Genomic DNA, 57,671 nt, shown 5'->3' on the forward strand with positions numbered 1-57,671 from the left:
ATCATCCGGAAATCGAGGAATTTCTTGAAATCAGAAAGCCTTCCGGCGACTTTAATCGAAAAGCTCTGAACCTGCACCATGGTGTTCTTCTAACCGACGAGTTCATGGAAGCGGTGCGCGACGGTACGGAATTTGAGCTGAAATCGCCGAAAGACGGTTCGGTTCGCGGCACGGTCGACGCGCGCAGCCTGTTCCAGAAACTGGTCGAGACGCGGCTGGCCACCGGCGAGCCCTATATCATTTTCAGCGACACGGTGAACCGGATGATGCCCAAGCATCACCGCGATCTGGGGCTGAAGGTTTCCACTTCCAATCTTTGTTCAGAGATCACACTGCCCACGGGTCGCGATCATCTTGGCGAGGACAGGACCGCAGTGTGTTGCCTGTCCTCGCTCAATCTTGAAACCTGGGACGAATGGTCGGTCGACAAGGGCTTTATCGAGGATGTCATGCGCTTCCTCGACAATGTGCTGCAGGACTATATCGACCGCGCACCGGATGAAATGGCGCGCGCCAGATATTCGGCCGAACGCGAACGCAGCGTCGGCCTCGGCGTGATGGGCTTCCACAGCTTCCTCCAGGCCCGCGGTCTCGGTTTTGAAAGCGCCATGGCAAAATCTTGGAATTTCAAGATCTTCAAGCATATTTCGGCGAAAGCCTCCGAAGCCAGCATGATGCTGGCCAAGGAACGCGGCCCTTGTCCCGATGCCGCCGACCAGGGCGTGATGGAGCGTTTCTCCTGCAAGATGGCGATTGCACCCACCGCGTCGATCAGCATCATCTGCGGCGGCGCATCGGCCTGTATCGAGCCGATCCCGGCGAATATCTATACCCACAAGACGCTCTCGGGCAGCTTCGTGGTCAAGAACCCGCATCTGCAAAAATTGCTGCAGGAGAAGAGCAAGGACAGCAACAATGTCTGGAACTCGATCCTCGAGAAGGGCGGCAGCGTCCAGCATCTCGATTTCCTCAGCCCGGAAGAAAAAGACGCGTACAAGACCAGCTTCGAGATCGACCAGCGCTGGCTGCTTGAGCTGGCTGCCGACCGCACACCCTATATCGATCAGGCGCAGTCGCTGAACCTGTTCATCCCGGCCGATGTCGACAAATGGGATCTGCTGATGCTGCACTTCCGCGCCTGGGAGCTGGGCATCAAGTCGCTCTATTATCTGCGCTCGAAATCGATCCAGCGCGCCGGCTTTGCCGGTGGCGACGAGGTCGCGTCGGAATCCTCTGGCGGCGGTGTCGAGGCGGACAATACGCTCGATCCGAAAAAGGTCGAACTGATGACCACCGCCGGCACGACCGACTATGACGAATGTCTGGCCTGTCAGTAAATTAGGCAGTTTTCCCACTGCCCCCTCCCTTTTGCTCCTTTCGGGAGGGGGCCGTTTTTTCGGCAGCGTAAAGGAGCATTTCTCTCTCTCCCGGGGAGGGGACGAAAAAAGTAAAGCGGAGAACGAGTAACCATGTCACTTCTGGAAGCACGCAAAACCTACAAGCCCTTCGAATATCCCTGGGCCTATGAATTCTGGAAGCGGCAGCAGCAGATCCACTGGATGCCGGAAGAAGTGCCGCTCGGCGAGGATTGCCGCGACTGGGCGCAGAAGCTCACCGATCACGAACGCAATCTGCTCACGCAAATCTTCCGCTTCTTCACCCAGGCCGATGTCGAGGTGCAGGATTGCTATCACGACAAATATGGCCGGGTGTTCAAACCGACCGAAATCAAGATGATGCTGACCGCCTTTTCCAACATGGAAACCGTCCATATCGCCGCCTACTCGCATCTGCTCGACACGATCGGTATGCCGGAAAGCGAATATTCGATGTTCCTCGAATATGAAGCGATGAAGGACAAGCATGACTATATGGGCACATTCGGCGTCGAGAATGACGAGGATATCGCCAAGACGCTGGCGATGTTCGGCGGCTTCACCGAAGGGCTGCAGCTGTTCGCCAGCTTCGCCATGCTGATGAACTTCCCGCGCTTCAACAAGATGAAGGGCATGGGCCAGATCGTTTCCTGGTCGGTCCGCGACGAAAGTCTGCACTGCGAGGGCATCATCAAGATGTTCCACACGTTCGTGAAGGAACGCGACTGCCTGACCAAGTCGGTCAAGGAAGATATTATCGACTGCTGCCAGAAGACGGTGCGCCTGGAAGATGCGTTCATCGATCTCGCGTTCAGCGATGGCCCGGTCACCGGCATGACCGCCAAGGAAATCAAACGCTACATCCGCTATATCGCCGACTGGCGCCTCGGACAGCTTGGTTTCCAGCCGATCTACATGATCGAAGACCACCCGCTGCCCTGGCTCGCGCCCCTCCTGAACGGCGTCGAACACGCCAATTTCTTCGAAGCCCGCGCGACGGAATATTCCAAGGGCGCAACCAAGGGCGAATGGAACGACGTCTGGTCGAGCTTCGACAAGCGCAAGGGCAAGGTCGCGAACGAGGACGAAGTCACGGCGGATGACGGGCCGGATATGTTTGCGGAAGCCGGGGTTGCTGCGGAGTAGGGGGTGTGTTGTTTGCCGCAAAGTGATGAGCAATACTGTGCGGGTTACGAAACGCTCGCGAACGCTAAACAGGTAGCCAATATCGCGGGAGACGGAGCAGAGGATGTCCTCTCCAGAACTCCAGCTGCTGTATTCCGGCAGACCCGAGACTTATTGATCGGACTCTATATAGGGTATCTATATGGCAACTGGGCGTCCGCTACTGGTGGCATTAGCAGAAGCTGTTGCCCGGGATTTAACTGCCACTGCCCACAAGAGAATTGCTAGTATAGTGGAGCCTGGCCGAAATGTAGATTTGGCGGCTAATATTATCGCAAACGTATTGACGCAGGGCATCAATCCGATCGCATCGGGACGGTGTGCGCAATGAGTAGTGAGGTTATCTATTTCTTTGGATTCTGCGTGATTGTCGCGAATTTCCTGTTCCTGTTTCCTTATTACATCGGATTGAATGCATCGACAAACCTTGGCAAGCCATTCTCTAAAATCGATGTGAAGTCCTACTTATTACGCAAGGACCGCTTCTTAATTGCTACGCTATCAATTGGGGTTTTCGCTTTTTCGCTATTCGCGTTCAAACAGGGTGCAGCAGCGATCGTATTGGGTGGTATCATTATGGTTGCTTTCGTCCTCTTAGACTACAAACGGATTTACCGGGGGAACCGCGACAGATCGGACACCAAATTTCGGTGACAGTGCATTAAATATCCCAATTGTCACCACCCATAACCATCCCCCTCCAAACGGTCTTATCCCCCGGACCGCGGGACACTTGATAGTTTCGGTCAACGGACACAAGCGCGGGTGATCTGACGCAGCACTTGTCCCAATAGCGATCGTGAACGGACCACTGGGAGCCGCGCATGCCGAAGATTTTTGAATGGCAGGGCTATCGCTTTTACTTCTATTCCAATGAAGGCAATCCCCCGGAACCGGTGCACATCCATGTTCGGTATTTCGGTGACAGTTTACTAAACGTACCAATTTTCAGGCCCACCTCTTCTTCGTCATCCTGAACTTGTTTCAGGATCTCTCGCGGTTCGCGCTGTCGGACGGGATCCTGAAACAAGTTCAGGATGACGACCCATTCTCCAGAAAGACGATCCTTCCTTCCGAGCGATGGTTCTTCTTCTTTGTAACGCTGCCCAACGATTAGCGCACGGGCTCAAACCCCAAATCCTCGGCCAGATCGCGCCATTGCGGATTGCTCGCTTCGATCAGGTTTAACTTCCATTGCCGGTGCCAGCGCTTGAGCTGTTTCTCGCGGGTGATCGCCAGTTCCATTGTTCCATATTGTTCGAACAGCACGAGCTTGTTCAGGGTATAGCGTTTGGTGAATCCGTCGGCGATTCCCGCGCGATGTTGGTAGATGCGCTTCATCAGGTCCGAGGTGACCCCGATATAGGGCAGACCGCGCGGCTTGTTGGTCATGATATAGGTGCAGGTCTGGAACGACATCACTCTGGTTTAGAGCGGTGGCGGGGGATGCAACAGGGCCGGGGGACGAAACGGTCAAGCGCTGGCCCGTTCGGTCAAGGCGCGCTGGCGGTACGGAGAGTCGTCATCTTGAACTCGTTTCAGGATCCCTCAAGGCTCGCGCTCTGTCGGACGGGATCCTGAAATAAATTCAGGATGACGATTGGCTTGGTCTAGTTTCTCTCGTGCCTCACCCACTATTCCCGAAATCCGCGCCGCCCTTTTCGCTGAGCGGGGCGTCATCCTCGGCCTTGTCCAATATGCCGAGATCGCTTTCCTCGTCATCATCATTGCGCTCGCCGGCAAAGGCGCCGCCTTCGATGCGGCCGCTTTCGACCATCTGTTTCATATGGTCGACCGTGTCCTGGGCATCGTCGGGGACGAGCTGCGCCGGATCGGTGTGGCCGCCGTGCGTGCTGTCGGCGATATCCGTGCGCTTGGCCTTGGTCTGCTGTTGCGATTTTGCGGCAAATTTCTGGGCTTGCGCGTCGTCGCGCTGGGACTGGTTGATGTTGCGTTCGTCGGTCATGATTTTCCTCTTTCTGTTGATCTTTCAACGCAGCAGAGGCGTCTTTGTTCCGAGTTCCGGACACCGGGGACACGTTGTGGCTTTGGTGCCATAGCCCGCCGATGCGGGCGCTTGGTGTCACAAGCCGTTCATCTTGCGACATGTAAAACCCGGGCAGGTCATAAGAAAGATAAAGGGAGTTTCATCTGGTGCAGCTTCCTCATGTCGCTTGCCGCCGCTTCGCTGGTCGTGCCCGCTGCCAGTGTGCTGGACAGCGCCCCGGCCCATGCCAAGAGCAAGTACAAGAGTCGCTATGACGGCATGGCCGCTATTATGAACCGCGCCGTCTGGACCGCAATGATCGCGTTGGTCGTTATCCGCTTCCGCTCCATTGACGCCACTGCTGCCGTGGCATAACCTTCCCCGCCAAGTGAGGGATGATTGCACATGATCAGATTTGTCTTTGCCTTTTCCGTTACGCTGTTGGCGGTGTCGCCTGTCCTGGCCCAACCGGTCAAAGACGTGCCGACAGCGAAGCATTCTGCGGACGATCCGGAGATAATTGTGCGCAGTCTCTATTCCGCAGCGGTTGATGGTGACGCACTGCCAATGACGCAGCGTCTGGAGAGCCTGTTCCTGATGGAACGCGACTATCTCGAAGCCAAAGGCTACCCGTTCGACCGGCTCGATTTCGACTGGATCGTAAACGGTCAGGATGCTTTGATCACGGAACTGGCCATCGAGACCATGGAGGTGCCGATGCGCGATTATGGCGATGAGGCGGTCGACCAGTTTGATCGCAAAATCGTGACTGCCTCTTTCAAGAATTTCGACAGCCCGACAATGATCCGATATTATTGGGTCCGGGAGCGCAGCGGCTGGAAGCTGGATGATGTCATCGGCTATGGCGAGGGCCGCGGAATCTGGACATTGTCGCTGCTGCTGGCTTACGGCGACTAGGACTTCGTCATCCCCTCCCATCGTCATCCTGAACTCGTTTGAGCCCCCTTGATGATTGCGCTCGACAGCGAAGCGAAACAATTTCAGGACGGCGAGCGTTGGTTCACGATTGATCACCGGCATTAAGCCCCGTTTCACCGGTTCTTAAGCCGGTTGCCGTACAGGTGCATGATGGCATTTATGCTCTTCTTGATGCTCGCTCTCGTGGTGTTGAACTTGTGGACGTTCGTGCTGTTTGCCTGGGACAAGATGCAGGCGGAACAGGGTGGCTGGCGGGTTAGCGAGGCCAGTCTGCTGGGACTCGCGCTGATCGGCGGCATAGGCGGCGCCTATGCGGGCCGGGCCGTTTTCCGGCACAAGACCCGCAAGAAGAGTTTTAGCAATGCCCTGCAATATATCGGATTTTTCCAGCTGGTCGCGCTGACTTTCTGCGGGGTCTATTTTTACGAGCCGGGCGGTCTGTCCACGCCGGCGCAGGCGGAACAGGTGCAGACCTTTGCGCAGCGGCCGCAATCACACGCTTATTATCCCAATTGCTCTGCTGCTCGCAGCGCCGGTGTCGCGCCGCTCTATCGGGGCGATCCGGGCTACCGGTCGCCGCTCGACCGGGATAATGACGGCATAGCGTGCGAACCCTATCGCGGGCGGTGATCTCAAGTTTGTCATCCCATGCTTCATCACACCATCCCTCGTCATCCTGAACTTGTTTTAGGATCCCCTCAAGGTTCGCGCGCTGCCGATGGAGGTCCTGAAACGAGTTCAGGATGACTTAAGCTGTTGCGACATGACGAGTGCCCCTCAACGCGGCAATAACCGCTGCCAGTCCCCCCACAGAACCACCGCCAGCGAAGCCCCGATCACCGTCAGATCGACCATCGCCGCGATCGGCAGATAGTCGAGCCCCGCTACCGCCGCCAGCCCGGCAATCACCGCCCAGACGACAAACAGCTTGCGCCCGCCGTCCCAGCCTTTGAGCAGGCCGATACCGGCGGCAAAGAGCAGCATCGGCATCAGCATCATCAGCACCGGTCCGAGGCCGGGGACCAGCATCACCATTGATGCGGTGAGCATCGGTGGCAAGGCGGGCAGGGGCAGCGGGAGAAAGGTGATTGCGGCGACGGCGATCGCGCCCCAGCCGACGATATGACGATATTGTTCCATGGCCGGTCCATATCATGGCGCGCGGGATTTGCCATAGCGGCGGCATCTTACGGCCGCGCCTCTGTCCTACAGGCCCGCCTTATGCTATAGACCGGGACATGAGAGACTATGCCGAAAAATCTGTTCAACATTCTGATAAAATGCGGAAATTCGTGATTTTGGGGGCAGTAATTATTTTTTCTCTTAACACTGTAAAGTTTGTAAAGTTCGACCCGGAGTCGCCGTGAAATATATCCGAATCATATTTGCTCTCGCCGCCGCCTGGGGCTTTCTCGCGCTGGTCCCCGGACTGTTCGGCGAAGCCGGTCCGCGACCGGAATATTATTACGGCTTTATCGGCATCGCGCTGGTGTTCCAGCTGATCTTCATCCTGATCGCGACGGACCCGGCCCGCTATCGCGCGCTGATTCCGATCGCGATACTGGAAAAACTGTCCTTCTTCCTGCCGGTGACTATCCTCTACGCGCAGGGGCGCGTGGCGGCGGGGCCGGTGTTTGTCGGCGCCATGGTCGACGGCCTGTTCATGCTGTTGTTCGCGATTGCATGGTTGCTGTCACGCAAGGCGGGGCAGGTGGTCTAGCACCAGTTGCGGCGGTAACCCTGCCAGCGTTCGGCGAGGCCCTCGGCGACGAGTATCTCGCCCAGGCTTTTCCCGTCGCGGGTGATGATACGCAGGTCGCGGCCATATTGGTCCTGGTCGCGGTCGATCGATTGCAGCGAGAAAGCCCCCTGATTGAGCAAGGCCTGCAGCCGGATCTTGGCTTGCTGGCCGAGCCGCTCTTCGGCGGCGCAGCCGGGGCTGGAGATTTCCGGCGTGTTGATATCGGCGATGCGGATCTTGCGGCCCTCGAACCAGATCGTGTCGCCGTCGACGACGCAGGTCACGCGGTCGGGGCCAAAGCAGATGCCGAAGCTGGCGCGATACGGATCGATTTGGACAGCTGCGGTCGTGCTGGCCGGACCGCCGCTGAGGAAAATCGCCAGAAACAGCGCCGCGCACAGGGCGATGGTGAGAATGATGAAATGGGGCCAGCGGTATATGTTCACCGGCTGGACGATAGCGGGGAGTTGTTAAAAGGAGTTAAATCGGGGGGCGAAGTTAAGGGGCAGGCGGTTCCGTCCCGCCATGGCATCTTTGGTGATCAGATCACCAAAGATGCGCTGTTGTTGACGGCCGGGCCGATAGAGGCGCTCAGCAGCACGGCAGCCGAGACGAAAGAGGCAAAGGCTGCGGCGAGGCGGCTATGGAGTTTGGATGACAACATGTCTTGGGTTCCTTTGTAAACGGCGTGGGCGAAACGGCTCAGGCGACCAGAGCGGCGGCGTTGTTCATGGCGGGGGTGATCGACGCGCTGACAAAGATTGCGGCGGTGAAGATGGCGGCGACGGCAGCGGCGATCTGGTTCTGGATATTGCTATTGGTCATATTGGCTTCCTTTTTGGTTCAATCTGTTGCTTCGCAAACCATTTTGCGAAGGTGCCAATAGCATTGCACAGGCCGTGCCAGTTTAGGAAAGGCATTATATATCAAAGACATAGCGAAATATGGCCGCAAGCGTGAAATGAACAGAAGCTGAATAATAGCAGAATATGCTAATATTTGGCATCGCTGTTCACGCCGGTGTGCAGAGGATATAAAGCAGCGCCCTGCGACCGGCCGCAAGGACGATTGTCAGGGAAATATGCCGGCTCTAGCGGTTCGCCAGATCTTTCGAGCTACGTCCGCGGGGCGGCGAAAAGTGGTTCAATATTGCGCGGTTCCGCCGTCGACGCTCAGCGTCCCGCCGGTGATGCCGCCGCCAGCCTCGGACGCCAGCAGGACCGCCACCGCAGCAACTTCCTCGACTTTGCCGGGGCGCTTGAGCGCGCTTTCCTGCGAGAACATGTCGATCATCTCGTCGAAGGACATGCCCATGCCCTCTGCCGTCGCCGGCCCGGTCTCCATGATCAGGTCGGTCAGGATCAGACCCGGGCAGATGGAATTGACGGTGACACCCGATGTGCCGACCTCCTGTGCCACGGCTTTGGTCATGCCGTTGATGCCATGCTTGGCGATCGTATAGGAAGCGAAGGTCGGCTTGCCCATCTTGCCTTCGGTGGAGCTGATATTGATGACGCGGCCCCATTTCTGCGCGATCATCGGCTTGAGCGCCCGGCGGGTGGCCCAGAATGTGGAATAGATGTTCCACTTCATCGCCTGGTCAAAGGCTTCGTCCGTGAGGTCGACCAATGGCGCCAGATCGCCTGCGCCGCCCGCATTGTTGACGAGGATATCGATCGCACCGAAATGGGCGGCTGTCTGGTCGATAAAGCCCTCGACCTGATCCTGCTCCATCACGTCGCCGGGGATGAAGATTGCCCGATCGCCGGCGTCCAGATCGGCAATGACCTTGGCGCCCTTGTCCGGATTGCGCGCCATCAGGGCGACATTGGCGCCCTCTGCCAGAAACGCCTCGGCAATCCCGCGACCAATGCCCGCCGTTCCACCCGTGATCGCCGCTGTCCTGCCCTGCAATTTCATCGCTCTTCCTCTTTGTTATGTTGCGCGTTTGCTATCGGAGAGGGTGCCGATCGACAATGGGTTAAAAAGCTAGTCCTGATGCTCTTGTCTATTTCGTTCAGATAAAGTGCTTTGAATATGAACCTTAGATAAAGTCAGCATTCAGCAACCGGTCAACGCCGTTCCCCTAGAAGCATATCTGTCAGGCAGTAATTGATTCGGGTTCCGGAAGAACCCTTTTGGAGTGAAGAACATGATCAACAAGATTATCGGCAGTCTCGCAATCTCAACCGCAGCCCTCGCCACCATGGCCATGGCATCGCCCGCCGAAGCGCGCGGCGGCTATTACGAACAGGTCCGTGGTGACGGCTATCGTGAATATCGGCGTGGCGATACCTATCGTGGCAATCGTTATCGCGATCGTCGCGACTATCGGGACCAGCGCCGCTATCGGGACAACCGCTATTCCAGCAATCGTCGCTATCGCGGCTGCGACCGTGGAACCGGCGGAACGATTATTGGCGCGATAGCAGGCGGCTTGCTGGGTAATGAGCTCGCCGGCCGGGGTGACAAGACCGAGGGTACGATCATCGGTGGGGCCGTTGGCGCACTGGCCGGTCGTGCAATTGACGGCAACTGCTGATCAATTCGCCGATCTGGCAGATTAATCCGATTCCACGACACTTTGTGGAAACATCATTCCCCGAGTTGCGTAACGGGGGCAGGGGGCCGCGGCGTTGTTTCGTTCGGCCCCCGACGCTGTTCAGCGGTTCGCAAGCAGCTCCGGTACGGGCCCGATCCAGTCGGCAATATCCGGCTCGTCCCTGACGAAATAGGGCTCGCCTCTGCTGTTGAGGTAAAAACGCTGCATCTCGCTGCGGGTGAAGGGGCGGGAACCGAGTCGTCCGAATACCGCCATCTGTCCGCCGGTTTCATCGACCGCACGATCGCGATCCAGTCCCTTGGACAGGGCCAGCGCCGGTTTCGGCGTGCGGGCAAAGGCGATGAGTTCCGGCTTCGGCGCGGGCGAAAAACCATAATAGTTTTTCTGGCTGTCGGGCGTGGTCAACTGGATCACCTTCAGGCCGTTACGGCCGTCGGCGACATAGGCAAATAATGTGGCATTGGTCGAGCCGACTATGACATCCTCTGCATCGTTCATCGTCCCGCCGAAAGTCTCCTTCAGGTAGACGGTCGGCGTTTCGGGCCGCGTTATATTGGCAATTACCAGACCTTCGTCCTTGGCGGCGATATAGGCATAAGTCCGGGCGAGATAGATACGCCGGGCATCGCGCAAAGGGATCGTACCGGATGGCACGGCGACCGGGTTTTCCATGTCGGTCACATTGAACAGTTTCACGCCATCGCTATCGGTTACCCAGAGATAACGGAATTGCAAGGCCGAGGCTCTGGCATCGGTCATCGGAATAGTGATGACATGGCGCGGTTTAAGCGGTTCATCGAGATCGATCAGCGTCAGGCCGGCAGTGGTTGTGATATAGGCATAATGGCCGGCCAGCGTGATGTGCTGCGCGCCGTCGAGCACCCCGTCTTCGTTCCACGTCAGGCTGCGCTTGAAGAAATTGTTGCGGAACTCGCCATCGGCCAGCGTATTGACGTCGACCAGAATGAGGCCTTCTTCGCTGTCGGTGATGACCGCATAATTATATATCGGATGAAACGCCTGTTCTTCGTTGATCTCCCGCAGTTCTTCAGTGTTGCGGGTTGGTGCAATCGGCTGGTTGGTGGCCAGCGCCATGCAGGTTGCGTTCTTGGTATCGACATGCGTGTCATGACCCAGGGAGGAAAATGGCGCTTTGACGATGCGCTCGGAGAATCCCTTGTTTCCGATCGAGGCTACGTCATAGGCACGGAAGCCGCCTTTTCCCTCGGCGACGAACATATATTCACCGCGCAATTGCAGACACCGGACGGCATCCTTGGTACCCTGGACGACATTCTTGAATTCTTCGAGCGCTTTGGTTTCTCCGGAAAGATTCTTGTCGAGCCTCTCGCCGCGGACCCAGTCGATCAGTTCGCGGTTGTTATTTTCGACATGCATCCGCCAGTAATCTGGATAGGCATATTTTTGCAGATAGGAGCCGATGACAGCCTGCGGCTCGTCCCATTCGGTAACCCGCACCGCTTCAAACCCTTTCTCAAGACCGACCCAGGCGTGGAGGCCGATGAAATTGACGAAATTTGTACCCTGCAGCAGCGTCTGGGCCATGATCGCATTATTGTCATTGGCTTCGCTGACGTGACAATCCGAACATTGCTTTGTCTCGGTCTTGCGCACCGTATGGGGGAAATGTGGGGCAAAAGCTTGCGAGGAGAAACCGATCCCGGAAATCGGGGGCTGCTGGACGTAGATGCGTTCACGGTTGATATTGGTCGAGGACAGGATCAGGGCCGACGTGGAGCGGACCGGAGCGATGACATTGCCCTTGCTGGTCTGGTGACGGCCGAGCTGGAACATCTGGTCGCGGGCGACCTGGGGATTATAGGTCGCATAGTTTCTGGTCGTGCCACCCTCATATTTATGGCTGTCGGCCTGCCAATTGGCCTCGATTGGCAGATGGCAGCCACCACAGCTTGTCGTCCAGCTGAGATGACAGGTGAAACAGACCATATTCTCGTCTTTGTGCGCCCGTTCTTCCTTCGGAACGCCGCTTCCGAATGCATATTTCCCCGTTTCTGCTCCGCTTTTCGACATGAGCTTCGCCCGCGCGGCCTTGAGATTGAAGTCGGGGTGCGACCGGTCGACGCTATCCTTGACCAGACTGACCTGCCAGCGAAGCTCGGGGTCGACGATGGACCGCTGGATCAGGACGCGCTTGCCTTCAGGGTTCTCGAACCATTCGAAGCGCCGCTCGCCATTAGCGTTGCGCAGAAGACCAAGATTGCTGCCTTTTGGCCGTGCCGCGAGATTGCTGGTCAATAGTGTCGGATAGGCATCGGCGGTGCCGTGGCAGTCCTTGCAGCTGATTTCCACCGCATTGGCAACCTCGCCGTATATCAGGCCATTGCCGTGACTGTCCTGACCAAAATGGCAATCGGCGCACTGCATGCCGACTTCGGCGTGGATGCTCATCATGTGGACCGATTTTCCCGGATTTATACCCGGTTCGACAAATTTCCCTTCGCCGTCCTTGCGGAATTTCTCCGGATCGTCATGGGCGACGATATTGTCGGTATCGGTGCTGTAGCTTGCCTGATTGCCCTCGGCATCGAGCAGATTGCCGTCGCGGTCCCGTTTCAGGATCGCCCGGAAATTCCAGCCATGGCCGTGATAGTCGGCAAATTGCGTGTCCTTGGCGTCGCTGTTGACGTCGTAGACATTGCGCAGGAAATCAATGTCAGCCCAGAGACCTTTGGGCGCGGCGCCTTCCGGATTGCGGTCGAGCACTTTGCGGACTTCCTCCGCATCCGGATATTTCTGCTGCTTGTAGGTCTTCTGATACTCCTCGTCGCTCATGCCTTCGGGCTTGGGCGTCTTGTTGTCCGGACCGGGCCACATATAGGGCGCGTCGGATTCATAGTCCCACATCGTGTAGCCGAGATAGCTGTTCAGGAATATATTCGGCTGGTGCATGTGGCAGTTCATGCACTGGGCGGTCGGGATGGCTCGGGTGAAGGCATGTTGTATCGGATGGCCTTTTTCGCGCTTGGCAGGATCCGTGTCGCCGCCATGATCGTCGCCATGGGCGGCGTCTTCGCCATGGTAGTCCTCGGCACCGTGAGCCGCATCATAGCTGCCGTAGCCGCCAATACGATGCTCGCCCTCTTTCAGATTGCGGATTGTCGGGTCAACCGTCTGGGTCTGTCCGTCGCGGCCATATTTGGCCCAGATCGAGCTGTGTCGCGGTTCGCGGTCATTGGCATAGACGACGTGGCAGCCGGCACAGCCGGACTGGCGATAGTCGCCGGGCTGGTCATTGGTGCCCATGAACCACATGAACGGGTCGTTGAGCCGGGTCTTGTGGATATTGAGAACCGGAATGGCCACGCGCAGGCCGGTTCCCGGGCCACGATTGGATTGCTTGAGGTCGGGCCGTCCCGGCTCTTCGAGGCGCTGGATGATGCCGCCGATATTGGGCAGTCCGATTTCCGGGAACTGTGTATTGATATTGCGGCCACCGCGCTCGAACACGCGGAAGATATCGCCTGGTGGAACCGTGTGCCAGGTCGGGAGCGGGTAGAGGATCGGCAGCGCGCCGCGTTTCTTTTCGGCTTCTGTCACGGTGCCGTGCGGGTTGCCGGGTGACTTGATCGTCGCCGGCTCGCCCTTGCGGGTATAGGCCTCGCCGAAGATGTAATTTTTGAATGGTACAATGCCGTTGTTATAAGCGGCTCCGCCCCACAGCATGGCACCGGTGGCCATCAGCGACCGCTCCGAGGCCTCGATGATTTCCATATGGCAGGCGCCACAGGATTCGCGGGCCACGCGATAGTCCGACGGATTGACGAACCGGACGAATTCGGGCGATTCCTTGTTGAGCAGACCATAGCTGCGCTTGGGATTGGCGGAGGAGGGCCAGTGCCAGCTTTCGGGATATTTGGGCAGGACGTGGGCCTTGGTCAGCGCGTCCATATAGGCGAGGCTGTTCTTGCCCCAATTGTTATCGCCCATGACCGACGCGTCACCGCCGTGACAATCGACACAGCCGAGAACCACTGCGGGCGTTTCGTGCATGGTTTTCTGGTCACTGTCGGTGTGACAGCTCTGGCAGCCGCTGCTCTTGGCTTGCGCCTCGTCCCAGGTCTGGTTTTGCGGGGCGGGAGGCGTAAAGCTGTAATCGACCTTTTGTGGCTTTTCCTTGCCTGCGGCGAGCAGCAGCGAGGCAGGAGTGACGGTCAAGGCCAGCGCGCCCAGCCCCGCGAGGAACAATTTGCTATTGCCGGTCAAAAGGTTCCGCCAGCGCATCAGAAAGCCAATATCGCATTGAGCAGGATCGAATAGTGGAAGTCGCGTTTGTCGGTCTGGTCAAACAAATCCTTGAATCCTTTTCCGGGTATCAAAGCAGCGCCCGAGAGGCGGAATACCATATTCTGCGTGGCTTTCGGGCGGTAAATGGCAGCTAGTGAGAGATCCCAGCCGATGTCCTTTGGAATAGAACCTTCGACGCGCAGGGCTTCGAGACTTTCGGTCTTGTGGAACCAGAGATGGTTGGCATTGCCGGACAGCCGAAAATCGGGCGTCAGATCAGCGTCAACACCCACGCCGGCCAATATCGTGCCGGGATTGTTGAAATTGCTCTGTCCCTGTTCCTTGGAGGAACGAAGCGAGTTTAGGATACCGTTGCGACCGTTGATCGAGATTACCCTGCCGCCGCCGGCAAACGGGATGGTCTGGCGGATCCAGTAGCTGGTGTCGGCTCCGGCGAAGATCGGGTTCTCGAATATCGCGTCAAAGCCGGCTTCGGTATTATTATAGGGATTGCCGTCGCCGCTGGCGAACAGGCCGGAAGCGCGGAAGCGCAGGAAATCGACGTCATAGCTGGCTTCCAGCGCACCGAAATAGGCTTCGATCTTCGCCGGTTCGCTGGTGAAGAAGCTGTTCCGGTCCTCGCCAAAGGCGCCGTAAACCTGACCCGTCAGATTGATCCGTCCGATCCGTCCGTCGAAGGCATAGCCGGGATAGACGACGTCATAGGCGCGGCCCCGGAGATCGCCGAGCAGGGCAGGGCGGACCGGAAAACCGTTGTCGTCAATCTCGATATCGGACTTTTCGCGGTTCATATTATAGGTCACGCTGAACTGGCTCGTCAGACCGACGAAGGGCAGATCCTGGCGATAGAGATTGGCGAAGAAAATATAGCTTTCGCGCGGGGTCTGGGTGATATCGTTGAGACCGGAATTGGTGTCTTTCTCCAGCTGGACAAAGGCGCCGAGATTATACTGGATCCGGTTGTTGTCGCGGGTTCCAAACAAACGGAAACCGAGCTGATTATCCTGAAACAGGAAACCGCGGAAATCGGCCTGCATCGGCTGGATACCGATGCGGAAACTGTCAAAGTCATAGCGCGCCGAAGTGTTGCGGATATGATAGTCGAAAAACGCCTCCTGCACGCCGACAAACCAGTCGGTCCGATGCGAGGATTTGGATGGTTCGACGAACAGAACCCGGCGTTCCGGGACATTCACATGATTGACCTGGGTCGCCAAAGTCAGGCGATATTCCACATCAGGTGGCTTGTAGGCGGTGGAGCCCTTGATCAGGGCAAAGCCGGTGATGAACGTCTGGGCATAGACTTCCGAACCGGAGCGGCCGAACACGTCGATGCTATTTGGTCGTTCGGTGGTCTGGACGCCGACGGGGATCGGAAAACTGCGGGGTTCGATTACCGTATCGGAAATTGCATTGGCGACGAAGAACCAGTCGTCACCCTTGAGAAAGCCGGGTTTTTTGTCGGCCGGGATCGGCTTGTCGCCTTTCAGCACATTCTGGTTATAGGGGTTGAGCGTGCTGTGGCAGTTGTTCCGCAGCGCGCCGAACAATGTGTAGATCGATTCATCGCCGCCTTTCGCTGGGCAAAGGCTCTGCAGGATACGCCAGCGGTCGGGAACCGGAAATTCGTCGGTTGGAAAGGCTTCCGGCGGCGGGGCGTTGACCGCGCCGGGGTTATTCTGGGTCACCCGGTCGGGCAGTCTTTTCTGTACGCCAGGCCGGCGGCGGCCGTCGATCAGGGCATCGTCAGCGGTCAGGCTTTCAATGTCTGTGTCGAGCGGATCGGGAGTGCCGGGTGGCGCCACAATGGAAGAATTGGAAGCATCTTTCGCGGTCGCGGGTTCGGCCGCAGATTTTTCGTTCTTTTCCGCCTCTTCTTCGGCCGGATCGGGGCCTCCCATGGCCATTTCTGTACCAATTCCGGTCGAATCCGTGCGCAACCAGGCGAAATCTTCTCCGGCAAGAAGGGCGGTCAGCGACGCTTCCATCTGCTCGACCGAGGCGCGCTCATGTTCCATTTGTTCGGCCTGGCCAGACATCACCGCCAGGATCGGTACAAAGGAGGCTGAAAGTCCCGCCATTACCCTATAATCCCTCGCAAACATTTTGTTCGCTGGTGTCCAGGAACGGCGCGAAGGGACAGTTCACATAGCGCAGCCGGACGTTGGCATTGCCGAGATCGACAACGACATTGTCGGCACGGATCGCTTTCGGCGCGTTGCCAATCGTACCCAGTCGCACCCCCGCATTGTGAAGGCCGAGGAAACTCGCCATGTCATCCTGGTCGATTCCGTCGCCGGAAACACCGATGCCGCCGATGAGCGTGTTACCGCGATAAATCGGGACGCTGCCCGGAAAAATCTGCATGCCGTTGGAAAGGCGGTTCTGGCCGCCGGTTCCCGCTATCGCCGGCAACTGGGTGCAGCGCTGGTCAGTGTCGGCGCTGACGCCTCCGGAGCGGACAAAGCCGACATGCTGAACAATATTTGGAAAGACCAGATCAAGCTGCAGGCCAACCGCGAACGGGCTGAACCGCGAAGATTGTTCGATCGACAGCGGTCCGGGCGGGCGCCCGATTTCACCGTCCGGAAAATAGGGGCGGGCCAGATTGCCGCCCGAGCGGTCGGCAAAGGCGACCGTGCCGGTCAGGGCATTGGGATCGCCGAGAAAATCGCGTACCCGCTGAACATGGGCCGGCACATTGGCAAAAGGCGCAAATACCGGTGTGGCGAGCAATTCCTGGCCGGCGACTGCGCCGGAGAAAAAGGCCGCCGTTCGCGCCTTTTGCAGGGACACATCGGTGCCGAAAACAGGACTGTCCGGTGTGCGGACGATGCCCAATATCTGGCCGCGGGTATCAACCACGCTGACGGTCGCCTGCATGCGGCTGTCGAGCGGCTGGCGGATTTGCGCTCTCGCGCGGCTGATCACGAGAAAGGCTTCCTCAAGTATCGCCCGCACTTCGCTTGCGGTCAGCGGGGTGGTCACTGCCGCGGCATCGGTACCGCCACGGATCGGATAGCGGTTGGCGCCACTGCCATCGGTCAGGACAAAGGCATCGCTATTGCTGAACTCTGTGGTTTTCGACGCCCGGATGCCGGAGGCTTCCGTTCCGTAAGCGGTGCCGGCAATGATCGTACCATTGGTATAGCCCGTTACCGTGATCAGCTGGCCGACTGCGGCTGTATTGATAGCGGCAAAATTATTCTGCAGCGGTGACAGGTCGGAGACCACCATATCGCTGAACCGCAAGGATGTGCCGTCGACCGAAATCCGGTTGGCAGCGATCGAGGCGGGCGGCGCAAAACCTTGTATGCCGGCCAGCGCAATGGCTTCCTCGTCATCATTGTCGACATCGAGAATATTGGGATCGAAACCATAGTCGCCATCGCCCATGACACCGATCCCGCCGACAACAACGCCGTCCTTGTAAAGCGGCATCCCGCCAGGGTCGGCGGCGAGGCCGAGCGGCGACCGTTTCGGACCGATCAGCGCACCCGTTCCGCCCATTGCGTTGAAACGCTGGGAGAGGTCGGAGCAGGGCAGCTGGCTGAACTGGACACCGAAAAGCGGGCCGCTTTCCAGCCCGACAGTCGTCGGTGCAGGCGGGAAATGTTCCTGGGCGATCTGGCTGGCGGTCCGCGAGGAGAAGGCGTTGCCGCTGCTCGACAGATAGGCTCCGGTTACCGCCTTTGCGATCGCCGCAGCCGCAGCCGGGACCTGCTGGCCCTGCAGCCCGACCAGATCGGCCGGACCGGCAAGGCCGCCAATCTGCCGGTTGCTGATCGTGATTTCTGACGACCCGCCGTTCGACCCGTTCATGTCGAACACGGCCAGCACATTGCCGACGCGGTCGACCACGGCGATCACCGAGGGCAGGTTGCGGGCCTGCGCTTCGCCAACGGCCTGGGCGATGATTGTCTGCACATCGGCAACAGTCAGCGACCGCTGTGCCGGTGCCGCGAACAGGCCGCCGGTTCCGGTTGCCGGCGGAGTGGGCGCGGGCGTCGGCGACGGTGCGGGTGAAGGCGTGCCGCCAAAATCATTGCTGTCTCCGCCGCCACCACAGGACGTCAAAACCAACGCAGCGGCGGAAAGGGCAGAGGTGAAAAAGGGTTTGCGCATCACCGGGTCTCCTATCTCAGCGACCGGATCGTGCGGACCGCGCTACCCAAGGCGCGGCGGAATTTCAGCGGCTCGTAGCTATTGGGCTCGGCAACCGCTGCATAAGCGACATTAATCTGTCCGCGCAGACTGGTGGCGGCGGATTCACTGACCTGGCCTCCATTGACCAGACCGTTGAGCAAGGTGTCGATCGCCATGACCGCCTGCACGCTGCCCTCATAATCGGTGAAGCGGGGCGAGATTGCCTGCCCGGCAATGGTCTCCATGATCCGGAAGGTCTGGTCCCGGCCAAAGCTGGCGCGGGAGAAGCGGTCGGCGAGCTGCGCCGCATATTGCCGCAAGCGGGCGGCTTCTGCGACCGCCGGACCACGGCCTTGGGCCATGGCTGCGTGAAAGGCTCTGGAGCGGCTGTCGAACTCACCCGCAATGTCCGGCGCAGCGACTTTGATTGCGGCGCTCAGCATGATCATATTCTCGTCGTTATAGGGCGGCATGCCTTCGGGGATCGGGCGTCCGGGATTGTCGACCGAGGTCGGACGCGCGGAGGCATTGTCATAGATACGGCGGTGACAGCTGTGGCAGTCGTAGAAATAGAATTCCGGGAAAATGCCTTCGGTGGCAATGGCCGGCTTGGTGAAAAGGTTGAGCGAGCGCTCCAGCGCCATCGCCTGGCCGACCGCCCAGAACTGGACGCTGTTGGTCCGGCCCTTGCGGCGGACATAATCGATATCCTCGTCATGATGCTGCTGCAGGGTGGAGAACAGGTCCATTTCGAACGAGATGCGCGGGTGTCCGGCGGCCATGATCCGGTGGTCGACGAACTGGCCTTGCTTGGCGCTGCCAAAATGGCAGTCCAGGCAGACGCTGGCGCGGGCCTTGGGATTGTCGAGCGGGATCAGGCCCTGCGATACATTGCGGGCGTGGCTGGCGCCGACCGCATAATGGCTGGAGAGCCAGCCGGAGGATGCTCCGTGACAGGATTCGCAACCGACTCCGTCGTTCAGCTGGAAGCGCGGGCCCTTGCTGGCCGCCGCAGTGCTGTGACAGCCGAGACATTCGGACGCGGATGCCGCGTCCTTGATACCGAGTCGCTGGGCTATTGCGATGCTGCGCGGTTCGCGCAGGACGCGGAAAGCGCGGCTATGCGCGCCGCCGGGGGTGGATTCTTCCTGCCAGCGCATGATTTCGTCCTGCCGGACGATTTCGCCATCGGCTTCCTGTCGCCCGTGACAGGTCGACCCGCCGCAGGTCGCCACGCCGAGATGGGTGCCGCGGGCGAGATCGCTGGCGGCTTCCACTGGTTCGGGGCTGGCCATGGTCGAGACAAATAATGCCGTTGCGACCAGGGCCGAACAGAAAAGACCAGCGGCCAGTACAGACCAGCCGGGCATCCTCGAAATTTTTTCCCCCATGTGCATCGTTGGCCAATCCGGTTTTCAAACCGGCCCCTCGTTCAGCGCGACGCGACCCTCGCCGTTTATCATAACGGACAGATTATCTATCCGCCATCCGCTCCCTAATGCAAAGAAAAACGACCGATTTCTTCTACTTTCTAAGGTCTTGACAAGAGAATCGCACCGCACCGGAAGCTTGGTGTGGCACATTGGCAACGCTTGTCCACCAGTCGTCTAGCCAGGTTTGCGCCGGATCACCAGATTGCGGATTTCTGTCATGTCTTCGATCGCGAATCTAATGCCCTCGCGGCCGAGACCGCTGTCCTTCACCCCGCCATAGGGCATATTGTCGACCCGGTAGGACGGCACGTCATTGATCACGACGCCACCGACATCAAGCTGATCCCAGGCATCCAGCGACTTGAAGATATCGCGGGTGAAGATGCCGGCCTGCAGTCCGAATTTGCTGTCGTTGACCTCGTCCATCGCGGCACCGAAATCGCTGAAACTGGAGAGCAGGGCGAGTGGACCGAAGGCTTCCTCGCGATAGGCATCGGCGCTGGTGTCAACATTTTCCAGCAGCGTCGCCTCGAGCATATTGCCCTCGCGCTTGCCGCCGCACAGCAGCGTTGCGCCACCGGCCACGGCGCTCTCGATCCAGCCATGCAGGCGGCTGGCTTCGCCTTCGGAAATCATCGGGCCGATGAACGTATCGCGGTCCTTCGGATCCCCCGCGATCAGCGTTTTGGTCTTCGCAACCAGCATGTCCCTGAACCTGTCGTAGATGCTTTCGTGGATGATGATGCGCTGCACGCCGATGCAGCTCTGGCCCGACTGGTAAAAGGCGCCGAAGACAATTCGCTCGAGCGCATCTTCCAGATCGGCATCATGATCGACGACGACGGCGGCATTGCCGCCGAGCTCCAGTATGACCGGTTTCTTGCCGGCCTTGGCCTTCAGGTCCCAGCCGACGCCCGGTGATCCGGTGAAGGACAGCAGTTTCAGCCGTTCGTCGGTGGTGAAGAGGTCGGCGCCATCTCGACTAGCGGGCAGAATCGAGAAGGCGCCTTTCGGCAGATCGGTTTCTGCCAATATTTCGCCCATGATGATGGCGCCCAGCGGTGTCTTGCTGGCCGGCTTCATCACGAACGGACAGCCCGCGGCTATCGCCGGGGCAACTTTATGTGCGGCCAGATTGAGCGGGAAGTTGAACGGTGAAATGAAACTGCAGGGGCCGATCGGTACGCGTTTCCACATGCCCATATAGCCTTTGGCGCGCGGCGATATATCGAGCGGTTGCACCTCGCCATAATTGCGGACGGATTCCTCTGCAGCGATGCGGAAAGTATCAATCAGACGCCCCACTTCCCCTTCTGCATCCTTGATCGGCTTGCCCGCTTCTACGCACAGGGAATAGGCCAGCTCGTTATAGCGCTCCGTGAACCGGTCGACGCAATGCTGCAGCACGTTCTGCCGCTCGTAACTGGCCAATTTTGCCATCGGTTCGGTGGCGGCTACCGCCCCCGCGATTGCTTCGTCGATGACCTCGGGTGTTGCCAAGGCGGTCCGGAACGCCACTTCATTGGTATATTTGTCGGTGACTTCCAGGTCGCTATTGGGTTGCACCGCTTCATTGTTGAGATAGAGCGGATAGACATCTTTCAATTTGGTCATAGGTATATCGTTCAAACCTTCGCGCTGAGTTCCTTGATTTCGTGGTTCAGGATGCGATCATTGTCCGAATAATCAACCGGACAGTCGATCAGATGGACGCCGTCGGTGCCAAGGCAATGATCAATCGTTTCCTGCAGATTCTTGGCGCTGCTGATCCGGTAGCCATTGGCCCCGTAGCTTTCCGCATATTTGACGAAATCCGGATTGCCATAAGTCAGTCCCCAGTCATCAAAGCCCATATTGGCCTGTTTCCACCGGATCATGCCGTAGCTGCTGTCGTTGAGAACCAGCACGGTGATGTTGAGTTTTAACCGGACAGCGGTTTCCATCTCCTGGCTGTTCATCATGAAGCCGCCATCGCCGCAGATCGCCATGACCTTGCGGTCGGGATAGACCATCGCCGAGGCCATGGCAGAGGGCAGGCCGGCACCCATGGTCGCCAGCGCGTTGTCGAGCAGCACCGTATTGGCCTGACGCGCCTTGTAATTGCGGGCAAACCAGATTTTATAAACGCCGTTGTCGAGGCAGATGATGCCATCGGCGGGCATCGCCTCGCGGACGACCTTGACCAGATGCGGTGGATAGATCGGGCAGCGCAGATCATCGTCCATCGAGTCCGTATGTTCTTCCTCGGCGCGACGTGCGTTGTACATGGCGTCGAAATTCCAGCTGCCGGACGGAACAATATCTTCCTTCATTTGCCAGATGGCGTTGCCGATATCGCCGATTACCTCGATCTGCGGGAAATAGACCGGATCAACCTCGGCGCTGTTCATCGACACGTGGATCACTTCGGTGCTGCCGGGGGCCATGAAGAAAGGCGGTTTTTCGATCACGTCATGGCCGACGTTGATGATCAGGTCTGCGGCCTCGATCGCGCGATGGACGAAGTCATTCGCCGATAGTGCCGCGCAACCCATGAATTCCTTGTTGGTTTCATCGACCACGCCCTTGCCGAGCTGGGTGGTGACGAACGGAATACCGGTCTTCTCGATAAACTGCGTCAGCATGCGGCCGGTGGTGGTCCGGTTGGCGCCGCCACCGACAACAATGATCGGTGATTTGGCATTTTCAATCTTCTTGGTCGCGGCCCGAACCGCCTTTGCCTCGGCCACCGGCCGGCGGGTCAGGCTGGGCGCGATCGGGGTGGAATCGGTTTCCTCGTCGGCAATATCCTCGGGGAACTCGATATGGGTGGCGCCGGGCTTTTCCTCCTCGGCCAGCCGGATCGCTTCGCGGACGCGGCTCGGAATATTGTCGGCCGAAGCCAGCTGGTGGGTGAATTTGGTGATCGGCCCCATCATGTCGACGACGTCGAGAATCTGGAAGCGGCCCTGTTTGGATTTCTTGATCGGCTTCTGGCCGGTGACCATCAGGATCGGCATGCCACCGAGCTGGGCATAAGCCGCGGCGGTGACCAGATTGGTCGCGCCGGGGCCGAGCGTTGCCATGCAGACGCCGGTCTTGCCGGTGTGGCGGCCGTAGGTCGCTGCCATGAAGCCGGCGCCCTGTTCGTGCCGGGTAAGAATGAGCTTGATTTTCTTGGAGCGCGACAGGCTGTCGAGCATGTCGAGATTTTCTTCACCGGGAACGCCGAACAGATACTCAACGCCTTCATTCTCGAGACATTCTACGAACAGATCGGATGCTTTGGTCATGTGGGTCCTTCCCTGGTCGTGACGACCAGCTTGAGTGCGAGTAATGGCAACGACCCCAATGACCCCCAATCCCCCTCAGAAATGAGACTCACTCTACCCCTATCTAATTGGATGGTAAGTCAAAAACCCCGGGGAGTCACCCCCTCAATATCCCCGGTCGAAGTCGGCGACGGCGATCATCTCTTCGCCGCCGCGATAGCGTTTGAGATTTTCGACAAAGCGGGCGGCGGCGCGCTGGAACATCCGCGTTTGCGCGACCCCGGACAGATGCATGCTGATGAGACAGTTGGGCGCGTCCCACAAGGGATGGTCGGCGGGTAGCGGTTCCGGATCGGCGACATCGAGCGCGGCTCCGCCGATCGCCTTGTCGTTGAGGGCCTTGACCAGTGCCTCCTGATCGACCAGCGACCCGCGCGCGACATTGACCAGCCAGGCGGAAGATTTCATCGCGGCAAATTCGTCCGCGCCGAACATATGCCGGGTGTCGCGGGTCGCCGGGGCGGACACAAACACCCAGTCGAACTCGCCGAGCCGGTCGCGCCAGTCATCGAGCCCGATGACATGGGAGTCGCCGGTCGCGGTGCGGCGGACGGCGGTCACGTCGACGTCAAAGCCGGAGAGCTTTTTCGCGATCTGCTGGCCGATCCCGCCATAGCCGATGATCAGCGCCTTGCTGCCGTCAATTTCCACCGTGCCCGGGGCGGTTTCGAGCCAGTTGTGCTGGCGCTGGTTGTCAAATATCACATCGCTGCGCTTGGCGGCAGAGAGCATCAGCATGATGGCAAATTCTGCGATCGGCGCGCTGTTCAGCCCGGCTCCGTTGGTCAGGATCGTGCCCTGGGACTTGAGCTGCTCGAGCGGGAAATGTTCAACCCCGGCATAGATGCTGTTGAGCCATTTGAGATTGGTCGCGGCGGAGATGATTGCGGCCATCTTGTCTTTGTCATACATGTCAAACCAGCCGATTTCGGCATGCGGCGCAACTTCCATGGCTTCTTCGGTGCTGGTGAACCAGGTGACGTCGAGGTCGCCGCAATGCGGTTCGATCATCGGCCGGACAAGGGAAGCCATGGCGGCTTTGGGTTTGGCAGTCATAATATATCGCCTCCTAAAATCTGTTTGTGCAAGGGGGGAATCTGACGTTCCCTCCTGTCCCTGCGTGAATGGTCCCGATTGCGCGCAGGCATCCGGGGAAAAGTCTAAACCGTTAATGCCCAGTCCCAGCGCAATGGGTCGCCGTCCATAAGCTCCACGCCTTTTGCGGTCAGCTCGTCGCGGATTGTGTCTGCGGCGGCAAAATCTTTCGCCGCTTTCGCTTGCTGGCGCTGGTCGAGCTTTGCCTCGATATCGCGTTCGTCCAGTTCCGCCGCGGTCGGCCGCACCCGCAATTGATCGCGCGTCAGGCCGGTCAGTTCCAGCCCCAGGACCGATTCCATTTCGGTCAGCAGCGCGAGCCTTTGCCCGGCCGGCAGTTTCTTCAGCGAGAGCAGTTCTTCGAGCAGCGGCAGGCCTTTTGAACTGTTCAGATCCTCGCTCAGCGCAGCGTCAAATTTGTCGCGCAACTGCACCAGTGCGGGATGGTCTATCGCCGCCGTCTGTCCGTCTGCCTTGTCGCGCAGCCGTTCAACGCCCATGATGATACGCTTCAGCCGGGTCAGCGCCGCCGCCAGATTTTCCCAGCTGAACTCCAACTCGCTGCGATAATGAGCCTGCAGACACATCAGGCGATAGGCGAGGGGATGATAGCCCTTGTCGACCAGCAGTTGCACCCGCAAGAATTCGCCCGACGACTTGGACATTTTTCCGGTCCGGTCGATCAGGAAATTATTGTGCATCCAGATTTTCGCGCCGCTGTGGTCGGAACAACTATGCGCCTGGTTCTGGGCAATCTCGTTGGGATGGTGAATCTCGCGATGATCGATGCCGCCAGTGTGAATATCGAACGGCAGGCCAAGCAGCGCTTCCGACATCACCGAACATTCCAGATGCCAGCCCGGTGCGCCCTTGCCCCAGGGACTGTCCCATTCCATCTGCCGTGTCTCTCCCGGCGGTGTCTTGCGCCAGATAGCGAAATCGGCGGCGTTGCGTTTGCCCTCTACCGTGTCGATCCGTCCTTCACCGTCTTCGGTCGATGCGCGGGCGAGCGTGCCATAATTTGCCACGGTCGACACATCGAAATAGAGGCCGCTTTCCAGTTCGTAGCAATGTTTGTCAGCGATGCCCTTGGCATATTCGATCATCGCCGGAACATAGTCGGTGGCGATCGACCAGTGGGTTGGCTGCCGGATATTGAGTGCCTTGATATCCTGCCAGTAAGCCTCGGTATAATGTTTCGCGATATCCCAGATCGACTGGGCTTTTTCCGCCGCCATCTTCTCCAGCTTGTCTTCGCCCTCATCCGCATCGTCGGTCAGATGGCCGACATCGGTGATATTTATGACATGGGTGAGCCTGTAGCCCTTCCAGCTCAAAGTGCGGCCAAGTAGATCGGCGAACACATAGGCGCGCATATTCCCGATATGGGGATAATTATAGACCGTTGGTCCGCAGGTGTAGACCCGCGCCTCGCCCGGGTGGACGGGCACGAACTCTTCCATCTGGCGAGTCAGGCTGTTGAACAGTTTCAGCGGGTGCGCGGCAGTGTCATTCATCAGCCATCGCCTAATGGCTTTCCGCGCAAAAGGTCAACCGATCAATTGCGTGGTGGCATCATTCCGCCGGTTCGCGCGCGTCCTCATCTTCCTCAACCAGGCATGTCCCACTGGTATCGGCTTCGCACTCGGAGCCGCCAACCCAAAGATCTTCATTGCCTGCACCTGTGACCGGCTCGTCAATCAACGGATCTTCTGCCATATCGTCGTTTTTCTTGATCTCGATAAGATTGTTCGCAAACGGATCTGCTGCGTATTTCTCCGGAGTCACTTCTTCTTCAATGATATCCTGCACCGGTTCATTGGTTTGCGGCGTGTCCGGCGTCGGAGTAGGAGTGGGCGTTGGAGTTGGCGTTGGAGTAGGCGCGCAACTGGCAGGATTGGCTATCAGACAACCGTTGATCGTGGACAGTTGGTCGAAGCCACCGCCGGTAATCGTTGTGGCGGGAATGACCGCGACACCGATGGCGTTATCGATGGTGCCATTGATAACGATCGGGGTCGAACCACTTGGGCCGGTATTGATCGTGAAGCCACCAGACCCGACCGCGAAGCCCCGCCGAGCGTCAAAATCCGTGCCGCTTCCCGTATTCTGGACATAGAACTGACTGGCCAGCAAAGTGACGTCGATCAGATCGGCGAAGATGAAACCCTCATCCCGTACAATGCCGTCATTCTCGGCAAGGCGGGCATCGATTTCGGCGGTGCTCATGCCCTGAATATCGTCAAAGGCCTGGTCCGTCACCGCGTATATGTTGCGGGCGGTGAAAGCGAGATTGCCGGACAAGCTGCCGTCATTTGTTATTCCGATAGAGCCCGTTTCGGCGTTGATGAAAATATCCTCGCCAGCAACCAAATTCAGGGTTGTCTGGAAATCGCCTTGCACCGATAGCCTGCCGTCCACCCTGATCGACTGGTCGGCGGAAATATTGAAATTTGCATCTCTGCCAAAATTGCCGTCGAAAGATGCCGATGGCTGCAGATTCTCGATCGTCAGGTCAAATCCGCCAATTCCGGTCTCGACGGCATAAATGCTGAGGTCTCCGCCGGAATGAATGCGAGAGAATTCGTCATTATCCAACGTGAATTTCCCACTCGAACCGGTACCATCACCGCCGAGTGACATCTGGCTGGAACCATTGGTGAATATCTGGATGTCAGCGGTCAGATCATTCTGTCCCAGGCTGCCTGCCGATCCGATATCCATATCGGCGCTAACCGTCAGAATGTTGGTGCCAACAGTAGCTGCCTGTATGTCGATCAGATTTCCGGCTGTTATCTGCAGGTCATTCGCCGCGCTCACCGAATTGATGATCGATACGGTGTCGACCGCGCTGATGACGACGTCACCGCCCGATGATGCAACCGATAGAGGGAAATCGGGATCCAGCGGCGAATTGTCAGAGACGTCAAACTTGTCATCTATGCTGGCCGAGCCGCCGGCAGATATAATGATATCCCCTGTTGCTTGTGCGCTTTGCACCAGCAGATCGCCAGCAGATAACAGACCGATATCGCCATTGGTGGCTTCAGCCTGAACGACCATGTCCTGTTGCGAAACGAGGGACACGGCTTCGCCGGACGCGACAATGATAGTGGTGAGATCGATATTGTTGGTCACGTTGACCAACCCGGCAGAGGCGGTCAGAAATGCCTCGTTGCCGGATATGTCAGCGATTTCAATGCCGTTGTCGGCTCTGATATTTACCGTTCCCTGACCAGTCTTGTCCGCGCTGACCGAACCGACCGCAAAGCTCCCGCCTTGCAGGGTCGCGTTGACATTGGTCGCGCTGGCGATGGCATTGGCAGTCAGATCGCTGTTGCTGTTCATGCTGATCGATACATTGGCACCGCCGTTGATCGTATCGAAGCTGGCGTCGCGATTGGCATCGATAATGACGGCCCCGCCGGCGTCTATCGTGCCGCCGGTCAGCAGTCCGAAATTGCTGTCAATTGTGACGGTGCCGGTACCATCGATCGAGCCGAAATCGATGGTTCCATTGCTGGTGATGTCGACATCCACCCCGCTTGCATTCATGAATGCAATATCGGTACCGTTCATTACGATATTGCCGCCCGTCGCACTGGTGAAGTCGATTGCGCCACCAGTCAGTTCGACCGATGAGGAACCGGCAATGGTATCCAGGGTGATGGCGCCCGAACCGGCGTTCAGAAGCACGGAACCGCCGTCGGTATCGGAGATGGCTATTTCGCTTCCGGATACGAACAGCGCTTCGCTGCTGACAGCATTATCGAGACTGATCAGGCCAGCGGCATCCATTGTCAGCGATATCGCTGCCGTTGCGGAATTTCCGGTTATATCGCCGCCTGCAGTCAGGCTGATATTCTGGCCACTGGCATTGGTAAATCCGAAATCACCAGCAGCGTCGCCAGAAATATTGCCGGTCGAGGTCAGGGATCCGCCATTGATGTTGCCACCCGCGTCGAGTGCCATGTCATCACTGCTTGTCGCGTTGTCGAAGATGATATTGCCGCCGGCGTCGACGGTGAACGTGCCGCCCTGCGCTTCGAGATCGCCAAATCCGACATTGCCGGTGGCATCGAGATCGATACCGCCACCGACGGTGATGGTACCGGTTCCGTCGATATCGCCGGCGGTCGCATTGAGCGCCAGATCACCGCCGATGGTGCCGTTGTTCAGCGTCACGCTTGTACCGGTGATACTGGTGTTGCCGCCGCTGATCGCATTGACCAGCGATGGCGTGCCACCTGCGACAATGGTGATGTCGTCGCTGGCGTTCAGGGCGCCGGTGGCGGTCATATCGCCGCCGCTGGTCAGCAATATATTCGAGCCGGTGGCGGTTTCGGAAGCAAAGACAATGGATCCGGCCTGACCGGCATTGGCGGTGTCGAACGACAGCGCGAACAGGTCGATGCCCGCGCCGCTGGTCGTCGCACCGGCCAGCGTGATCGCGCCGTCTGCCAGAACGATAAAATCATCGCCGGCCGAAACATTGGCCAGAGCAACGTCACCCAGTGACCGGATCGATACATCCTCGCCGGCGCTGAGCGCACCTGTGACGATATTGCCGCCCGCCAGCAGACCGATGGAGGCCGCTGTCGGAGTGCCGGTTGCCGTTGCCGCCGAACCGATCGCAATGTCCTGTGTCGCCGATATCAGAATGTCGCCGCTATTGGTGGTCAGCGCGCCAACGTCGACATTGTCGGCGAACAGATTGATACTGGCTCCCGCACCCGTCACCGTTATATCGCCGCCGGTGCTGTTCACGCCGATCGTCCCGGTGGAAGCGGTCAAGGTGACGCCATTGGGCGAACTGATGCTGTCGAACAGGATATTCGCGGCGCTGTTGAAGCTGATATTGGCGGCACTTGCATTGCCGATCGCAATATTGCCGCCGTCCAGATTGAGCGCATTGACGGCGTTCAGATTACCGCCGTTGATGCTGCCGCCGGCGGTCATGCTGATGGCATCGCTGCTGGTTGCACCAGCGAAGTCGATGTCATTGCCGGCGTCGACGGTGAACGTGCCGCCCTGCGCTTCGAGATCGCCAAATCCGACATTGCCGGTGGCATCGAGATCGATGCCGCCAGCGACGGTGACCGTGCCGGTTCCGTCGATATTGCCGGCGGTCGCATCGAGGGTCAGATCTCCGCCGATGCTGCCGTTGTTCAGGGTGACCGACTGGCCGGTGATGGTCGTGTTATTGCCGCTGATGACGCTGGCAATCGCGGGGGTGCCGCCTGAGGTCACGGTAATGTCTGTTGCTGCGTCAAGAATGCCGGCCACCAGATCGGTACCGGTCACAATGGCGATGGATCCGAGCGAAGTGACATTTCCGAGCGTGCCCGAACCATTGGTCGCGGTGAGACGCAGAGCGGTCGTATTGCCATTGGTTGCGGATGCAATATCGAAGCTGTCGCTGGCGTTTACGACGATGCTCAGGCCGGCATCCAGCGCGCCGGTCGTCACATCCCCTGCGGTGGCATCGATGGTCAGATTATCGCCTGCGGTCACATCGCCCAAGGCAATATCCGTGCCGTTGATATCGACAAATGCCCCTGCGTCGATGGTGCCGCCGGAAATTGTCGTGCCGATGATATCCACCAGACGGTCCGCCATCACCGAACCAAAGGTGGCGGTTCCGCCGGCGTTCATAGTGATGTCGCTCGCGCCGCCGCCGGTGGCGGTCAAATCGCCGGTCGAGATATTGCCGTCGACCGCGCGCACCAGAATGGATGTGCCGTCGATATTGCCGATGGTGATGTTGCCGCCGGTTGCCTGTGTCTGAACCGACGTGCCGGACAGATTGGCGCTCGATATATTGCCGTTCGCGGCGGTCAGGAACATCTGGCCATCGGATGTCACGTCGCCAGTGGTGATATCATCTGCTTCGATGCGTACCAGCAGGGTTCCGGTAACCGATCCGAAGTCGGCCGTAACCGCATCGACATCAACGATCTCATTGGCGAACATTGTGCCGACGGATGCGGTTCCTCCGGCATCGAGATTGATGCTCTGGTTGGCGCCCGTGTTGATAGCGGAAAGCGATGTACCGCTGATATCTCCGCCCGCGGTCAGGCTGATGCCTTGCGCTGTTATATCGGTAAAGGCGATCGAACCGTTATCGGCCACAGCGGTAAAACCGTTGGTCGCGCTTGCCGTACCCAGGCTCACGTTGCCGGCTTGTGATTCCAGACTTATTGAACTGCCGCCGATGATCGCGCCGATATCCAGATCACCGCTCGTCGCTGTGACATTCCCGATCTGGGCCGCGTTGAGCGTGGTCACGTCTACCGCGCCAGCCGTGATGTCGACCAGAAAATTGCCATCCAGCAAGTCGGCGGTCAGATTGCCGCCGGCGGTCAGGTCGAGCGTGTCGGTTGCGGTGGCTGTGCCCAGAGTGATGTCGCCGCTGGCGGTCATCGCCAGCGTATTGGGTGCGCCCCCGGTGACGCCGAGCGTCCGGATCGTATTGCCGGTGATATTTGCGGCGCTGATATTGGTTCGGAAGGCTTCTGCCGTATCGAAGTCAAAATCCGCTCCGGCGTTAACCGTGAGAACGGCACCGCCGCTCACCGCACCAACGGAGATCGCGCCGCTGGCGTCCAGACTGGTGCCGCCGCTGGCACCGCCGGTCAGATTGCCGATAATGATGTCGCCGCCCACCGCTTCGAAATCGGTGATGGAATTGGCAAGGGCATCGCCGCCGGTAATATTCCCGTTTGTTGCCAATATGGTGATGCCGCTGGTCACCGACACCGTCGCGTCGAGATCGATAAAGCTGACATTTTCTCCCTGCAGGACGATGCTGCTGGCACCGCTGGTGGTGCCGAGGAATATATCGCCCGGCCCGCTTTGCGCGGCAAACAGTTCGATGGCGCGATCGGGAACCGTAATCTGGCCAAAGCTGATGTCATTGCCGGCTTCCACGCGGAAGCGTTGCGCGGTGCCCTGGCTATAGCTATCGACCGTGATGCTGCCGGGGACGGTATAGAGATTTTCCGATCCGCCGCCGACCAGCGCAACGGTGGTCAACTGCCCGCCGGTCGCGATAGATGCAGCCGTAATGTCAGCCCCTACCGTGATGCCGATGTCATTGATGCTGTTCAGCGAAGCGGAGCCGAGAAGGCTGCCGTTCACTGCGCTGACCATGATGCTTGCGCTGCCGACCGAGGCGTCGCGCAGGTCGACGTCGCCTTCGGTGCTTTCCACGAGGAACTGGTTCGATGCATCAAGGACGGTGGCAATGCCGTCGGTACCCATGATGATGTCGCGGCGGGTGGTGACCAGAATGTCGGTGGCCGACACGGTGCCGGCCTCGATGATGCCCTGGACCACGTCATTGTTGCTGGCCTGTCCAATATAAACCAGATTGTCGGCAGCCAACGTGCCGAGACAGACATTGCCTTCGACACAAAGGCTGCTGAGCAGGCCATTGTCGTCCGATTGTCCGATCGCGGTGATCAGGGCGTTGGAAGGTGCATCAATGATATCGGCGGAAATAGAACTGGCGGTAATCGAGCCGCCCAGACCGTCGATCGCGTTAGCCGACATGACCACGGCGAAATCATTGGCATCCAGATCACCGGCGGCGACAATGGATGCAATCGGTGTAAAGGTCGTGCTGATCAGGGGCGTTAGCGCTCCGGCCTGGAGGATCAGGTTGTTGGTGTCGGGGAACGGATTGGCGGTGTTTGGCGATGTGGCGGCATTATTGCCCGCTACCAGGCTTGCACCGGTCTGGATGATGATATCGTCGCCGGTCTGCACGGTCAGACCATTGTCCGAAACCGTATTGCTGCCGCTCTGGAACAATGCATTGCCGCCAGCGTTTACCGTGATGAAACCGGCAGATGTGACATCGCCGTCTATCGTGGCATTATAGCTTGGATCGAAGGTCGCGCTTGGCGTGCCTGCGGGATCATGCCCGGCCTGGATGAGCATCTGCGGCCCGAGGACGAAGGTTCCTGCGCCAAGGGTCACGGTCGCCACGGTTCCGGTGACAGCCGCATTGGTGACATTGGCATTCCACATAGCCGATATATCGACCAGTCCGACTCCGGCAATATCGGCAACCGTGGCATTCTGACCCGTGCGAACCGAGGCGCTGCCCGCGGCATTGATCCGCGAGCCGGTGGTGCTGATGAAATCGCCCTGCGCCGTGGCCGCGAAATTGCCGGACACATCGATGCTGTTGACCGGCGTTCCGTTATTGCTGTGATCGACGAAGATATTCTGGCCACTGATCAGCGTGGCATTGCCGCCAACGGTCATCTGCGCATCGCCGTCCAGGCTATATTCGATATTGCCGGCCACGTTGACGTCCAGATCGCCGAAAATCGATACAGCTCCGCTATCGCCGGTTATGAAAAAGCCGCCGGGCAGGGCCGAACCCGAGCCGATCCCGGTTCCGATCGCCGTATCGAAAGCAGTGGCTGTCAGGCTACCGAAGCTGATCAGTCCCGCAGGATCGGTCGAACTGTCGGTAATCTCGATGCGGCCACCCGCGCCGAAGCGGCCGAGGATGCCGTCGCCACCCGTGCCGCTGGAATCTATGGTTACGTCGGCGAATGCGACTATTCCGGGACTGCCTTCCTGAATCTCGACAATCCCGGTACCACCGGTTCCGATGCCGCCATAACCAGGGGTCCCGTCGGTCCCGAATGCGCCATAAAAGCCGCCGTCTCCGGCGTCTCCCCCGATGCCGGCTGTTGTTATATTGAGATTATTCCCTGAAATCGTGCCGCCTTGTGCGAGCAGTCGACCGGTGCCACCCGTTCCGTCGCCACCATCGCCGCCGTCGCCGGCGACACTGTCATAAGAGTTGCCTCCGTATCCGCCAGCTCCGCCGGTGCCGGTGCTGCTCATGGTAAAATCGGAAGAGGTCAAATTTATCGTTCCGCCCGTCCGCGCGATCAGTTCGACCATGCCGCCCGTCGCGTCGCCGCCCGCTCCGCCATCGCCGCCGTCCATGCCGCCGCCGAACTGATAGAAGCCGTCTCTGCCGCTGCCGCCGGTTGCATTGGCTTCCAGGATGAGAAATCCGAGGTCGATATTTCCGCCGGCCCCGGTAACTTCCAGACGAGCCGTACCGCCGGTCGCGGCGCCGCCTGAGCCGCTGTTACCCGTGATATTATTGGTCGCATCGAGCAGTCCGGCGCCGCCGTCCCCGCCTCTCGCATTGGCGATGATGGTGGGATCATCCGGATCGGCGGTTGCATCATTGATATTGATCGCCGCGACCCCGCCAAAGGCAGCGCCGCCGTTCCCGCCATCCAGCCCGTCGCCGCCATCACCCCCGAAACCGCTGGCATCGACGATGTAGACCGGGCTGTTGAGGTCATCCTGGTTGATATTGATGATCGCATTGCCACCAGTTCCGGTGCCGCCATCGCCGGCGATATTATCCGCTTCACCGGTTGAAAAGCCAAAGACGTCCCCGCCAAATCCGCCCGCCCCGACCGATGTGACCGAAAGCTGGCTAAAGCCGAGCGTCCCGGCATTATTGTTGAATGTGGCAGTGCCACCAGTCGCATTGCCACCATTTCCGCCTGTCCCGGCCTGAATGGTATCGCTGCCCGCGCTGCTGCTGCCGCCACCATTTCCGCCATCAGCGCTGGTCGAAATAACAATATCGTTGGCGTTGATTGTCGCGCTGCCATCAAGGTTGAAGGTAGCGGTGCCTCCGATTCCGTCGCCGCCATTACCGCCATCTGTGCCAAAGCCAAAGCCACCTGCACCATTTGCGGCATAGGGGGCGAGGTTCTGGTTATTGCCATCCGCTGACACCGTGAGTGTGCTGGTGATGGTCAAGTTTCCCGACTGGCCATTGAAAACCGCGTTGCCGCCAATCCCGCGTCCGCCAGCTCCACCGGCGGTACCATTATAGGTATCGCCATAGGAACCATTGCCGCCGAATCCGTTGGCCGAGATCGTCAGGTTGGTGACGGTCGCGTCGCCACCGTTGAGATTGAAGGTGACGTCGCCGCCCTGACCGTCGCCGCCATCACCGGCAGAAATGCCACCTGCCATAGGCGCGTCAATCACGGTAAGGTCCGTAGGCATAGCCAGTGCAGAGGTTTCGGGTATCGATGAAATGCCCGGAGCTTGTTGCGGTGGTTCGGTTCCGCCTTGGCCGCCTGCGCCATCAGCGCTGACTTCGATGTCATTTGCGATAAATGTTCCGCCGAGAAGATCGAAGATTATTTCGCCGCCAAAACCGCTGCCTCCGCCGCCTTCAAAAATCGGCGTGATCTCCACGCCCCCGGCGATCGAACCATCAGCGTCGAGATACATGTCCGCGGCGCTGATGCGGCTGCTGGAAGGCGAGCTGCCCTCCAGCAATAATCTGATGGATCCACCTTGAGCGCTTGTCGTCTCTACAGTTGTAGAATCTTTGACTCCACCCCGTGCGCTGGCGGTTGCATCAAGGTCTCCAGTAAAAACGATGGCCCCGTCATTGGCATGAATCAGGATATCTCCGCCCTGTGCATTGATGCCATAGGTACTCTCGGTGTTGGCATAGGCATAGAGGTTCGCAGTGTTGCCGGAAATCACGCCGCCATTTTGTGCAACCAGATCTATATTACCGGCGGTCGCAAGCGCGCTCCTTTCGCCAATGGAAAAGAGGTCTATGCTGGCATCGATATATAAATCTCCGAAATCGAACTGGCCATTGTCAGCAAGTACCGATACCGATCCGGCGGTCAGGGTTTCCCCAGGTCCGCCGTTGGAGGCATAGGTATAAACGTCGACACCATTGGACACGACCAGCCCTGATTCCCCACCGGTATTTATAACACTGATGGTCACTGCGTCGGCGGCTGGATCGTTCAGGACATTTCCGTTTGTCGATGTATCGATGACAATTCTGTCTGTAATCGACACTTCGGTACCACTGTTGCTGAGCGCGAGATTGACCGATGCGCGGGTGACATCTCCCACAAAGCTGTTGCCGCTAGCATCATATGAGCTTCCACCACTCGCATAGGCGGCAATATTCACACTTCCGAAATTATGGCTTCCGTCTGAAACAGCGAAATTGACCGAGCCTGCCACAGCGGCATTATTCTGGGCGGTCGCGTCGTCACTACCGCTGGTTCCCAAGGCATAAGTCGTGATTCCGAGATTGCCGTTCACGGTCAACTCGCCGCCGGTCAGGATCAGGTCGACATCACCGGCGGTGCTGTTGCTGCCCAACAGCCCGACACCGCTACCACCGATCTTTCCGTCCCCGGTGTTCCGAACATTGGCTTCGAAAGAGACATCGCTTCCGAACGCCGCGATGCCGCTGTCCATGTTGAAGACGATATTGCCAGCCTGGCCGAAGCCATTCTGAATTTCGCCTTTCCCGCCCTGGGCGCCGGTCAGGAATCTTGTGTTGCCGCCGACATCCAACACGCCGCCGTCGGTGATATTGATGGCGATGTCGCCGCCAATAGCGTCCTGTCCGATCCCGGTGCCGCCATTGTCCCTGACGATAAAGAAATCATCGGCGCCGGTTGCGCTGCTGTCGGCGGTCAGGTTGCCGCTCACCCGGAGACCGGTATCGATTTCAGTTCCGAAGCCGGTACGATTTATATTCAGATTTATGTTACCGCCGGTAGCGTCGGTTCTGGCGGTCAAATTCACATCGCCGTTGACCAATATCTGGCCACCGCCCGATATGTCGAGATTGATCTCGTTACCCGCGGTCAGATTCAGGTCTTGCGTTCCGACGGTATTGCTGATCAGCACCCGGTCGGCTGCTGACTGCGAAGAAATTGAGATGTCGTTTGATGCAAATGTTTCGAGCGTGGAGCCGAATGTGGTCGTAGACGTACCGCCGATCGCGATATTGGCAGCAGCGGTCGACGTTACATTTTCCTCGATCGCATTGACCGGTGCGTCCGGCGATCCGGATGCCGTAACATTTCCGCCCGCACTAAGGATGATTTTTCCGCCATCGATGGTTGCGGAGGAAGCCGCAAGATAACCGACGGCGCCTCCGACCAGCATGGTCAGCGCATCATTCTTCGGAACGGCGACCATATATATGGCCTGCGCATCGGCATCGATTACACCGCTCTGGCCGACAATCGGGCTTGATGCCGGACCGGTGGTTGTACCGGTATGAACCACGCCATTGGCATCGGACGTGCCCACACCGATCGAGATATCAAACAGCCCGTTGTTGATCGTCAATTCGGCTTGTTCTGCTGCGACATAGGCAACCGAGCCGTCTGCCGTTACAGTTCCGCCCTGGACGATACGTGGCGCAACCATGGCGACATAGCTGCTGCCGTTATTCAGCGCGTTTATCTGCGCGCCAGCGTTGATCTGGATGCTCGACTGACTATCGGCAACACCGGCAAAGCGCATTTCTCCGCTGGAACCGTAAAGGCCACCGGTCGTGTCGATATCATTGGTCGTCAGCACCAGGCTGCCGACGTCGAACCGGCTCGTGGCACCGGCGATGATTCCGCCCGGGCTGTAGAACCAGATATTTCCACCGGGCGCGGTTGCGGCAGTGTCGACAAAGCTTTCAACAATACCGTTGAACTGCACCGGCCTGCCGTCTGCGGTCGCCACCGGCAAAATGCGGTTCAGAACCGTATAATCGAGGCCATTGGAGACAAAGCGGAGGGTTCTGCCGGCGGGCAAGATGTCGATCGGGTTGTTGACCAGCCCATCGCTGCCGAAAGTAGGCGCGTCGGTGTCCAACGGCGTCCAGTTGATCACCGCTTCGCTCTGGGTGATCTCGAGCTGATCCAGATTGGTTTGACGGGCGCCCAGAAATAGCACGCCGCCCGTAGGCGAACTGGCACTGGCCTGAAACGCCTGGCCGCTGACAGGCGTGAAGGCCTGCGCTTCGTTCAGTCCGGGAACCGGCGCGCTTATGCTGACAGGATCGAAATTGGCCGGGGCAGGGGAAGAAATTCGGATATCGGTGTCAGCCGGGGGCACGATCGGTGCCGAAATGCGGATATTGGTGTCGGGCAGGGGCGTGACCGGTGCACTGATCCGGATATTATTGACAGAAACAGGCGACAGCGGGGCTGAAATGCGGATATTCGCGTCAGGCAACGGTGTGATCGGAGCGCTGATTTTGACATCATTGACCGGTAGCGGCGACAGCGGGGCCGAAATCCTGACGTCACGGGGACTGAAATTCGGGGCCTGCAAGGCCGACTGGGCTTGCGCAGGTTGCGGAGCGGATGCCAGCAGAAACGCCGCCGCTGCCATCGAACTGCCCGACAGCCAGCGCATTTTGCCCACGGCGCGAACGTCGGTTCGGCTGCTGTTGCTCTGTGATCGCTTGCTCATGATCCTGTCCTCGTTTGCATTGCGGCTGGTCTAATGTTGAAAATCGGTGTCATCTGCGCTTCCAGGGGGCAAGCTGGACGGTCAGCGTCAGCAATGCCCGCGCGTCCTGTCGGCGGGTTGCGAACGGCGCCCGTTTCAGCGGCACGACACCGGTCAGATCCAGGCTGGCCTGCTGGCCGATCGTCATGCGCAGCCCGCCACCGGCGGAATAGAGTTTCTGGGGATCGCCCGGCACATTCTTGTTCCAGACGCTCATCAAGTCGAAAAACATGTAAGGCTGGAGCGCGATGCTCTCCGGTGTCTCGGGGATCAGCGATCCATAGCTGACTTCCGTCTGTAGGCCATAGCCGCTGTCGCCAATGATCGTTCCGGGATCATAGCCGCGACCGGTAGTGTAATTGCCGCCGGAGATTTCTTCATAGGAGAAGAGCGCGTCGGGCGAATATTGTAGGCGGGGCTTCAACGTCAGGGCCAGTAACGGCGTTGGCCGGAAGTCGATCTTGGCCTGTCCCCTGATGACAAATGCCGTCGGATCGCCATCCGCGCGGGTCGGCAACACGGTCTGGCCGATGCAATTGACAAAAGCCGGGCCGCAGCCCTCGCTGGCACCCAATATGTCCAGCCCCTGCCGGATTTCCAGCGAACCGCCGATGCCCCATCTGGGTTCGTAGGCGGAATAGCCGCCGCGGCCGGAAATACTGTCTGGATCGATCTGGTTGAAGTCGAGCCGGGCGAAGGCGACGCTCAGCCGGTCTTCGTTGGTGCGGACGCCCAGAAGGTCGGTGCGCTGGTCAATATAGTCGAGACCGATTGTGCCGAATATATTGCGTGATTGCTTGCGGACGAAGGGAAAGCTTGCATAGGCGCTGGCCACCAGAGTCTGCGATTCAACATCCAGACCACCAGCCAGCTCGGGCTTGGTCCAGGCATAAGTGAAATTGCCACCGAATTTCAGGCCTTCGCCTCCGACAGTGAATTCGTGCCCGAGTTGCAGAACCTGCTGCTCCTTGAAGTCCGCTGTCGAATAGCCGCTAATCACGGTTTCGTCGCCCAGACCGGTCAACCCGTTGAACCGCACCCGCGCCAGCCCGCCGAACCGGCCGACCGCCTTGGAGCCGAAGTTCTGGATATTGATATCGGCATAGACCGGTGTACGGATCACGTTGAACTCGCCGACAACCTCGCCTGGCTGCCCGCCGGATTCTGCCGAGACCGGCCGCAGCGACAGGCGCACGTCCAGTCCCGGTATGTCACGGGCGAGGAGCAGATAGCGGTCCGCTGTGTCGATGTTGAAGACTGGCTGGGCGGCCAGTTTCTCGATATATTTCTGGAGAAGAGCTTCGGACGGACCGGCATTGCCGCGCACCTGCACCGCGGTCATCCGGGCCATCAGCACATCGAAGCGGACACTGCCGTCATCAATTGTCTGGGGCGGGACCTGTACGGCCGCCAGATAGCCGTTGCTACGCAGGATGGTCGCAGCCCGGTCGCGGATGTCGCAGACCACCGAAACCGGTACATCCTGACCGATATAGCCGGCGTAGGACTCGCTTAGCGAAACGGGATCGACCGAGATCAGACCGGTGAAATCAACCGCTTTCAGCGTGAACCGGACGTCGGCAAATTCCGGTCCGGCCAGCGGGCAGGCGGATCGTTCCACTGCACCATCCAGACCCAGCGGCTGGGCCTGGCCCTTCAGCGCTTCGTCGACGGCTCCCCGCTGGATTTCCTCTCGTGTCGGTGCCGCGACAGATGACTGCCCCCAGGCCGGCATACCGGACATGAAAATGGAAAGCGCTGCCGTCAGGGCAGTTGTGTTAAGCGTAGTGCGCGAGCGCGTCATATATATCCCCGTTTTTTGGCAATCCCGGTGTGACCCCTGGAACCACCAGAGCGGCTCTGCCGTCCGGCGGTCGGCCGGATCGGCAGAATTCACCCAGAGCCTAGCCCTGTTCAGCCGGTTCCTCGTTATTTGCATTGAGCGTCTCGACCAGCAGATCCAGTTGGCCGGTGCAGCCTTTCTCGATCAGCACAGCGGCCGTGTCGTCAAGATCAGCCGGCTCCGTCTCCAGAACCACGAAATCCACCTCGACCGATTGTGGTACGTTCGAACCGAGCAGACGATAGCTCGCACCGTTGGTCACCGGCAGAACATCCTTCGGCCAGGCCTTCAGCGGATTGCCTTTACGCCAGGCGATCTCGGTCACGTTGCCGGTCGTCGGTTCGACGATCGAGGCGGTTGCCGAGCCGGTATAGTCCGGCCGCCAGACCACCAGACCGTTCGGATTGGTAACACAGAATTTCCCGCCCTTGGTCACGTCGAGAAACCAGAGATTGGGATTGTTCGGCGTGACCACCGCAGCGCTGCTGTCGCCGCGAACCGCTCCGGTTCTGGCCCGGCGGCTGCCGCGATTGTTGATGAAGCTGGACAGCCGGGTCGAGGCGCTTGATGTCGAGCCGCTTCCCTTGGCCAGCGAATAGGTGCCGGGACCGGACAGGACGCGCGTTCCCGACTGGGTCAAAATCGTGACCTTGTCCTGGGCCTTCAGCGTGATTTTCGCGTTATTGCCCATTTTCTTGCCCGCCGGATAGGCGCTGGCGGAAGGTCCGGTCGAGCGCACAATCATATTTTGGGCCAGTGCGACGCTACCGGCGCCGAACAGCAGAACCGTACCGAGAGCCGCTTTCGCAAAGCCGGGAAGAATTCGTCCGGTCGATGCCAGAACATTTTTATCCAAGTGCATAGCTTTCTCCATTCTTGGTCTTTTTCAGTCGTTTGAGCAGATTAGCGAGGCCGAGATCCTCACCATATCGCTTGATCATGGCACCCAGTGCCTGGATCGAGTCATTATCACCCTTCGCGTGGGCCGCTATGACAGCGGTCACTGTGGCGCGGTCTTTTTCTTCCCATTCCGGCACCGGCTCGAACACGTCTACCGGCGTCGAACGGCCGCGCAATGTGATCCGTCCCATCGGGCGGAACCAGTCGAGACCGGTCCGTTCCATCGCTTCCTGACTCACCAATATCTTGGTATCGAGCGCCTTGTTGGCTGCCTCCAGGCGGGCTGCCGTATTCATCGCATCGCCCAGCGCAGTATATTGAATGCGGCCCTCGCCGCCGAAATTCCCGACAATCGCATCGCCATAATGCATGCCGACCCGCGTCCGGCCGATCGGCGGTACGCCTTCGGGGACATTTTTGCGAAATTCCTCGCCGGCCTGGTAGAGCGCATAGGCCGCCTTGGCCGCTCGTTCGCCGTCGTCGGGATAGGAGATAGGAGCGCCCCAGAAGGTGACCAGCGCATCGCCGACGAACTTGTCGATCGTGCCGCCATATTCCAGCGCCACCTCGCTCAGCCGGTCGAGATAGTCGTTGAGCAGATAGGCGACCATTTCCGGTTCGATCGCGTGGGTCAATTTGGTAAAACCTTCGAGATCGGTGAAAACCGCGAATATCTTTCGCTTTTCGCCATGCAGGGCGAGCTTCTCCGGGTCCTTCAGGATTTCCGTGGCGATTGATTTGGGCAGATATTTGCCGAGCGCGCTCTGCGCAAAGGCGCGCTGCTTGGAATTGATGGTACGGGCGGCGGATCCAACCGATGCATAGCCCAGCAACCAGCCGAAACCCCAGCCAAAAGCCGGTAGCGTGAGCGTATCGACACCCATATTCTGCAGCAGGAAAGGGAAGGTCAGGAAGAACACGAACTGGCACATGAGAATGAAGGCCACTTTCAGGGCATCGCCCACGATGAGCGCGGACAGGCCGCCGCAAATGGCCACGATCAGCGCGCCCAGCCACAGCGACCACGCCGGAATGGGAGCGGGCAGATCATCGCTGATCAACTGTGCCAGCATATGGGCGTGGACTTCCAGCCCGATCATCTTGCCGTCATCGCCCTGCACATCGGCCAATCCGCCGACCGGGGTTTCAAAACGGTCGCGATCGATAAAGTCGCCACCGATCAGCACATGTTTGCCGGCTATGAACGATCCCAGCATCTCGGAGATGGCCGGATCGGCGAAGCTTTCGATCGGAAATTTGTCGAATACCGGCATGTCGGTCGATGTCGGCACATGATAGCGGATGGCCCCGTCATTAGCGGCGAATTTGGGGTTCGGCCCGGTCAGGGCAATGGCCATGAACGGCGGCGCGCCGGGCCGGTGCGGCGTCCACCGGCGCTGCACCCCGTCGCTGTCGGTTTCCAGCTTGATATCGGTAGGCTTCACATTCTCGGTGCGCACCTCGTCGAAAAACTGCTGCAGGAATTCATGCTCGGCGAAGGTGATTTCCGGATTTTCCTTCGGGTCGGCATAGGCAAGGAAAGTCGGCGTCTTCATCTCCTTGAATGTGGAGATCAGAAGCGCGTCATCATCCTGCGGCATTGTGAACAGAATATCGATGCCGATCGACTTCGGGTTGGCCGCATCGATGGTCTCGAGCGCTTGCGCCAATATGGTCCGGTCGACCGGGGACCGCTGACCGGTCAATTTCAGCGTGTCTTCATTATACACGACCATGACGATATTCTCGTCCTTGTCGACCTCCGGCGCGAAAACCGATGCGCGCAGGTCATATAACGCCCGTTCGGCTTCTTGGATCAGCGGTGTTGTCCAGCTGTAACGGGCGACCAGCAGTGCCAGAACCATGAACAATATCGTCGAAGCCAGCCGGATCGGACCGAGCTGGTCGAAGAGCCGGCGCAGGGATTGCAGGACGCCCCTGGCGCCTTCCTTGACATCGCGATTATTGGCAACCGGGTCCGTTGGGGCGGTTTCGGTTGCCACTATTTGAGCGCCGTTCTCGCGGGGGCTGGTGATATTTCAAGGCTGACAGATGCATTGTCCTCCCCGGGCAGGAATAGCCGGGCGCCATCGCCGATCAGCGCAAAACCGGCCCAATAGAAAGGATGGGATGTGACGGGATCATCCATCAGTTCCGTCTGGGACAGTCGCAGGGCTTCGGTGATCGAGCGGCCGCGGCCATCGCTGAACAGGCCGTTTATCAGCCGTTCCGTTGCCCGGAAATCATCCGGGGCAGGCCAGTGGCTGGCGAGAACGGAACGGCCGCCGGCGCCGATGAAGGAGCGTACCAGACCGTCGAGAGCTGTACCGCCACCGCTGCTGATACCGGCTTCCCGGGTTGCCGCGATACTGGCTTTCCCGGCCGTGTCACAAGCCGAAAGAATGATCACATCGGCGTCCAGTTTCAGATCGAAAATTTCGTCAAACGCAAGCAGACCATCCGATTCCCCTTCACCAAAGGACGTAAGCAGCGCAGGTTTGGCCGGGCAGGACGGGCTGGGCGGGGTGACCAGGCCATGGGTGGCAAAATGCAGGATACGATAGTCACTGATATTCTCGTTCGACAGGATGGCATTGTCGGTGAACGCCGCACCGGTCAGCAGCGCGGAGCTATCTGTGCCGATGAGGGTCCGGGCCATTTTCAGCTCGCGATCGGAAATCGGGCTGTTCCACTGGCCGAGGGGCCACTGGCACTGGGCACTGCCATTCGGCGCCGCGCCGCGGACGCTGGCTACCTTGGTATTGGCCAGCACCGGTTCGTTCCGGCCCATGCCGAGATATTGACGCCCGGCATCGGATTGCGGTGCCTTGCGCGCATCGGCAAAGGCCCGCGCGGATACGGCGGTGCTGATATCAAGTCCCTTGCCGAGCCATTTGACCCCGGCAAAATCAAAGGGGTCGCCATCAATCGTTTCGGTTCTGGCAAGATAGGTCGCGACCGACGCATCGTCGGCGACCAGCAGATTGATCGGCAGCCGAAGCATCGCGCCATCGGGTTCGAAAATCAGATGCGTCTTCCCGGCAAGCCGGTCTGCGACCGGTCCGAACAGATCGACAAACAGGCTGCGCGCTGTTTCGATGTCGAACGGATAGGTCACATATTGGCCATTTTCCAGCACCGAGATGGAATCGCGGATCGTGTCGACCTTTGCGCCAAGCGCGGCCTCGTCGAGCGCCACCGGGTAGATTTCGGCCGCCGACTGATCGGCGTAGAACATGAATATATCGCCACCGATTATCGACATGCGCATATAGGCCTCGGACGGCTGCATGGTAGCGCGCAGATCATCGAGACTGAGAAAACGGTCGGATATCGCCCGATATTGCGGAAATTCCGAAAGCCGGACCTGTGTCAGTTGCTGGTTGCGTTCCAGCGCCTCGATTTCGTCCGCGAGCGTCGCGCGTTGTGCGCGGATCTGCGCTGTCTGTTCGACCCGGCCCAGCGCCGAGAAGCGAATGCGCAGTTTTTCGATGCTGCGGGTCAGATTGGTGGATTGGCGGAACAGCCGCGCCGCTTCATCGGTGCCGCCGCTGAGCTCGCGCGACAGGACCGCCTGGGTTTCGGCGACACCGGGGCGAACCAGTATCTGCGAGGCTTTGAAAAACTGATCGGTTGCTGCCCCGTCTTTGGCCAGGAGCGCGAAATAGGGGGCAAGCTGGTTCGACATGCCGGTAATCGCTCTCTGCTTGCCGAGCGAGCTGTCGACCACTTCCTCATATAAAGTGCGGGCTTCCGATTCACTGCCATTGCGCAACAGGAAGGCCGCAAGACGCGCCTTGGCGGCATTGACTGCCCGCGTTTCCGGATATTGGACGCTGAGCAGATCGAGGCCGTCGCGCAAATAGTCCCGCGCCTGACCGATGTTACCGTCGGCTTCCGCAATCAGCGACAATTCTGCCAGTGTCTGGGCCCTCAGGCGGGTGATCGATGTCACCCGTCCGTCGCGCACGGCAATGGCGCGGTTATAGGCCGAGATGAAGGATGTCCGGGCGGCGTCGGATTCGCCGTTCAAACGCTGTGCCGTGCCTAGCAGCTGCAAGGCCTGAGCATCGATAATCTCGGCGCGCTCCTGCGGGCTCAGTCTGGTTTCGTCAACAAAACCGAGCAGGCTGCGGGTCTGCGCGCTGCCGTTGATGCGGGAGGAAACCGGAACGGTTATCTCGAGCCGTTCGGCCAATGCAGCCTGTTCCGCCCTGGTGGTTTCGAGCGGGGTATTGATTCGCGTGATCGCTGCGTCGAAGCGACCCTGGTTGAGCAGGTCAATGGTTTCGAAATTGCGTTGAAGACGCTCGGTTATCGGGTCGCTGTCGCCGATTGCGTCGGCTTGCTCGAACAGATTTTTTGCTTCTCCAAATTCCCCCAGATTGGATTTTTGCAACGCCCGGTTGATCAGATATTCGCGGGGATTGATATCTTCCCCTTCCATGCCGGAAGTGCGCTGCTGCAGCGTTTCGAAAAAGGCCGCGGCCTCCGCATAGTCGCCGCTGAGATTTCTACGATAGCCTTCCGAGAGCGCCTGAAAGGGTTTGAGCGTTGCAGCCTGGACACGGGCAAAGGCAAAGGGGTCCTCGATCGATGTCGACGCGACGTCGATTTTGCCCTCGACGATGGAGTCGTTCAATATCGACTTGAGCGCGAGCAAGGTGGCACTGTCATAGGCCGCCAGTCCCTCCGCGACATAGGTCGTACCATCTTGTTCGCCGAGCATTAGCGAATAGGCGACCGGTTCTGCGGCCAGACGGCATTCCCTGTGGCGAAAACCGTCGACCACTGCCTGTGACCGGTTGTCGAGGCAGGTCACCGGTTCGCTGCGATGGGGCGCGATCCGGGCCAGTAAATCCTGTTCGGTCGATCGGGACGAATAGACAAAGCCGACCGGTCTTGCCGAATCGCGGCAGACCACAGCCCAGCTGCGGTCGAACATATCCGCTTTCGCTTTGCTTTCGATACTGCGATCCTGCACCTGGCAAAGGATGCCTTCGCTGCTTCCGATCGGAAAACTGTCGCGCATGGACACCGGAGTGCCTTGCGCAAGCGCGAGCGCTGGACTTGCGAGCAAGCCCATCGTCGATATTATTGTGCCGATCCTCGTCCGGTGCACGATATTCTCCCACAATTTTGTGTATTGCAAAGCCCCCTCAGACTTTGACAATATAAATCGCGACCCAGAATATTGTTATAACTACACTAGTTAGCTTCAAAATCCGAGTCTTGGATTGGAGAATATCGACATCGTGGCGAAATTAAGTGACCATCGTCACAAAGCAGGGTTATTTTACCCGTGGCAATCGCGGAAAACCGCCGTCGAGACTGGTTAAAAGCCGCGAAACTCTATGGCGTCGCCGATCGGGATCCGGGGTACATCGAACGTGTTGATCGGTGCATCGGGATCGCGATAGCCGATCGCCATGCCGCAAAAGAAGATGTGCTCGTCATCGATGCCGAGCAATTCGCGCATATAGGTACCGTACATCGCCCAGATTTCCTGCGGGCAACTGTCGAGTCCCTGCTCGCGCAGCAACAGCATGACGGTCTGCAGCCACATGCCCATATCCGACCATTGCGGTGGGCCCATATATTTTCTGGTATAGGTGAACAATTGCACCGGCGCGCCGAAACTGTCCCAGTTTTTTGCCATCTGTGCGACCCGTCCGGCGCTATCGCCGCGTTCCAGACCGACGGCATCGAACATCCCCTTGCCGACCGCGCGGCGCTGTTCTTCGTAGCGGCCGTCTAGATCCTTTGGGTAAATGTCATATTCCATGCCTTCGCCCATCGGCGCGGTCGCGGCCTTTGCCTTGATCTTGGCGGTAATGTCCTTGAGCGCATCGCCGCCAACGACAACCGCGCTCCACGGCTGGGTATTGCCGCCGGAAGGAGCGCGCTGGGCGGTTTCAAGAACGCGTTCGAGCGTCGACTGGTCAACCGGCTTGTCGAGAAACTGGCGGACGGACCGGCGGGAGGTGACGGCTTCGGTTACGTTCATTCAATCAATCCTCGTCAAAGAGACCGGCCAGCTGCTCGACCATGGTTCCGCCCAGTTGCTCGGCATCCATGATCGTCACGGCTTTCTTGTAATAGCGGGTCACGTCATGGCCGATACCGATGGCGACCAGCTGCACTGGCGAGCGGCTTTCGATCCATTCGATCACCTTGCGGAGGTGATTTTCCAGATAGGCGCCATGGTTGACCGACAATGTGCTGTCGTCGACCGGCGCGCCATCGGAGATCACCATCAATATACGGCGTTCTTCGGGGCGAGCGATCAGCCGACTGTGCGCCCACAGCAGGGCCTCGCCGTCGATATTTTCCTTGAGCAGGCCTTCGCGCATCATCAGCCCGAGATTTTTCTTGGCATGGCGCCAGGGTTCGTCGGCTTTCTTGTAGACGATATGGCGCAGGTCGTTGAGCCGTCCGGGGTTGGCCGGGCGATTCGCCGCCAGCCAGTCCTCGCGGGTCTGGCCACCTTTCCAGGCGCGGGTGGTGAAGCCGAGGATTTCGGTCTTGACGCCGCAACGCTCCAGGGTGCGCGCCATGATATCGGCAGAGATGGCAGCAATAGAAATCGGCCGGCCGCGCATCGAACCGCTGTTGTCGATCAGCAGGGTCACCACCGTGTCGCGGAAATCGGTCTCGCGCTCGATCTTGTAGGACAGGCTGTGCGAGGGATTGCTGACCACGCGAGCGAGGCGGGCGGCATCGAGCATGCCTTCTTCCTGATCGAAATCCCAGCTGCGGTTCTGTTGTGCCATCAGGCGGCGTTGCAGGCGGTTGGCGAGTTTCGTCACCGCGCCCTGCAAATTGGTCAGCTGCTGGTCGAGGAAGGCGCGCAGCCTAGTCAGTTCCTCTTCGTCGCACAGCTCGGTGGCGCTGACCACTTCGTCATATTTTTCGGTCCACGGCGCATAGTTGAATCCGGGAGGCAGGTCGGACATCGCCCGGTTGGGACGGACCGGCATCATGCCATCGTCGCCGGCGTCCCCCATTTCCTCTTCGGCGCCTTCTTCCAGTTCCTCGGCATTCTGGTCGCTTTCGCCGTCCTGGCTGTCGTCGTCCGATGGTTCGGAGCGCATTTCGGACTCGCCCTGATCGCCGGTGGCTTCCTCGTCGGCACCGTCATCCTGGCTGTCGTCGCTGTCTTCGTCACTATCCTCGTCGTCGTTGTCGTCGGCTTCGGATTGCTCGTCGCACTTGATCAGGTCGAGATGCTGTAGCAACTGTGTCGACAATTTTGCGAAACTGCTCTGGTCGTCGAGCGTCAGGTTGAGGCCGTCGAGATCGGCACCGGCGCTTTCCTCGATCCACTCGCGCAGCATGTCGAGGCCTTTGACGGTGCCTTGCGGTGGCGCCTGTCCGGTCAGCTTCTCCCGCGCCAGCAGGGCGAGGGCCGTGGAAATCGGAACCTCGTCGCGATTCTGTGCCCGCGCGATCGGGTCGGAGCGCATGCGCATTTCCAGCGCCGCATTCAGATTGTCCTTGGCACCCGACATGTTGCGGGAGCCCAGCGCGTCGGTGCGGACCTGTTCGAGCGCGTCAAAACAGGCGCGCGCCAAGGCTTCCTGCGGCGCATTCCTGCGATGGGTCGCTTCGTCATGATGCCGTAATTTCAGCGAGAAACTGTCGGCAAAGCCCCGCGCTTCCGCGACTTGCGCCGGTGGCAGATCGCGCGCGGGCATTGGCACCTTGAGATGCTGGCCGGCCTGCGAAGGCGCTTCGGCGGTATAGGCCAGCTCCAGATCGGGCTCGCGGGCGATTGCGCGCGCAGCACCGCCCAGCACATCTTTGAGATCATCAAGTTTGGAACGGTCAGCCATAGAAGCGAACAGCTTTAAGCGGAAAGGCGAGGGGAATCAAAGGCCTAATTTCCTGCTTTTTTGTTAGGCGGGATCCCCCGCGAGGGTTTACTGTCCCGGCGGGGTTTCCGCCTGGCGCCGTTCGATCGCCACACCCTCGCCGTCAATCCGCAAATCCACCGGCACACCGCCTATTTCCGTGCCCACGCGGACGCCGCTGTCGCCGTTTATCCGGACCTCCGCATCGCCGATTTCTACAGGAATTTCCGGGATCTCCGGCAGGTCGAGCGGCGTGACCGGCCCTTCGGGATCCGGCTTGTCCTGCGGTTTGGTGCTGCCGGCTGGTTTTTTGGACTGCACGGCCTGCTGCATGAAATCCTTCCAGATACGCGCCGGCAGGCTACCGCCGCTGATCCCTTTCAGCGGTGAATTGTCATCATTGCCGATCCACACGCCCACCACCAGCCGGTCCTCGCCTTCGCCGGCATAGCCGACGAACAGTGCGTCGCGATTATTCTGGCTAGTGCCGGTCTTGCCATAATTGGGGATGGTCAGCATTGCCCGCCGTCCGGTGCCATTATTGACGGCCGCCCGCAGCAATTTTTCCATGTCGACATGGGTCCTGGCGTTATAGCGGCCGGGCCAGTCGAACAGCCACTCGGTCCAGCTCTGCTCTTCCTTCTTGAAGGCATAGGGAACGACCGGCCAGCGATTGCCGGCAACCCCGGCATAAGCCGCGGTCAACTCCATCAGATTCATCGTGGATGTGCCGAGCGCGAGACTGGGATCATCCTCGGCCAGCGGGGACTTGACGCCGAGATTGCGGGCCTCCCGAATGACCGCCTTGTCGCCGATCTGGCCAAAAAGCCGTACGGCCGCGACATTGCTGGAACGGGCAAAGGCTTCCTGCAGACTTATTTCTCCGCGATATTTCTCGCCGGCATTTTTCGGCAGATAGCCACCCTTCGTAATCGGGCTGTCGTCGACCATAGCATCCGGACTCATGCCGGAGCGCAGGGCCGCCAGCCAGACGAACAGCTTGAAGGTGGAACCCGGTTGCCGCTGCGCCTGGGTAACGCGGTTGAAGGCGGATTTTGCATAATCCTTGCCGCCGATCATTGCCACGACTTCGCCGTCGGGCCGCATCGCGACCAGCGCGACCTGCGCCTGGCCGAGCGGCGCGCGAGCAATCGCCCGGCGGGCGATTTCCTGCATTCTGGCATCCAGCGTCGTGGTCAGGGCAAGGCGTTCATAGCTCAGATCGGTCAGAGCGCGGGCCTGCGGCATCGCCCAGTCGGCAAAATAGGTCCCCGTGGGCAGGATGTTTTTCGCCCGGACGTCCAGTCTCGCGATGCCCAGTCTATCGGCTTGCTGCTGGCTCAGATAGCCGGCGCTGACCATTGCGGACTTGACCAGATTGGCCCGCTTGGCGGCCAGATCGGGATTGCGCGTCGGGGCGAGGCGCGACGGGGCCTGCACCAGACCGGCAAGCATGATCGCCTGCTCCAGCTTGAGATTTTCCGGCTGGCGATAATAATAATGCAGCGATGCGGCGCGCAATCCGTAGACATTGTCGCCGAAATAGACATTGGACAGGTAACGTTCGAGTATCTCGTCCTTGGTCAGCCAGGCCTCCAACCAGAAGGCGATCAGCATTTCCCGCGCCTTGCGGGTCAGGCTGCGTTCCGGCGTCAGGAAGGTCGTCTTTGCGAGTTGCTGGGTGATCGTGCTGCCGCCCTGGGTCATGCCGCTGCCCGAGATATTGCTCCACAGCGCCCGTGCCAGGCCGCGCGGATCGACGCCCCAGTGCGAATAGAAACGCCGGTCCTCGATCGCCATGAAGGCTTCGCGCACATGGTCGGGCAGTTTCGCCACCTCCACCGGATCATCGACCACCGCCCCGTTGCGGGCGAACGGCTGTCCGTCCGATGTCAGCAGCGTGATTTGCGGCGGGGCAATCGGTTGCAGCGATTTGGACAGGGGCGCGGTGATGGCGAGATAGGCAACGAGCAGGATGAACAGCAAAAGCCCGGCCGCTACCGCGCGGCTGAACCACCACCATTTGCCGCGCGGCTTCTTGAGCGGCGCCACCGGTTCGTCAATGCGCGGCGGTACGGCATCAGCATAGGGTTCATAGTAAGTGGATTCAGCGGTCTTTCGCCGGGCAAACGGCCAGTACCAGCGCTTGCGTCCGGGATCAGAAGAGGTAAGATCGTGCATCAATTTACTGTATTACAAAAATAATACGCCATATGCGAGCGGAAATAGTCGAACGGCGATTGCCCGCCGATGAACATCATTTTTTTGACTTTTGCTGTTTCAGTTCGGTTTCGACCCGGTCGGGGTATTTTCCGGTCTTGTCAAATTCCGCCAAGGCCGCGAGAATCCTGCGGTCCTCTCGCATGACCTTGCGAACTACTCCCATTTGATATTCGAATTTTCAGCTCGGTTCATGGGCTTCCTCGCCCGTGAATATAGCTCGTTTATCGAACCCGTAAAGCCGGCGTCGACAGCCTAACCGCCCATCACGCTTTCCGGCAGATCCTCACCAAATACCCGCTGATAATATTCCGCTACCAGCATCCGCTCCGCTTCGTCGCATTTGTTGAGGAAGGAGAGGCGGAAGGCGAAGCCGACATTTTTGAAAATCGCGGCATTTTGTGCCCAGCTGATCACCGTTCGCGGGCTCATCACGGTGGAAATATCGCCGTTGATGAATCCCTGACGGGTCAGATCCGCAACCTTGATCATATTTTCCACCGTCTCGTCACCGGCTTCGGGCACTTTCGACAGGATCACCTTGGATTCGGTCTCGGCCGGCAGATAGTTCAGCGTCACCACGATATTCCAGCGGTCCATCTGGCCCTGGTTGATCTGCTGCGTGCCATGATACAGCCCGCTGGTGTCGCCGAGGCCTACGGTGTTGGCGGTGGCGAACAGGCGGAAATAGGGATCGGGCCGGATCACCCTGTTCTGGTCGAGCAGGGTCAGCTTGCCTTCCGCTTCCAGGATGCGCTGGATTACGAACATCACATCCGGGCGACCGGCGTCATATTCGTCAAACACCAGGGCGGTCGGCGTCTGCAACGCCCAGGGCAAAAGACCTTCGCGGAATTCGGTAACCTGCTGGCCGTCCTTCAGGACAATCGCGTCGCGACCGACCAGATCGATACGGCTGATATGTGCGTCGAGGTTGATCCGGATGCAGGGCCAGTTGAGCCGTGCGGCGACCTGTTCGATATGGGTCGATTTTCCGGTGCCGTGATAGCCCTGCACCATCACCCGGCGGTTGAAGGCGAAGCCGGCAAGGATCGCGATCGTGGTTTCCGGATCAAACACATAGGACGGATCGAGATCGGGAACCCGTTCGTCCTTCAGACTGAACGCCGGAACCTGCATATCCACGTCCACTCCGAACACTTCGCGGGCATCGACGGTGATGTCGGGCGCGGCCAATATGGTTTCGTCGCTGGCGTCTGGGGTGATATCGGGTATGTCGGTCATCATAGTCCTTCGAAAAATCTTTGCCGCCCTAGGAAATGCGAAAAGGGCGAGCCACTATCTAAAATCCGGTGATTCCTTAAGCTGCGTATAGGCCTCGATCACTTTTGCCAACTGTTTCTCGTGGCTGCGGTCGCCACCGTTGCGATCGGGATGATATTTGCGCACCAGCGCGGAATAGGCGCTGCGGATATCACTGCGGACAATGGATTTTGCGTCACTGTCGCCAAGCCCTAGCGTCCTGAGCGCATTCTGGTCTGCTTTCGATATCGAACGTCCATGTCTATTGGCGGCTGTCTTGAGGCTGGCAAAGCGCGCGCCGATCGCATCCAGCGGATCGGTGAAATCGGCCCAGGCCGGTTGCGCGCCGGCGCCGCCGTCATAGATTCGGCGCGATGAATCCCATCCTCTGACCGGATGCTGGGCTTCGAAAATCTCCTCGGAATCCATGCCGGCGAAATAGTCATAGCCCTGATTGAACTCGCGGACATGGTCGAGGCAGAGCCAGCGATATTCGCCGGGGCCATCGTGACTGCGGCCACGGCCATAGAGGGGCGGCGCGCGAAATTCGCCGGATTCCGCGCAGCCGTCAATCGCGCAGGGCTGGCCTTCGGTTTCCACGCGTCCGTAGAAGCGGTTGGCTTTTCTCTTGGGGGAAACAGTCAATATTGCTCCGTTGGTCCCGCGCGGTTCGCCGGACGGTCTGAAAGCCGCAAACGCGCTTCGACAAGGGCGGTGCAAACGGCTAATATGGTGAGTGAAAAAGCAATATGGAGATTCGATGCCCAAAGGTCCAGTCCACAGCGAGATAGAAAAAAGGCTCACCGCCGAACTCGCGCCGATATCGCTCGTCGTGACCAACGACAGCGCCAGCCATCATGGCCATGCCGGCGACGATGGCAGCGGGGAATCGCATTTTACCGTCGAAATCCAATGCGCGGCGTTTGAAGGCCAGTCCCGGCTTAATCGCCAGCGGATGGTCAACAAGGCGCTGGGCGACCTGATGCGCGACAAGGTTCACGCGATGGCAATCAAGGCGAGGGCACCGGGGGAGTAAATGTTCGGCATCCTGCAGACCATCACCCCCACCACGCATGATCTCGGCAAGTTTCAGGTCCGCCGGGTTCTGCCAACTCGGCATCGGCGGATGGTGGGGCCGTTTATCTTTGTCGATGAATTCGGTCCGGCGGTATTGCCGGAAGGGCCGGGCATGGGCGTCCGTCCGCATCCGCATATCAATCTGGCAACGGTAACCTATTTGTTCGAAGGCGCAATCGATCATCGCGACAGTCTGGGCACGCACCAGACAATCCGGCCGGGCGAAGTCAATCTGATGACCGCGGGCAGGGGGATTGTCCATTCGGAACGCTCGCCGGTGGAAACGCAGGACGAGAAGAAACCGATGTTCGGGATGCAAACCTGGCTGGCACTCCCCGATGGCAAGGAAGAGATCGATCCGACGTTCGAGAATGTCGGAGTGGATGATTTGCCGCTGGTCGATGATAGTGGCGCAAAAGCCCGGATCATCATGGGGAGCCTCTGGGGGCAGACGGCGCCGACCTCCTGTCATGCCGAGACAATGTATGCCGATATCCTGCTCTACGCCGGAGGCGCGATCCCGATTGATGCGGAGGCCGACGAACGGGCGGTGATGCTGGTCGACGGTGATGGTGCGCTGGATGGCGTGCCGCTGGAAAAATATATGCTCTATGTGATCGCGCCGGGGGCGAAGGTCTCGCTCTCATCTCTGTCGGGCGGCCGTGCGATGTTGCTCGGTGGCGAGGCTTTTGCCACCGAACGCCATGTCTGGTGGAATTTTGTTTCGTCGAGCAAGGAGCGGATCGAGCAGGCCAAGGCCGACTGGTTTGAAGGCCGATTTCCCGAGGTTCCGGGCGATCCCGATGAATATATTCCGCTGCCGGACGGCAAGCCAAAGACGATTACGGATTAGGGCTGTGCTCCGCACTTGATGCGGAGCCCCGGGAGGCATGCGCTGACGACGCCAGAGCTCCGCATCAAGTGCGGAGCACATAGTCTCTATTCCTCAAACCATTCCACCCACGCGCCATGGGCGTGAGCCCGCCCGAGCAGTGCCGGTTGCTCGCCGCCCGGCCAATGGCGGATGATCAGCTCGTGGCTGAAGGTCTTGCGGTTGGTTTCCAGCGACATCCAGGCAATGGGCCTGTCCGGGGTCGCCGCTTTGCCGGCCATCTCCATCGCCGCTGTAATCCGGTCCTTGGTTGCCTGCGGCAGATATTGCCAGACAATCGAATGCATCAGCACCCGTGTGACGCCGGCTTCTTGGGGCAGGGTAAGCTGCTCTTCAACCCAGTCGGCGCCATCGGCTTTGGCGACATCGGGCGGATTCTGCTTGGCCAGCGCGATCGAGGCTTCCATCCGTTCGAAGCGGGCGGGCATTTCCGGCCAGATATAGCCCTTGAGCCGGGCGGCGGTTTCATCGTCGGTGAGATCGATCGGATTCTGGTCGCAGCCGCGGGCGCTGTCAATCTCGACCGGGGCCTGCGGGGGAGGCGGTCCCCGCCACTCGGGCCTGATCCGCATCGGCGAATCCTCCGGCCCCGCCTCAACGCCGTTCAGATCATAATGATAGCGGCCCATCATCGTATTCACCCCGGCGCTGGCGCCCAGTTCGAGCAGTTCGAATCGCGGACCGATACGCCCGGACAGCCAGAGCAGGCCCGCCATGAAACTCGCTGACCGTCCGGATTCGTTGGTCTGCGGCGGGCTGTCGAACCAGGGCAGGAGATCGGCATCATGGTCGGCGACAACCTGTCCCACCAGATGATCAATCGCATCCTGATTGGTGATCCTTCCCTCGTAAATATCCGCCAGCCGGGGTTCCTTGCCGCTGAGATAGAGATGATGCAGGCCGCCGGTGAGGCGCAGCGGCATCGCGTCTTCCAGCGGTTTTCCCGGCCACTGCGCGATCTTTTGCCCGCAGGCTGTCGGGCCGTTGATCAGAGCCAACTGGGCGATGATGATCGAGGCTGTTACCGGGGCATCGTTGCGCCGGCAATGTTCCGCCTGGCCGCGCATTCCCTGCGCGATATCTTCGACGTCCAAAATATCCATAACTCGTTGCCCTTTCATCTGCGAAGCCGTAAAGCCGCGGCCATCATGGCCAAACCACTAATCTTTGCAATTCCGAAAGGGAGGATTCTCGACGATGCCTTGCCGCTCCTGGAGCAGGCGGGGATCGTGCCAGAAGACGCCTTTTTTGACAAGTCCAACCGCAGTCTGCAATTCGCGACGAATCTGCCGCATATGTCGATCATCCGGGTACGGGCGTTTGATGTGGCGACCTTTGTCGCCCATGGCGCGGCGCAGATCGGCATCGTCGGGTCCGACGTGATCGAGGAATTCGGCTATAGTGAATTATACGCGCCGGTCGATCTCGGAATCGGTCGCTGTCGTCTGTCGGTGGCGCAACCAAAGGACGATGCCGAGGAGGTCGGGAATATCTCGCATTTGCGGGTCGCCACCAAATATCCCAATCTCACCAGCCGCTATTTCGAGAGCAAGGGCATTCAGGCCGAATGCGTGAAACTTAATGGCGCAATGGAACTGGCACCCTCGCTCGGCCTGTCGCGGCATATCGTCGATCTGGTCGAATCCGGTAGCACGCTGAAAGCCAATGCTCTGGTCGAGACCGACCGGATATTGGACATCTCCGGACGGCTGGTGGTCAATCGTGCGGCTTACAAGATGCGCAGCGCCGAGCTGACCCCGCTGGTACAGAAATTCCGCGAGCTGGCGGGGCAGGTCTGATGGTTCTTCGACTCTCCATTTCTGATCCGGATTTCGATGCCGCCTTTGACGCGCTGGTCAATGCCCGGCGCGAAGCGGATGCGGATGTTTCGGCGGATGTTCGGGCGATCATTCAGGATGTTCGGGATCACGGCGATGACGCTGTTGCGCGGCTGACCGGCAAGTTTGACCAGCATGATCTGGAGCAGACCGGCTGGCGCGTCGACAAGGCGGAATCCGAAGCGGCACTGGAAGGACTGGAAGCATCCTTGCGGGTTGCGCTGGAGCTGGCGGCCTTGAGAATTCGTGATTATCATGACGGGCAACTCCCTGATAACAGGGACTATATGGACGATGCTGGCGTGCGCATCGGTGCGCGCTGGGGCGCGGTCGAGCGGGCGGGCATCTATATTCCCGGTGGCCGCGCGGCCTATCCGTCTTCGGTGCTGATGAACGCGATTCCGGCCAAGGTCGCCGGTGTCGAGCATATCATCATGGTGACCCCGGCGCCCGGCGGCTATATCAATCCGCTGGTGCTGGCTGCGGCCGAACTGGCAGGGGTGGACGAGATTTGGCGGATCGGCGGCGCACAGGCGGTGGCCGCGCTCGCTTATGGCACGGAAAAGATCAAACCGGTCGACGTCATTACCGGTCCCGGCAATGCCTGGGTGGCCGAAGCCAAGCGGCAGGTGTTCGGTGTTGTCGGTATCGATATGGTTGCCGGCCCATCGGAAATCGTCGTGGTTGCCGATGGCAAGAATGATCCGGACTGGATCGCCGCCGATCTGCTCAGCCAGGCGGAACATGATCCGACCAGCCAGTCCATCCTGTTCACAGATGATGCTAAATTTGCCGAACAAGTTTCTGTTAAAGTGGATGAACAGCTCGGTGTCCTCGCAACGTCCGAAACCGCCACTACCAGCTGGAACGACAATGGCGCGATCATAATCGTCGACCGGCTGGATCAGGCGGTGCCGCTGGTCGACCGGCTGGCGGCCGAACATCTGGAACTGGCGGTCGATGATCCCGATGCGCTATTCCGCAAGATCCGCCACGCCGGATCGGTGTTCCTCGGCCGGCATACTCCCGAAGCCGTCGGTGATTATGTCGCCGGCCCCAATCATGTATTGCCGACCGGGCGACGGGCGCGTTTCTCGTCCGGTCTGTCGGTGACGGATTTCATGAAGCGTACCAGCTTCATCCACTGCGACGAGCAGGCCCTGCACAATATCGGCCCGGCCGCGGTCGCGCTGGCTGAAACGGAGGGCCTGCCAGCCCATGCTGCCAGCGTGCAAAAACGGCTCGACCGGATCTGACATCCAAAGAGAGAGAAAAGTCCATGACCATTTCCCTATATGACGCCATAATCCCGACCCAGCTGCAGATCATCGCGGCGGTTCGCAAGCTTGTCGACAAGGCCAAGGCCCATTGCGAAGACAATGGCACCGCACCGGAAGAGATTATCGGCGCGCGACTGATCGAGGATATGCTGCCCTTTTCCTATCAGGTAAAATGCTGCCGCGAACATTCGCTCGGCGCCATTGAAGGCGTCAGGGAGGGCGTGTTTACACCCAGTCTGGCCCCGCCGCCCGAAGATTGGGCCGGCCTCTATGAAAAGCTTGATGAAGCAAAGACCGGGCTCGAAGCGATTAGCGAAGCCGAGATGGAAGGCTTTGCCGGCCAGCATATGGAGTTCCGCTTCAAGGATCGAGTCATGCCCTTCACCGCTGAAAATTTCCTGCTGAGCTTTGCTCAGCCGAATTTCTATTTTCACGCGACCACCGCTTATGACCTGCTCCGCCAGCGCGGATTCCCGATCGGCAAGGGCGATTTTCTCGGCGTTCCGCGGATGAAAAGGACATGACCGCAAAATCCACCTCCCGATCCGCTGCCCGGCTGGCTGCGGTCCAGGCGCTGTTCCAGCATCAGATGGAAAAGACGCCGGTACCCAAGCTGCTCAAGGAATTTCACGACCACCGGCTCGGCAAGGAAATCGAGGATGACCAATATCATCCGGCCGAACGCGACTTCTTTGACGATCTGGTCATCGGCGTGACCTCGCGGATGGAAGAAATCGACCAGCTGGTTGCTTCGAAACTGGCCGCCGGCTGGACGCTGGGACGGCTCGACAAGACGATGGTCCAGATCCTGCGCTGTGGCACATTTGAACTGGTCGCACAGGAAGACGTACCGATCGCAACGGTAATTGACGAATATCTGGACGTCGCCCATGCCTTCTTCAACAAGAAGGACGCCGGTTTCGTAAACGGGCTTCTGGATAGCATCGCCAAGCAGGTGCGGGGCTGAACAATCTTCCCCGCCAACACGGGGGAGAATAATGTCCGACTTTCTAGACCGCCTGGATCCGGCTTTTCGAGACGTCATTGCGGCCGACGGACCCTATCTGTTCGATATATTGAAGAGCGATGTGGCCGCGG

General features: G+C 59.2%; 42 protein-coding genes (2 of these 42 only partly in view). 16 read left to right on the plus strand and 26 right to left on the minus strand.

The genetic code is table 11. The features are described from left to right. The 4 genes from ACHZCJ_RS16575 to ACHZCJ_RS16590 all read left to right on the plus strand — a co-directional run. Positions 1–1,337: the 3' portion of a ribonucleoside-diphosphate reductase subunit alpha gene (locus ACHZCJ_RS16575; protein WP_394700157.1), read on the plus strand. Its footprint begins 724 nt before the window's first position; 1,337 of the gene's 2,061 nt are visible here — the last part of the coding sequence; the start codon falls outside the window, past its left edge; it ends in the stop codon at positions 1,335–1,337. 132 nt (positions 1,338–1,469) lie between these two features. Continuing rightward, the gene (locus ACHZCJ_RS16580; RefSeq protein ID WP_321327679.1) at positions 1,470–2,522 is read left to right on the plus strand and encodes a ribonucleotide-diphosphate reductase subunit beta; all 1,053 of its coding nucleotides are present in this window, start codon (positions 1,470–1,472) and stop codon (positions 2,520–2,522) included. A gap of 366 nt (positions 2,523–2,888) precedes the next feature. Next, entirely contained in the window at positions 2,889–3,215 is a 327-nt protein-coding gene (locus ACHZCJ_RS16585; protein ID WP_321327680.1) for a hypothetical protein, read from the plus strand. A 170-nt stretch (positions 3,216–3,385) separates the two neighbouring features. Continuing rightward, positions 3,386–3,538: a DUF4160 domain-containing protein gene (locus ACHZCJ_RS16590; protein ID WP_394700159.1), complete on the plus strand. Its 153-nt coding sequence runs from the start codon at positions 3,386–3,388 to the stop codon at positions 3,536–3,538. A gap of 136 nt (positions 3,539–3,674) precedes the next feature. On the opposite strand, the gene ACHZCJ_RS16595 is transcribed toward ACHZCJ_RS16590, so the two are convergent. Together ACHZCJ_RS16595 and ACHZCJ_RS16600 are read right to left on the minus strand one after the other, a co-directional pair. After that, complete coding sequence (locus tag ACHZCJ_RS16595) at positions 3,675–3,953, minus strand: GIY-YIG nuclease family protein (protein WP_321327682.1); 279 nt, start codon at positions 3,951–3,953, stop codon at positions 3,675–3,677. A 235-nt stretch (positions 3,954–4,188) separates the two neighbouring features. Then, positions 4,189–4,527: a hypothetical protein gene (locus tag ACHZCJ_RS16600; RefSeq protein WP_321327684.1), complete on the minus strand. Its 339-nt coding sequence runs from the start codon at positions 4,525–4,527 to the stop codon at positions 4,189–4,191. 201 nt (positions 4,528–4,728) lie between these two features. On the opposite strand from ACHZCJ_RS16600, the gene ACHZCJ_RS16605 reads away from it, so the two are divergent. The 3 genes from ACHZCJ_RS16605 to ACHZCJ_RS16615 all read left to right on the plus strand — a co-directional run bounded on the left by ACHZCJ_RS16605 (position 4,729) and on the right by ACHZCJ_RS16615 (position 6,117). After that, complete coding sequence (locus ACHZCJ_RS16605; RefSeq protein ID WP_321327686.1) at positions 4,729–4,923, plus strand: hypothetical protein; 195 nt, start codon at positions 4,729–4,731, stop codon at positions 4,921–4,923. A gap of 30 nt (positions 4,924–4,953) precedes the next feature. Further along, positions 4,954–5,466: a hypothetical protein gene (locus tag ACHZCJ_RS16610; protein WP_321327688.1), complete on the plus strand. Its 513-nt coding sequence runs from the start codon at positions 4,954–4,956 to the stop codon at positions 5,464–5,466. A 168-nt stretch (positions 5,467–5,634) separates the two neighbouring features. Then, positions 5,635–6,117, plus strand: coding sequence for a DUF1294 domain-containing protein (locus ACHZCJ_RS16615; protein ID WP_394700160.1), 483 nt, complete (start codon positions 5,635–5,637; stop codon positions 6,115–6,117). 147 nt (positions 6,118–6,264) lie between these two features. Here the strand turns inward: ACHZCJ_RS16615 and ACHZCJ_RS16620 are convergent, their stop codons facing one another. After that, positions 6,265–6,627, minus strand: coding sequence for a hypothetical protein (locus ACHZCJ_RS16620; RefSeq protein WP_321327691.1), 363 nt, complete (start codon positions 6,625–6,627; stop codon positions 6,265–6,267). Between the two features lie 223 nt (positions 6,628–6,850). Here ACHZCJ_RS16620 and ACHZCJ_RS16625 point away from each other — a divergent pair, with 223 nt between their 5' ends. Beyond that, positions 6,851–7,207, plus strand: a complete 357-nt coding sequence (locus tag ACHZCJ_RS16625; protein WP_321327692.1) for a hypothetical protein — start codon at positions 6,851–6,853, stop codon at positions 7,205–7,207. Here the strand turns inward: ACHZCJ_RS16625 and ACHZCJ_RS16630 are convergent. The 4 genes from ACHZCJ_RS16630 to ACHZCJ_RS16645 form a co-directional block, all read right to left on the minus strand. After that, on the minus strand, positions 7,204–7,674 hold the full coding sequence (locus tag ACHZCJ_RS16630) for a thermonuclease family protein (protein WP_321327694.1): 471 nt from the start codon (positions 7,672–7,674) through the stop codon (positions 7,204–7,206). The two genes, ACHZCJ_RS16625 and ACHZCJ_RS16630, sit on opposite strands and share 4 nt — an antisense overlap. 95 nt (positions 7,675–7,769) lie before the next feature. Continuing rightward, positions 7,770–7,892, minus strand: coding sequence for a hypothetical protein (locus ACHZCJ_RS16635; RefSeq protein ID WP_268893899.1), 123 nt, complete (start codon positions 7,890–7,892; stop codon positions 7,770–7,772). Between the two features lie 38 nt (positions 7,893–7,930). Beyond that, entirely contained in the window at positions 7,931–8,053 is a 123-nt protein-coding gene (locus ACHZCJ_RS16640) for a hypothetical protein (protein WP_268893898.1), read from the minus strand. A 318-nt stretch (positions 8,054–8,371) separates the two neighbouring features. Further along, on the minus strand, positions 8,372–9,148 hold the full coding sequence (locus ACHZCJ_RS16645; protein ID WP_321327696.1) for an SDR family NAD(P)-dependent oxidoreductase: 777 nt from the start codon (positions 9,146–9,148) through the stop codon (positions 8,372–8,374). 232 nt (positions 9,149–9,380) lie between these two features. Between ACHZCJ_RS16645 and ACHZCJ_RS16650 the strand changes: the two genes are divergently transcribed. After that, positions 9,381–9,770 (plus strand): glycine zipper 2TM domain-containing protein, encoded by a 390-nt coding sequence (locus tag ACHZCJ_RS16650; protein ID WP_321327699.1) that lies wholly within the window; start codon positions 9,381–9,383, stop codon positions 9,768–9,770. A gap of 120 nt (positions 9,771–9,890) precedes the next feature. Here the strand turns inward: ACHZCJ_RS16650 and ACHZCJ_RS16655 are convergent, their stop codons facing one another. The 18 genes from ACHZCJ_RS16655 to ACHZCJ_RS16740 all read right to left on the minus strand — a co-directional run bounded on the left by ACHZCJ_RS16655 (position 9,891) and on the right by ACHZCJ_RS16740 (position 52,131). Beyond that, positions 9,891–14,054: a hypothetical protein gene (locus tag ACHZCJ_RS16655; RefSeq protein WP_394700161.1), complete on the minus strand. Its 4,164-nt coding sequence runs from the start codon at positions 14,052–14,054 to the stop codon at positions 9,891–9,893. Further along, positions 14,054–15,985, minus strand: coding sequence for a hypothetical protein (locus ACHZCJ_RS16660; protein ID WP_394700172.1), 1,932 nt, complete (start codon positions 15,983–15,985; stop codon positions 14,054–14,056). Before ACHZCJ_RS16660 ends, ACHZCJ_RS16655 begins: the two co-directional genes overlap by 1 nt. A 178-nt stretch (positions 15,986–16,163) precedes the next feature. Continuing rightward, on the minus strand, positions 16,164–18,203 hold the full coding sequence (locus tag ACHZCJ_RS16665) for a heme-binding protein (RefSeq protein ID WP_321327702.1): 2,040 nt from the start codon (positions 18,201–18,203) through the stop codon (positions 16,164–16,166). 11 nt (positions 18,204–18,214) lie between these two features. Further along, entirely contained in the window at positions 18,215–19,594 is a 1,380-nt protein-coding gene (locus ACHZCJ_RS16670) for a multiheme c-type cytochrome (protein ID WP_394700162.1), read from the minus strand. Between the two features lie 237 nt (positions 19,595–19,831). Further along, positions 19,832–21,271, minus strand: coding sequence for an aldehyde dehydrogenase family protein (locus ACHZCJ_RS16675; protein WP_321327704.1), 1,440 nt, complete (start codon positions 21,269–21,271; stop codon positions 19,832–19,834). 11 nt (positions 21,272–21,282) lie between these two features. Then, a complete protein-coding gene (locus tag ACHZCJ_RS16680) occupies positions 21,283–22,929 on the minus strand; it encodes an acetolactate synthase large subunit (protein ID WP_159643984.1) in 1,647 nt (548 codons plus the stop codon). Between the two features lie 144 nt (positions 22,930–23,073). Beyond that, positions 23,074–24,024: a D-2-hydroxyacid dehydrogenase gene (locus ACHZCJ_RS16685; protein ID WP_321327706.1), complete on the minus strand. Its 951-nt coding sequence runs from the start codon at positions 24,022–24,024 to the stop codon at positions 23,074–23,076. 104 nt (positions 24,025–24,128) lie between these two features. Then, a complete protein-coding gene (gene cysS / locus ACHZCJ_RS16690; protein WP_321327707.1) occupies positions 24,129–25,580 on the minus strand; it encodes a cysteine--tRNA ligase in 1,452 nt (483 codons plus the stop codon). A 58-nt stretch (positions 25,581–25,638) separates the two neighbouring features. Next, entirely contained in the window at positions 25,639–37,368 is an 11,730-nt protein-coding gene (locus tag ACHZCJ_RS16695) for a hypothetical protein (RefSeq protein WP_321327708.1), read from the minus strand. A 49-nt stretch (positions 37,369–37,417) separates the two neighbouring features. Continuing rightward, positions 37,418–39,211, minus strand: a complete 1,794-nt coding sequence (locus ACHZCJ_RS16700) for a ShlB/FhaC/HecB family hemolysin secretion/activation protein (RefSeq protein WP_321327709.1) — start codon at positions 39,209–39,211, stop codon at positions 37,418–37,420. Between the two features lie 100 nt (positions 39,212–39,311). Further along, positions 39,312–40,112 carry a hypothetical protein gene (locus ACHZCJ_RS16705; RefSeq protein ID WP_321327711.1) on the minus strand — a complete coding sequence of 267 codons (801 nt, stop codon included), beginning with the start codon at positions 40,110–40,112 and terminating at the stop codon, positions 39,312–39,314. Beyond that, positions 40,099–42,153 (minus strand): adenylate/guanylate cyclase domain-containing protein, encoded by a 2,055-nt coding sequence (locus ACHZCJ_RS16710; RefSeq protein ID WP_321327712.1) that lies wholly within the window; start codon positions 42,151–42,153, stop codon positions 40,099–40,101. The genes ACHZCJ_RS16705 and ACHZCJ_RS16710 overlap by 14 nt, the downstream gene beginning before the upstream one ends. Next, complete coding sequence (locus ACHZCJ_RS16715; RefSeq protein WP_394700163.1) at positions 42,153–45,302, minus strand: CHAT domain-containing protein; 3,150 nt, start codon at positions 45,300–45,302, stop codon at positions 42,153–42,155. The genes ACHZCJ_RS16710 and ACHZCJ_RS16715 overlap by 1 nt, the downstream gene beginning before the upstream one ends. A 183-nt stretch (positions 45,303–45,485) precedes the next feature. Then, a complete protein-coding gene (locus ACHZCJ_RS16720; protein WP_321327715.1) occupies positions 45,486–46,157 on the minus strand; it encodes a nitroreductase in 672 nt (223 codons plus the stop codon). A gap of 4 nt (positions 46,158–46,161) precedes the next feature. Then, positions 46,162–47,985 (minus strand): cobaltochelatase subunit CobT, encoded by a 1,824-nt coding sequence (gene cobT / locus ACHZCJ_RS16725; protein WP_321327717.1) that lies wholly within the window; start codon positions 47,983–47,985, stop codon positions 46,162–46,164. A gap of 87 nt (positions 47,986–48,072) precedes the next feature. Continuing rightward, a complete protein-coding gene (locus ACHZCJ_RS16730; protein ID WP_321327718.1) occupies positions 48,073–50,184 on the minus strand; it encodes a transglycosylase domain-containing protein in 2,112 nt (703 codons plus the stop codon). 294 nt (positions 50,185–50,478) lie between these two features. Continuing rightward, positions 50,479–51,468 (minus strand): cobaltochelatase subunit CobS, encoded by a 990-nt coding sequence (gene cobS / locus ACHZCJ_RS16735; RefSeq protein ID WP_159647949.1) that lies wholly within the window; start codon positions 51,466–51,468, stop codon positions 50,479–50,481. A 54-nt stretch (positions 51,469–51,522) separates the two neighbouring features. After that, complete coding sequence (locus tag ACHZCJ_RS16740) at positions 51,523–52,131, minus strand: DnaJ domain-containing protein (protein ID WP_321327720.1); 609 nt, start codon at positions 52,129–52,131, stop codon at positions 51,523–51,525. A gap of 115 nt (positions 52,132–52,246) precedes the next feature. Between ACHZCJ_RS16740 and ACHZCJ_RS16745 the strand changes: the two genes are divergently transcribed. Then, a complete protein-coding gene (locus ACHZCJ_RS16745; protein ID WP_321327721.1) occupies positions 52,247–52,522 on the plus strand; it encodes a BolA family protein in 276 nt (91 codons plus the stop codon). Continuing rightward, entirely contained in the window at positions 52,523–53,416 is an 894-nt protein-coding gene (locus ACHZCJ_RS16750) for a pirin family protein (RefSeq protein WP_321327723.1), read from the plus strand. 86 nt (positions 53,417–53,502) lie between these two features. On the opposite strand, the gene ACHZCJ_RS16755 is transcribed toward ACHZCJ_RS16750, so the two are convergent. Then, positions 53,503–54,558, minus strand: a complete 1,056-nt coding sequence (locus tag ACHZCJ_RS16755; RefSeq protein ID WP_321327725.1) for a DUF2332 domain-containing protein — start codon at positions 54,556–54,558, stop codon at positions 53,503–53,505. A gap of 45 nt (positions 54,559–54,603) precedes the next feature. Here ACHZCJ_RS16755 and hisG point away from each other — a divergent pair, with 45 nt between their 5' ends. The 5 genes in view from hisG to ACHZCJ_RS16780 are tightly spaced (at most 31 nt apart) and all read left to right on the plus strand, a layout consistent with a single transcriptional unit that may run on beyond the window. Continuing rightward, positions 54,604–55,254 (plus strand): ATP phosphoribosyltransferase, encoded by a 651-nt coding sequence (gene hisG, locus ACHZCJ_RS16760; protein WP_089131743.1) that lies wholly within the window; start codon positions 54,604–54,606, stop codon positions 55,252–55,254. Continuing rightward, entirely contained in the window at positions 55,254–56,549 is a 1,296-nt protein-coding gene (gene hisD, locus ACHZCJ_RS16765) for a histidinol dehydrogenase (protein ID WP_321327726.1), read from the plus strand. The genes hisG and hisD overlap by 1 nt, the downstream gene beginning before the upstream one ends. Before the next feature lie 23 nt (positions 56,550–56,572). Then, positions 56,573–57,097: a DUF1993 domain-containing protein gene (locus tag ACHZCJ_RS16770; protein ID WP_321327728.1), complete on the plus strand. Its 525-nt coding sequence runs from the start codon at positions 56,573–56,575 to the stop codon at positions 57,095–57,097. Beyond that, the gene (gene nusB / locus ACHZCJ_RS16775; RefSeq protein ID WP_100094172.1) at positions 57,094–57,540 is read left to right on the plus strand and encodes a transcription antitermination factor NusB; all 447 of its coding nucleotides are present in this window, start codon (positions 57,094–57,096) and stop codon (positions 57,538–57,540) included. Before ACHZCJ_RS16770 ends, nusB begins: the two co-directional genes overlap by 4 nt. Positions 57,541–57,571: 31 nt before the next feature. Beyond that, positions 57,572–57,671: the 5' end (the start) of an alpha/beta hydrolase gene (locus ACHZCJ_RS16780; RefSeq protein WP_321327731.1), read on the plus strand. 824 nt of this gene lie beyond the right edge of the window; the window shows 100 of its 924 coding nt (coding positions 1–100); the start codon lies at positions 57,572–57,574; its stop codon lies off the right edge, out of view.

Origin of the sequence: uncultured Parasphingorhabdus sp. (assembly GCF_963677535.2) — a bacterium.
In the GTDB taxonomy this organism is placed as follows: domain Bacteria; phylum Pseudomonadota; class Alphaproteobacteria; order Sphingomonadales; family Sphingomonadaceae; genus Parasphingorhabdus.

Excerpts from the sequence above, each read along its gene's own strand:
- ACHZCJ_RS16670 (WP_394700162.1), bottom strand. The coding sequence starts at position 19,594 with ATGCCCGGCTGGTCTGTACTGGCCGCTGGTCTTTTCTGTTCGGCCCTG.
- ACHZCJ_RS16595 (WP_321327682.1), bottom strand. The coding sequence starts at position 3,953 with ATGACCAACAAGCCGCGCGGTCTGCCCTATATCGGGGTCACCTCGGAC.
- ACHZCJ_RS16580 (WP_321327679.1), top strand. The coding sequence starts at position 1,470 with ATGTCACTTCTGGAAGCACGCAAAACCTACAAGCCCTTCGAATATCCC.
- cysS (WP_321327707.1), bottom strand. The coding sequence starts at position 25,580 with ATGAATGACACTGCCGCGCACCCGCTGAAACTGTTCAACAGCCTGACT.
- ACHZCJ_RS16660 (WP_394700172.1), bottom strand. The coding sequence starts at position 15,985 with ATGGCCATGGGAGGCCCCGATCCGGCCGAAGAAGAGGCGGAAAAGAAC.
- ACHZCJ_RS16640 (WP_268893898.1), bottom strand. The coding sequence starts at position 8,053 with ATGACCAATAGCAATATCCAGAACCAGATCGCCGCTGCCGTCGCCGCC.
- hisG (WP_089131743.1), top strand. The coding sequence starts at position 54,604 with ATGGCCAAACCACTAATCTTTGCAATTCCGAAAGGGAGGATTCTCGAC.
- cobS (WP_159647949.1), bottom strand. The coding sequence starts at position 51,468 with ATGACCGACATACCCGATATCACCCCAGACGCCAGCGACGAAACCATA.
- ACHZCJ_RS16730 (WP_321327718.1), bottom strand. The coding sequence starts at position 50,184 with ATGCACGATCTTACCTCTTCTGATCCCGGACGCAAGCGCTGGTACTGG.
- ACHZCJ_RS16590 (WP_394700159.1), top strand. The coding sequence starts at position 3,386 with ATGCCGAAGATTTTTGAATGGCAGGGCTATCGCTTTTACTTCTATTCC.
- ACHZCJ_RS16755 (WP_321327725.1), bottom strand. The coding sequence starts at position 54,558 with ATGGATATTTTGGACGTCGAAGATATCGCGCAGGGAATGCGCGGCCAG.
- ACHZCJ_RS16770 (WP_321327728.1), top strand. The coding sequence starts at position 56,573 with ATGACCATTTCCCTATATGACGCCATAATCCCGACCCAGCTGCAGATC.
- cobT (WP_321327717.1), bottom strand. The coding sequence starts at position 47,985 with ATGGCTGACCGTTCCAAACTTGATGATCTCAAAGATGTGCTGGGCGGT.
- ACHZCJ_RS16585 (WP_321327680.1), top strand. The coding sequence starts at position 2,889 with ATGAGTAGTGAGGTTATCTATTTCTTTGGATTCTGCGTGATTGTCGCG.
- ACHZCJ_RS16635 (WP_268893899.1), bottom strand. The coding sequence starts at position 7,892 with ATGTTGTCATCCAAACTCCATAGCCGCCTCGCCGCAGCCTTTGCCTCT.
- ACHZCJ_RS16645 (WP_321327696.1), bottom strand. The coding sequence starts at position 9,148 with ATGAAATTGCAGGGCAGGACAGCGGCGATCACGGGTGGAACGGCGGGC.
- ACHZCJ_RS16695 (WP_321327708.1), bottom strand. The coding sequence starts at position 37,368 with ATGAGCAAGCGATCACAGAGCAACAGCAGCCGAACCGACGTTCGCGCC.
- ACHZCJ_RS16700 (WP_321327709.1), bottom strand. The coding sequence starts at position 39,211 with ATGACGCGCTCGCGCACTACGCTTAACACAACTGCCCTGACGGCAGCG.
- ACHZCJ_RS16720 (WP_321327715.1), bottom strand. The coding sequence starts at position 46,157 with ATGAACGTAACCGAAGCCGTCACCTCCCGCCGGTCCGTCCGCCAGTTT.
- ACHZCJ_RS16620 (WP_321327691.1), bottom strand. The coding sequence starts at position 6,627 with ATGGAACAATATCGTCATATCGTCGGCTGGGGCGCGATCGCCGTCGCC.
- ACHZCJ_RS16655 (WP_394700161.1), bottom strand. The coding sequence starts at position 14,054 with ATGCGCTGGCGGAACCTTTTGACCGGCAATAGCAAATTGTTCCTCGCG.
- ACHZCJ_RS16675 (WP_321327704.1), bottom strand. The coding sequence starts at position 21,271 with ATGACCAAATTGAAAGATGTCTATCCGCTCTATCTCAACAATGAAGCG.
- ACHZCJ_RS16615 (WP_394700160.1), top strand. The coding sequence starts at position 5,635 with ATGATGGCATTTATGCTCTTCTTGATGCTCGCTCTCGTGGTGTTGAAC.
- hisD (WP_321327726.1), top strand. The coding sequence starts at position 55,254 with ATGGTTCTTCGACTCTCCATTTCTGATCCGGATTTCGATGCCGCCTTT.
- ACHZCJ_RS16610 (WP_321327688.1), top strand. The coding sequence starts at position 4,954 with ATGATCAGATTTGTCTTTGCCTTTTCCGTTACGCTGTTGGCGGTGTCG.
- ACHZCJ_RS16650 (WP_321327699.1), top strand. The coding sequence starts at position 9,381 with ATGATCAACAAGATTATCGGCAGTCTCGCAATCTCAACCGCAGCCCTC.
- ACHZCJ_RS16750 (WP_321327723.1), top strand. The coding sequence starts at position 52,523 with ATGTTCGGCATCCTGCAGACCATCACCCCCACCACGCATGATCTCGGC.
- ACHZCJ_RS16685 (WP_321327706.1), bottom strand. The coding sequence starts at position 24,024 with ATGACTGCCAAACCCAAAGCCGCCATGGCTTCCCTTGTCCGGCCGATG.
- nusB (WP_100094172.1), top strand. The coding sequence starts at position 57,094 with ATGACCGCAAAATCCACCTCCCGATCCGCTGCCCGGCTGGCTGCGGTC.
- ACHZCJ_RS16665 (WP_321327702.1), bottom strand. The coding sequence starts at position 18,203 with ATGCGCAAACCCTTTTTCACCTCTGCCCTTTCCGCCGCTGCGTTGGTT.
- ACHZCJ_RS16600 (WP_321327684.1), bottom strand. The coding sequence starts at position 4,527 with ATGACCGACGAACGCAACATCAACCAGTCCCAGCGCGACGACGCGCAA.
- ACHZCJ_RS16680 (WP_159643984.1), bottom strand. The coding sequence starts at position 22,929 with ATGACCAAAGCATCCGATCTGTTCGTAGAATGTCTCGAGAATGAAGGC.
- ACHZCJ_RS16745 (WP_321327721.1), top strand. The coding sequence starts at position 52,247 with ATGCCCAAAGGTCCAGTCCACAGCGAGATAGAAAAAAGGCTCACCGCC.
- ACHZCJ_RS16605 (WP_321327686.1), top strand. The coding sequence starts at position 4,729 with ATGTCGCTTGCCGCCGCTTCGCTGGTCGTGCCCGCTGCCAGTGTGCTG.
- ACHZCJ_RS16705 (WP_321327711.1), bottom strand. The coding sequence starts at position 40,112 with ATGCACTTGGATAAAAATGTTCTGGCATCGACCGGACGAATTCTTCCC.